Here is a 57,671-nt window from a genome sequence, read left to right as displayed (position 1 = left end):
TTCTCAAATTCCATCTCTCCATCTGTGCCTCAATGTAAATAGTCATTACAATAAATAGCTAGTTACGTGGTGTTAATATTATGCTGTAAAATTAGAAAAACATTCTAAGATATTGTGTCAAAATATGTTAAGTAATTGTTAATTGCCATTATCGCATTTTCCTTTCTTAATGATGCTAAACCTGAAATAACTTGGTAGTTCGCATGAAGCAATTGCAATTCTTTATGCCATATATTCATAAAGTGCTCCCGCAAATGTGGAAAATTCCTTAGAGGATCCTCTTGCCAGGGTAAATCAATGTCCATTAATAAATAAAAATCATATTGGCGCTTTGATAATTCGGACAGTACTTCTTCGGGTGCTTTGCTAAACATATACTCACTCCAGATCTTTACTGTGATAAAAGTGGTATCGCAAATTAAGATTCCGTTGGCTTTAGGGCTTAACTGATTCTCCAGGTCAATCTGTCCTTTAAACATATTTATTTCATCCTGCCAGCTACAAGGTTCTGTGAGCTTACTGCAATATTCACGGGAAAACTCAGGCACCCATACCGTATTGTAATGTAGCGCTAACTCCTCCGAAATGGTTGATTTCCCCGTAGACTCAGGTCCAACAACCGCTATTTTTTTTACTTTCTTGTAGCGTTCCATGTTTTTTTCCAGTCCTTATAACCCATTACTGCTATCCCAAGGAATAGAAGATACAATATTGCCGTAAGAGCTAGTTCTTTATATAAATAGAGGGGCACGTAGATGGCATCTACCAGGATCCACAGCATCCAGTTTTGCAGGATCTTCCTGGTCATCATGATCTGAGCCACAAAACTCATGGCGGTGCATGTACCGTCAATATATGGAACGTCAGATGGGGTAAAATGATCCAGAAAAAGTCCTAGTACAACAGATAGAATAATCACTGCTCCAATTGCTACCAAATAACCTTTTCTATCTAATGTTGCGATGGGTTTATGATGCTCTTCCTTGTTTTTTGTCCAGTAATACCAACCATAGATAGCAGTAGCTAAGAAATAAAGTTGTAAAAAGGCGTCTCCAAAAAGATGGTAATCATAAAAAAGCAAAGCATAGGCGCCTACGCTTATAATGGATATCGGCCAGTTTAAAATATTCTGTTTAGCCGCCAGATACACGCATAAAAAACCGGTTATAGTCCCCAGCCATTCCAATGTCGATGTTTGAAGGAGTTGGTTTAGGAATAATTGTCCAAAAGAAGCTTCGCAGATGATCACCCACAAACTTAATTAAAATTACAGACCTATCTGTTTTAATAGAAGTAGCTTCAACAGTTATCCCTACTTCAACAGTTACCTTCATTGTAAAACTGGCAGTTTTACAATGAAACAGCTTGACTTAATATGGCCTGTTTTTCTTGTTAAAACTCTGTTGTATAGCCCTACAGAAAATGCCTCCTAAAAACTTTTCTAATTATAATTAGCAAAAGTACTAGAATTATGTACCTTTGCATCCCGACAATCAGGTCGGGATTTTCAATTAACAGCATAGGAAATCTCGCTGATTATGAAGTCTTAAAATTTTAATTTTAAACTTTTGACTTTTAACAACCTATGCCAAAAGATTCGTCCATTAAATCAGTCCTGATCATTGGTTCAGGACCCATTATTATCGGTCAGGCTTGCGAATTTGATTACGCCGGCTCGCAGGCTGCTTTATCTCTTAAAGATGAAGGGATAGCAGTATCCATTATTAATTCCAATCCGGCTACCATTATGACAGATAAAGTGATCGCTGATCATGTTTATCTGCTTCCTCTAACGTGCGAAAGCATTGAACAAATCCTTCAGGAACAAAAAATTGATGCTGTGCTGCCTACCATGGGTGGACAAACAGCCTTAAATCTTTGTAAAGAAGCTGAAGAGAGAGGTATCTGGGAAAAGTATCATGTAAGAGTGATTGGAGTAGATGTCGCTGCTATCGAAAAGACTGAAAACCGCGAAGCATTCCGCCAGCTGATGGTAGATATCCATGTGGGTGTTGCCCGATCTAAGATTGCCAATTCCTTCCTCGAAGGAAAAGAAGCAGCTCAGGAAATAGGTTTCCCCCTTGTTATCCGCCCTTCTTATACCCTTGGGGGTACCGGAGGAGGTATAGTCCATAAAAAAGAAGAGTTTGACGCAGCTTTAAGTCGCGGCCTGCAAGCTTCACCTACTCACGAAGTATTGGTAGAGCAGGCGGTACTGGGCTGGAAAGAATTTGAGCTTGAGTTGTTGCGGGACAATAAAGATAACGTGATCATCATCTGCTCGATCGAAAACTTCGATCCGATGGGCGTTCATACTGGTGATTCCATTACGGTGGCTCCAGCAATGACCCTCAGTGACCGTTGTTATCAGGATATGCGTAACCAGGCCATCAAAATGATGCGTGCTATCGGTAACTTTGCCGGAGGCTGTAATGTTCAGTTTTCTGTAAATCCTGCCGACGAATCGATTATTGCCATCGAAATTAACCCGCGTGTATCGCGTTCATCCGCTCTGGCATCAAAAGCAACGGGCTATCCGATAGCCAAAATCGCTGCTAAGCTCGCCATAGGTTATAACCTGGATGAAGTAGAAAATCAAATTACTAAAACCACTTCCGCTTATTTTGAGCCTACGCTCGATTATGTGATCGTGAAAATACCGAGATGGAACTTCGATAAGTTTAAAGGAGCAAACATGGAACTCGGCTTGCAGATGAAATCGGTAGGTGAAGTGATGGCAATTGGCCGTACTTTCATTGAAGCGCTTCAAAAAGCTGCACAGAGCCTTGAAATTGGCCGAGCTGGTATTGGTGCCGATGGGAGACAAACACGTAACCTCGACGAGATCATGTACGGCCTTGAGCATCCCAGCTGGAACAGGTTGTTCCTCATCAAAGATGCCATGAGTTTGGGTGTTCCTTTGGAATCTATCCGCAAGGCTACCCGTATCGATAAATGGTTCCTGATCCAGATTCAGGAATTAGTTAATCTGGAGATTGAAATCAAACGTTATTCACTGAATAATATACCAAAAGACTTTTTCCTTACCTTAAAGCAAAAAGGATATTCTGACATTCAGATCTCCTGGCTTCTTGGTAATGTAACCGAGGATGAGGTATATGACCGCAGAAAGGAACTGGGCATTAATAGGGTCTACAAAATGGTTGACACCTGTGCTGCTGAGTTCCAGGCCAAAACTCCTTATTACTATTCCACTTTCGAAGATGAAAATGAGTCCATTCCATCCGAAAAGAAAAAGATTATTGTATTAGGCTCCGGACCCAACCGTATTGGTCAGGGAATTGAGTTCGACTACTCTTGTGTTCATGGTCTGATAGCAGCTAAAGAAGCCGGTTATGAGTCAATCATGATCAATTGTAATCCCGAAACAGTATCTACCGATTTTAATATGGCTGATAAGCTGTATTTTGAGCCGGTATTCTGGGAGCACGTACGTGAGATCATTGAGCTTGAAAAACCTGAGGGTGTCATTGTTCAGCTAGGTGGTCAAACTGCCCTGAAAATGGCTGAAAAGCTTCATGCGCTAGGTATTAAGATCATCGGTACTTCTTTTGACAGCATGGATATTGCTGAAGACAGAGGTCGCTTCTCTGATTTGCTGAAAGAGCTTGACATCCCTTATCCCAGATATGGTGTGGCAGAAAATGCAGAAGAAGCTATTGAAGTAGCGCATCATGTCGGTTATCCTGTACTGGTTCGCCCGAGTTATGTGTTGGGTGGACAAGGTATGAGCATCGTTATCAATGATGAGGATCTGGAAAAGGCAGTAGTTAAACTATTAGGTGATTTGCCTGGAAACCGTGTATTGATTGATCATTTCCTTGACCGTGCTGAAGAAGCAGAATCTGATTCTATTTGCGATGGTGAGGATGTGCATATCATCGGTTTAATGGAACATATAGAGCCTGCCGGGATTCATTCCGGTGATTCCAATGCCATTCTTCCTCCTTTTAATTTATCTAAACACGTTACTGATTTAATGGAAGAATACACCATTAAACTAGCGAAGGCGATTGAGGTAAGAGGTTTGCTGAATATTCAGTTTGCTATAAAGGAGAATATTGTATATGTAATTGAAGCGAATCCAAGGGCATCCCGTACGGTTCCTTTCATTGCAAAAGCCTACGATGTGCCTTATATCAACATTGCCACAAAGATCATGCTTGGCGCGAATAAGTTGAAAGACTTTAAAATTGAGCGTAAATTGATTGGCTATGCGATTAAGGAACCTGTTTTCTCTTTCGATAAGTTCCCTGAAGTGGAAAAACAACTGGGACCTGAAATGAAGTCTACTGGTGAAGCGATCCGCTTCATTAAAGATCTGAACGATCCTTATTTTGTGAAATTATACAAAGAGAAATCAATGTATTTAAGTAAATAGAAAGTTTTGGACTTTTTCAATATGGAGAGGGTCTAATATTATTTTAAGTTATTGTAAAGCCTGGTCTCGTTTGAGCCAGGTTTTTTTGTTGGGATTTGATTTAATTTACGAGGTCAAGAGTTTTGATTTGACGAAAATGTGGTTTTGGTTTTGCACGGACCCAAAGAGCTTAGAAATACCTTTCTGATTAAGTCAAAAAGGTATGATCTTATATTCTGATTGTTATTAATTGTATAATGAATCTAGGTTGAATCCGTGTTAAGTCCATGTTTTTACGTGAATACATGGACTTAATACGGACTCAACACAGATTCAATTCAGTTTCAATAATAATCTATGTATAAGATGGTATAGTTTCAGCCGGATGCGAACCAACCTTATTGATGCAAAATTACCCTGATTCCTTACAATAAAAAAACAGGCTGTCTCTTTTGAAAGAGGCAACCTGTTTTCTTAAAAATGATCCGTTTTTAAATTTTATATTTTAGTATAAAAGCTTTTTTTACCTGTCTATTACCCAAAAAGCGAAGCAAAAACATCTTCTATTTTAGAGGATGTTTTGATCTCAATGGTGTACCTGGTACGGTCAATGCCTTTTAGATTGTATTTAGAGATGTAAATCTCTTCGAATCCTAGCTTTTGAGCTTCCGCTATGCGATGTTCAATGCGGTTTACAGCTCTTATTTCGCCTGATAATCCTACTTCGGCTGCAAAGCAGATCTTGGATGAAACGGATATATCTTCATGGGAAGATATAATGGCTACTATGATGCCCAGGTCAACAGCAGGGTCTTCGACCCGTAATCCACCGGCAATATTTAAAAACACATCTTTTGCACTTAAGCGGAAACCGCATCGTTTTTCGAGTACAGCCAGCAGCATATTCATTCTTTTGGTATCGAAACCGGTAGCAGAACGTTGGGGGGTGCCATATGCAGAGGCGCTTACGAGTGCTTGTGTTTCGATGAGCATGGGTCTAACGCCCTCTAACATTGCTGAAATGGTGATTCCGGTAAGTTCTTCATCGCGCTGTGAAAGCAAAATTTCAGAGGGGTTAGAGACTTCGCGTAAGCCTACGCCCTGCATTTCATAGATACCTAGCTCTGATGCAGAACCAAAGCGGTTCTTTACTGCCCGGAGGATTCGGTATACATGATGCCGATCGCCTTCAAATTGAAGTACTGTATCAACCATATGTTCCAGAATCTTTGGTCCGGCTATAGATCCGTCTTTTGTTATATGTCCAATCAGGAAAACTGGAGTCGCTGTTTCTTTAGCAAATCGCATCAATTCGGCAGCGCATTCGCGTACCTGAGATACGCTGCCGGGTGTAGAATCGATATGTGCCGAATGCAAGGTCTGGATAGAATCAATGATGATTAAATCGGGTTCAAGAATTTCTATTTGCTTGAATATATTCTGGGTAGAGGTTTCTGTAAGAATAAATACGCCGGTTCCATCTTTGGCAGGCTCTGCTTGAGATAGTCTTTCGGCCCTCATCTTGATCTGCTGTTCACTTTCTTCTCCTGAAACGTAGAGTATCTTTTTCCCTTTTAAATTAAGGGCTAGTTGCAGCATGAGTGTGGATTTCCCAATGCCTGGTTCTCCTCCAATCAGTACTAATGAACCAGGAACAATGCCGCCACCCAATACCCGGTTAAATTCATGGTCAGGTGTCGCTAAACGGCTCTCTTCTGTATAAGCTATTTCGTGTATAGCAGATGGTTTTGCCACTTTGGATGTGCCCCCAGGGCCTTTCCACTCGGGTACAGCACTGCTGGGTTTTTGAATAATTTCTTCTACAAAAGTGTTCCATTGATTGCAGGAAGGGCATTTGCCAAGCCATTTTACTGATTCGTAACCACAGCTTTGACAGAAATATGCTGATTTAATTTTAGCCAATTTTATTTTCTTTGGATTCTGTACGAAAATACAACATGATCAGATAAAAAGATCAATTATTATGATGTGATGGGATAAAGGCGGATGGCAACAAAAAAAAGGTCCCGGCTAAGGGTATGATAACCTGCCTGGACCTTTTTCTACTATTATAACTTAATTTCTTCCTCTTTAGAATTCGTGAAATGGAATTCTGTCAGATAGTAGGAAGGAGAAGATTTAACTGAAATCCACTTCCCGTAAGTAAAGAACCACTTCCACTGACGGGTAATGAATCCTTTTTTGATGTATGCTGCAATGTACGGGTGCACAGAGAGGGATACACTTTTTTCATTCTGCTCATTTAAGATATAGTTCAGATTGTTTTCAATGTCATCCATCAATACAATACTGGCCTTAATCTCTCCGGTACCTCCGCATGCAGGGCATTTCTCGTTCGTTACAATGTTCATCTCCGGACGTACACGTTGTCTGGTTATTTGTACCAGTCCAAACTTACTAGGTGGGAGAATCGTATGTTTTGCACGATCAAGTGCCATTTGCTGCTTCAGGTAATCAAAAAGATCTTTCCTGTTATTTGGCTTGTGCATGTCTATAAAATCGACTACCACAATACCCCCCATATCTCTCAGTCGCAATTGTCGGGCGATCTCTTTGGCAGCTTCCTTATTGACCATGAAAGCATTTTCTTCCTGGTTTTCCGGACTTGCTGTTCTGTTTCCGCTATTGACATCAATGACATGTAATGCTTCTGTATGCTCAACCACAAGGTATGCGCCTCCGGGAAGGTTAACAGTTCGTCCAAAGGTCGATTTGATCTGCTTTTCTACTCCAAAGTGTTCAAAAATGGACTCTTTGTGTTTGTAAAGCTTTACAATTTTCTCCAACTCTGGCGAAATGTCTTTTACATACATGCGGATTTCTTCATAAATAACCGTGTCGTTAACATGGATATTAGTGAAGTCAGCATTTAAAAGATCACGCAGGATAGTGGACGTTCTGCCCATTTCTCCCAGTATTTTCTTTGAAGGCTCTGTAGCTTCCAGCCTTGTATTGATCAGTTCCCAACGGGAGATCAGATCTAACAGGTCTTTTTGCAATTCAGCTACACCTTTTCCTTCGGATACGGTACGTATTATTACCCCAAAGTTCTTAGGTTTTATACTTTCAACAATCTTTTTTAGTCTGGTTCTTTCGGTATTACTTTTTATCTTTTTAGAGATAGAAATGGACTCCGAGAAGGGTACCAGAACTACAAATCTTCCTGCAATAGAAAGATCAGAACTCAAACGTGGGCCTTTAGTTGAAATAGGTTCTTTAGCAATCTGTACGGGCAATAACATATTGCGGTTCAGTACTTCAGAAATTTTACCGGATTTATTGATATCCTCTTCCAGCTTAAAATTATTCAGCAATTTTTCTTTATAACTGCCGTTCTTTACGATCTTCGTCAGCTTTACTAGTGACTGTACCTGAGGCCCCAGGTCAAGATAATGCAAAAAAGCGTCCTTCTCATAACCAACATCAACAAAGGCGGCATTTAGCCCGGGCATGATTTTTTTAACCCTCCCAAGGTAAATGTCTCCTACTGCATAATTGTTGTTAATGTGTTCTGTGTGAAGTTCTACGAGTTGCTTATCTTGCAGTAAAGCTATAGTTACCCCATTAGGGGCCGAATTTATTATTAATTCCTTTACCAAGCTACCTCTTTTAGTGCCGGCTTATTGAGCCGACAATGTATGACACAAGAATTGATTCATAACACAAGAACCTCCATTCGCGTAAGCGTGGAGGTCTTTTGAACTAAATATATTAGTTAGACTACTTTTTCTTGTGTCTGTTCTTTCTTAAACGTTTTTTACGTTTGTGGGTAGCCATTTTATGTCTCTTTCTTTTCTTACCGCTTGGCATAGTTTTTTAGTTTAAAATGTTTTTATTGTTAATTAATTACTTTTTTAAGGTTTGAATACGTTGGTCTATGTACGTGCTGAAACCGGGATCAGCAGCAAGAGTCTTGCTTGTTTCGTAGGCCTGTATGGCTTCCTTTTTTTGTCCCAGGTTTTCATAACATGTGGCCAAATAAAACCAGGCATCGGGAAGTTGTTGTTTTTCCAAAACGTTCTTAAATCGAATGACACCTTTATCGAACTGGCCCGATTTGATCGAGAACAAGCCGAGGTTTAAATTCGCTTTCACGTTTTTAGGATCTTCCTTAACCACTTCCAACAAGAGGGTAATACCTTTCATTGGTTCAGGGGTGCCACTTACATAAGCTACACCTAATCCTGTTTTAGCATCCAAGCTTTTTGGATTTAAATCCAATGCTTTCTGGTAGGAAACAAGTGCTTTAGCAACCAATGCAGGTTGAATTAAGGTATCTTTCGTTGAGCTATAAGCGCTGGAAAATAAATCACCAGTTTTAAGCCATGCGGAAAGCGTGTTTTCCTTTTCAGCAATTTGTTCATTGTAAAAAGCACTCGGAGCGGGTTGATTCACATCATCCCATTTTTGAGCAATTTGTTTAAGAAGGCTAAACCTCTCTGGCTCTCCGGCAGATTTGATGGAGGATTCCAGAGAAGATATCTGATCTGATAAGTTCGCATTTAGTGCTTGCTTAGCCGTTGTTGAAACACTTTCGACACTTACCATTGGAAGTTGAGACGCTTTTTCGGCTGCCTCGCCAGAATGTTGTCCTTCCTCTCCTTTTTTAAGCCCCTTAATGTTTAATGAAAGCAAAAGCCCCATTAATACCACTACTAAACCAATTACAGCTATCTGCTTTCCTTTTATCATTCTTCAGAAATTATGCTTCTGCTGCTGATTTTGCTTCTTCAGCTGCTGCTGCCAATTTGGTTACATTACCGTTTTTTACTTTTTCAACAAATACTTTTGCTGGTTTAAAGCTTGGTACATAATGCTCAGGAATAATGATCGCTGTGTTTTTTGAAATGTTACGTGCTGTCTTTGTTGCTCTCTTTTTCACAACAAAGCTCCCAAAGCCTCTTACATACACATTCTCTCCATTCACCATAGAGTTTTTAATTACTTTAAAAAATGCTTCTACCGCTTCCTGCACGTCTAGCTTTTCGATTCCTGTTTTGGTGGATATCTCTGCGATAATTTCTGCTTTAGTCATATCTTATTATGTTAACTTTTTACGTAAACTCTTAATTGTTTTGGGGTTGCAAAAGTATTAGTTTAATTCGTAATCATAAAATAAAAACAATTATTTTTCTTTTAACTTCTAAAATGTCAGATAGATACCACGAATAAATAGTGTTTTTATTTTGCTTATTTAGGTTAAATAGTCTGTATATCTGTGTTATGTGCACTTTTGAGCACTTTATATTGCTGCAAATGTGATATTTGTATTTTTATTGTTATGTCTTTCAAAATTCTAAATATCTTGCTATTGTCGGTGAGATAATGCAAATTTAGATTGATTGGACGTCAGATTCCTGATGTCTCATTTTAAGTTTGATACTTTTTATCACCTTTGCGTGATGCAATTTATCGATGAAATAATGGGGTGGTATCAGCAGAATAAAAGGGATCTTCCATGGCGAAATACCAGTGATCCTTATGTGATCTGGCTCTCTGAAATCATCCTTCAACAAACGCGTGTAGAGCAGGGCATGCCCTATTTTAATCGCTTTCTGGAGAAATATCCTGCGGTTTCTGACTTTGCTAGTGCTGCAGAAAATGACATTTTGAATCTTTGGCAGGGGTTAGGTTATTATTCCAGAGGAAGAAATATGCATGCCACGGCAAAGTTCGTAATGGAAAACTATCAGGGGATTTTTCCTACCCGGTATGATGATTTGATTCTGCTTAAGGGCATCGGGGAATATACCGCTGCTGCCATATCTTCTTTTTCTGTCAATGAGCCCAGAGCGGTTGTTGATGGTAATGTTTTCAGACTCCTTTCTCGTTATTTTGGCATCAAAGAGGTGATAAACAGTCCCAAGGGCAAGAAAATATTTACCCAACTGGCCAATGAGGTCATGAATAAAGAACAACCTGGGTTAAGTAACCAGGCAATGATGGAATTTGGTTCTCTTGTTTGTAAACCCAAAGCTCCTGATTGTGTAATTTGTCCAGTTAATCAGGATTGTTATGCCTTGAAACAAGGTGAAATTGGAAATCTTCCTGTAAAAAAGAAAGGGGGCATTTCACGCTCCAGGTACTTTAATTATGTGGTTGTTTTGAAGGATAACGCGGTGCTGATGAATAAAAGAGGACCTAAGGATATCTGGGAGAATCTATACGATTTTCCTTTGTTTGAAACGGATACTGCTCTTGATGCTAATGCTGTTTTGGCCTTGCCCGAATTTGTAGAAATCTTTGGTGCAGAGGTCAGGATCGAATCAGTACATCGCTCGGCAAAACATCTCCTGAGCCATCAAACTATATATGCTCAATTTATTGTTATTCAATATTTTAACTTAGCACCAGTACAAAAAGTAAACTGGTCGTATATTCGTTTTGAGGATTTAGAAAAGATAGCTCAGCCAAAAATAATTTTCTCCTTTCTAAGAAACTTAGTACCTTGAATGACTAATAAAAAATTAAATTATGGCAGGAGTAAATAAAGTAATATTGGTTGGACATCTGGGTAAAGACCCTGAAGTCCGGCATTTAGAAAATGGGACAAGTGTGGCTAGTTTTACCTTAGCAACCTCGGAAAATTATACTAGAGATGGTAAGAAAGTAGAACAAACCGAGTGGCATAATATTGTCGTTTGGAGAGGTTTAGCGGATGTAGCTGAAAAATACCTGAAGAAGGGTGAATTGGTTTATGTGGAAGGTAAACTTAGAACCCGCTCTTATGATGATAAGAACGGAGTAAAGCGCTACCAGACAGAAGTTGTAGCGGATAATTTTACTATGCTGGGTAAAAAGAGTCCGGGAGATGAACAATCTCATAGTGAAGAACAGAAAAATACCGCTAATCATCAGGAACCAACAGTAGATTATTCGAATGATCCGGGGGATGATTTGCCCTTCTAAAAGAAGAAAAAAAGGGTAGAAATAAAAGAATCTGCCCTTTTTGTTCAAATACTTGAACCCACATTTCGTTGTTTATTGGCTTGCAGATGAATAAAAACGTAAATGATTAGGTAATACTAAAATTAAAATCAATAATTTTGTATAGTAATTTTAAGTTTTACCATTTAGTAAGTCATATAGAAATGAACAATTCTCTTTTTAACATTACTACGGCATCCCCAGCTTTGATTGGGTATGTTACTGTTGTGATAGGTGAAAAGAATATCAATGCAAAGTTGGTGTTCAGACACCGACGACCCTTTTTGACTAGGGTTTGAAAACTAATATGAATTCCCCCTCTATAGATTCTGCATCCCGCAGAATTCAATTAACAATTTTTCTGAAAAACTAAAGACGTCATAGTCTTCCTCCGTGAAGAGCGGATTTTCATAAAATGAACGAAAAAGATTTCTCTGTAATAGTAGCTTCTGAATTGCATACCAGTTATGCAGAGCAGATATGTGATGAAATGGCAGAATCCGCGAAAGCTCGTGGAACCGGAATAGCACGTAGAAGTCCAGAATACGTGGCCAATAAAATGCGCGAAGGAAAGGCTGTCATCGCAATTCATCAGGATGGTACATGGGCTGGGTTTTGTTATATCGAAACCTGGGGGCATGAAGGATTTGTGGCCAACTCAGGTTTGATTGTCAATCCCCCTTACCGTAAGTGTGGCTTAGCTAAAGCCATAAAGAATAGAATATTTAAACTTTCAAGGGAAAAATACCCTGATTCTAAGATTTTTGGTTTGACTACTGGTCTTGCCGTAATGAAAATTAACTCAGAACTTGGGTATGAACCGGTAACTTATTCCGAACTTACACAAGATGAGAAATTTTGGAGTGGCTGCAAGAGTTGTGTGAATTTTGATATTCTGACCATGAAGGAAAGAAAGAATTGTCTGTGTACAGCAATGCTTTATGATCCTGTGGAAAAAATGAAGGAGCTTGAAGAAAAGCAAAGGTTGCAGGATGAAAAGCTAAGTAAGGTAACCCGAAAGTCGTCGTTATTTGAACGTATAGAAGAAAAACTAAAGGGATCGGCAAAAATGCTGTATACCGCTGTCCTTCATTCTTAACGTATTGGGTGTCATCTGCAGACATCATGATTATATAACTTATTGAAATGAAAAAGAAAGTTGTTTTAGCCTTTAGTGGTGGATTAGATACTTCATACTGTGCTATTTATTTATCCCGCGATCTTGACCTTGAAGTGCATTCGGTAATTGTAAACACCGGAGGTTTTAGCAAGGAAGAACTGGAACTAATTGAAAAAAAGGCGTATGCTCTAGGTGTGACTTCTCATCATGCAGTAGATGCTGTTGAGGGCTATTATAACAGTTCATTGCGCTATTTAATTTATGGTAATGTATTAAAAAACAACACCTATCCACTTTCTGTAAGTGCTGAAAGGGTTACGCAGGCCACTGCTATAGCAAATTATGCAAAGGATATTCATGCAGACTTTGTCGCTCATGGAAGTACAGGTGCCGGTAATGATCAGGTTCGGTTTGATATGATCTTCAATATCCTGATTCCAGGTGTAGGTATTATTACACCAATTCGTGACTTGAAGTTAAGCCGTGATGAGGAAATTGATTATTTGCATCGTCATGGCGTAGAGATCAATGCGGAAAAGGCTAAATATTCAATTAATAAAGGAATTTGGGGAACGTCTGTAGGGGGTAAAGAAACCTTAACATCTAACGGTATGTTGCCCGAAGAAGCATGGCCAACTCAGGTTACAAAAACAGATGCAGAGAATCTGGAACTTGAATTTGCTAAGGGTGAGCTTACGTCTGTTAATGGCGTACATTATGATCATCCGGTGCAGGCCATTCAGGCTTTACAGGTTATTACGGCTCCATTTGGAATAGGCCGTGATATACATGTTGGAGATACAATCATTGGAATTAAAGGACGTGTTGGTTTTGAAGCAGCCGCTCCAATGGTTATTATCAAAGCACACCATGCGCTGGAAAAACATACTTTAACCAAGTGGCAGTTAAGCTGGAAAGATCAGTTGTCTATGTTTTATGGCAACTGGATGCATGAAGGCCAGTTTCATGACCCTGTTATGCGTGATATTGAAGCTTACCTGAGTAACTCACAAAAGACGGTTAACGGAAAAGTGTTTATTCAATTATTTCCCTATCGTTTTGTTGTACTGGGAATTGAATCGGATAATGATTTAATGAGTAGTAAGTTCGGTAGCTATGGTGAAATGAATGAAGGATATACCGGAGATGACGTAAAGGGATTCTCTAAAATATTTGGTAACCAGGTATCGATCTGGCATAAAGTAAACGCCTCCAAATCTTGATTGGCAAGTTTAAGATAGAAGAATGAAGAAAATTAAAGCCGGAATTGTCGGTGGTGCCGGCTATACAGGGGGAGAACTTCTCCGTTTACTGGTCAATCATCCCCAAGTGGAAATCACTTTCGTACATAGCAATAGTAATGCAGGAAACCTTATTTCAGATGTTCATACTGATCTTACAGGCGATACTGACCTGGTGTTTACTCAGACCCTTTCACAGGACATTGATGTTCTTTTTCTGTGTGTTGGTCACGGTGATTCAAGGAAGTTTCTGGAGAGCCATGAGATAGACAATAAGATTCATTTGATTGATTTAAGTCAGGATTTTAGGCTAAGCAACAATACGACTTACAAAGGAAGTGATTTTGTTTACGGACTCCCTGAACTACAACGGGATGCCATAAAAAAGGCGCGGCATATTGCTAATCCGGGATGTTTCGCTACTTGTATTCAGCTGGCTTTGCTGCCTTTAGCTGCTGCAGGTGTTTTAACAGATGAGGTGCATATTTCGGCTACTACAGGGTCTACAGGTGCGGGTCAGAGCTTGAGTCAGACTACCCATTTCAGCTGGAGGAACAATAATTCGTCTGTTTATAAAGCATTCGAACATCAGCATTTGAATGAAATTACTCAATCGCTTCATCAGGCAGGATCATCACTGAACAAAGATCAACTTAACTTTATTCCTTATCGGGGCGATTTTTCAAGAGGAATCATTGCGTCGGTATATACAAAATCCTCTTTAACGCAAGAAGAGGCCGTTACGCTTTATGAGGCGTACTACAAAGAGCATCCCTTTACACACTTGATGAGAAAGAATATTGATTTGAAACAGGTGGTCAATACCAATAAATGTTTTTTATATGTGGAGAAACACGGTGATAAGTTATTGATTGTGAGTATTATTGATAATCTGTTAAAGGGAGCGTCGGGACAGGCAGTTCAAAACATGAATCTTATTTTCGGTCTGGAAGAACAGACCGGATTGAAGTTAAAAGCAACAGCTTTTTAAATATTAGGAGATGAAATTATTTGATGTATATCCATTAAACCCCATTGAAATTGTAAAAGGCAAAGGAAGCCTGGTATGGGACAATAATGGGCAAGAGTATCTTGACCTTTATGGTGGTCATGCGGTTATATCAATTGGCCATACGCATCCGCATTACGTAGAACGACTTACTGATCAGCTGAATAAAATTGGCTTTTATTCTAATTCTATCCGTATCAGAGGACAGGAAGAGTTAGCGGAAAAGCTTGGTCATGTATCAGGAAAAGTTGATTATCAACTTTTTTTATGTAACTCAGGAGCGGAAGCAAATGAAAATGCTTTAAAGCTGGCTTCATTTTATAATGGCAGGAAAAAGGTTATTGTCTTTAAAGGAGCTTTTCATGGGCGGACTTCATTAGCGGTATCGTGTACAGATAATCCGAAGATCATCGCACCGGTGAATGAAACAGATCATGTGGTATTTTTGAAGCATAATGATCTGGAAGCACTGCAGGATGCTTTTAATGCCTATGGAAATGAGATCTGTGCCGTATTGATAGAAGGTATTCAGGGAGTAGGAGGAATTAAACCTGCCAGCACTGAATTCTTGCAATTAATTCGTTCTTTATGCGATGAGTATAATGCGGTGTATATTGCTGATTCCGTACAATGCGGTTATGGCCGGTCAGGTAAATTTTACTCTCATGATTATGCAGAAGTAGATGCGGATGTATATACGATGGCTAAGGGTATGGGAAATGGTTTTCCGGTAGCGGGTATATCTATTGCGCCTAAGTTTAAACCATGGCACGGCATGCTGGGGACTACTTTTGGTGGTAATCATCTGGCCTGTGCTACGGCACTATCTGTTCTTGAAGTTATTGAGCAGGATCATCTCATGGAAAACGCCTCTTCAATAGGGGGGTATCTTACTACTGAGTTAAATAAATTCAAGCAGGTAAGAGAAGTAAGAGGACGGGGTTTAATGATCGGCATCGATCTTCCTGAAGAGCTGTCGCATGTTAAGAAAGATTTACTATTTAAACATCATATTTTTACAGGCGAGGCTAAACCTAATGTAATCCGGTTACTGCCTGCTCTGAATTTGACTAAGGCTCATGCGGATCGTTTCCTTGAAGCATTTGGTCGGATATTAAACGCTTAATTATTTAATTTGCTGAAGGCAATTACTATTTAAAAATGAAATTATTTACTTCCGTTCATGATGTTCCCAATGTAAATGAGCTTGTTGAAGAAGCTCTTTCTTTAAAAACTGACCCTTATGCGCTGCAACATCTTGGAAAGAATAAGACTTTAGGGCTTATCTTTTTAAATCCTAGTCTGCGTACCCGTTTAAGTACTCAAAAAGCGGCTATGAACCTGGGGATGAATGTGATGGTGATGAACATGGATAAGGAAGGCTGGGCATTGGAAACCAGGGACGGGGTAATCATGAATGGTACTACAGTGGAACATATTCGGGAAGCTGCAGCCGTGATTGGTGAGTATTGCGATATCATGGGCCTCCGTTCTTTCCCCAGTTTAAAGGACAGGGAAGCGGATTATAGCGAAGATATCTTCAATAAGTTTATAAAATACAGCAACATTCCTGTAGTAAGTCTGGAAAGTGCTACCCGTCATCCCCTTCAGAGTTTTGCTGACCTGATCACTATTCAGGAATATAAAAAGTCAGTGCGGCCTAAGGTGGTATTATCCTGGGCTCCTCATATTAAACCTTTGCCTCAATCAGTGCCTAATTCGTTTGCCGAATGGATGTGTCGTGCTGAAGCAGAAGGAATGATAGACTTTGTCATTACGCATCCCAAGGGATATGAACTGGCCGAAGAGTTTACTCCCAATACTACAATTGTTTACGATCAGGATGAAGCATTGAAAGATGCAGACTTTATATATGTAAAGAACTGGTCCAGCTACCAGGATTATGGTAAGATCTTACCAGGTGGTGAGGGATGGATGTTAGACCTGGAGCGCCTTAAAATAACCAATCAAGCTAAAGTGATGCATTGTTTGCCGGTAAGAAGAGATTTAGAACTTTCATCAGAAATTCTGGATAGCGCTGAATCTTTGGTGATCAAGGAAGCGGGAAACCGCTTATGGGCAGCACAAACGGTATTAAAGAACCTTCTAACCTCTTTGTAAATCGGCTAATGGATTCAAAAAAAGAATTATCAACCTTATATGTCATAAAGATAGGAGGCAATGTAATTGACAACTCCGAGAACCTGCACAATTTTCTGAAAGACTTCTCTGCTTTAAAGGGGTATAAGATTCTGGTTCATGGTGGAGGGAAAATTGCAACCGACCTTTCGCATAGCATGGGCATTGAGCCTAAACTGGTGGATGGCAGAAGAATAACAGATATTGAGACCCTACGGGTGGTGACGATGGTTTATGCCGGACTGATCAATAAAAACGTAGTTGCACAACTTCAACGCTACGAATGCAACGCAATAGGACTAACAGGAGCGGATGCAAATCTAATTAAAGCAACAAAAAGACCTGTAAAAGATATTGACTATGGTTTTGTAGGCGATTTATCTGATACCTCAGTTGATCAGGAAAAGTTAAGTACCTTACTGCAATCAGGGATTGTCCCTGTCTTTTCTGCCATTACACATGATGGAGAAGGTCAGTTGCTAAATACAAATGCAGATACAATTGCTTCAGCGTTGGCTGTAGCACTTTCCTCTTTATATGATGTGAGTTTGGTTTACTGTTTTGAGAAAAAGGGTGTACTTTTAGATGTAGATGATGATCATTCGGTTTTAAGAGAGGTTAATAGAGCTGAATTCAAAAGACTTAAAGAAGATAATGTCATTGCCGGGGGCATGTTGCCTAAGCTCCATAATGCTTTTCAAGCCATTGAGAACGGGGTGACTGAGGTTTATATCGGAAAATCGGATGAACTTCAACTGCTTGGCAAGGAGTTATTTGGCACAAGGTTATTTGCCTAAATAGCTAAAATAGAGATGAAAAAGAAAAGTTTGATTGCCTTTAAAATAATTAAACAATGAAAATAATTTAGCAGGTAAAACTGCATAGAAAAGCATTAATATTTGTACTACTTAATTAGGTACCAAGCAATTAAAACTGCTCAGAAAGGTATCAAGATTATAAAAAGTAATTCAATGTACTTGATGCTATTTAAACTACTTAGAAAAGCTTCAATATTTGAGCAGCTTTAATGCTTTTCAAGCAATTAAAGCTGCTTAGATAAGAGCCAAGATTAAAAGTATAATTCAAAAAAAACTAAGCAATTAAAACTACTTAGAAAGTACTCGAAATTATAAAAATACGACAGTCTGATGAAAAATATACATGGAAACATTGCGATACTAGGAAGTGGAAATATAGGTCTTTCACTTGCTTATGGCTTAGTGAAAGCAGATTACCAGGATGCAGCATCTATATTATTAACCAGACGGAATGTAACTAACCTCACCGAGCAGGCACAAATGGGTTATCAGGTCTCGGCTAATAATCCTGAGACGGTTCAGAATGCCTCAATCGTGATTCTGGCAGTTCTGCCTCAGCAACTGGATGGCCTATTACATGAAATTCAACCTGTCATTGATGCAAGTAAACACCTTGTAATTTCTGTAATCTCAGGAGTTAGCTGTAAGGATATTAAATCAAAATTAGGTCAGGATGTACAGGTAGTACGGGTTATGCCCAATACAGCCATTTCAATTGGACAATCCATGACTTGTATTGCTTCGGACAATGCTTCAGCAGAGCAGGTTGCATTAGTGCAGAGCATGTTTGAAACGGTTGGTTCTGTAGTCGTTATTAATGAAGAATTGATGACTTCAGCCACTGCATTGTGTGCTTGTGGTATTGCTTTCTTTTTGCGGGCGATAAGGGCAGCATCACAAGGCGGAGTAGAGATTGGGTTTCATGCTGATGTAGCATTGAAGATGGCGGTTCAGACAGCCAAGGGTGCTGCTGATTTGTTATTACAACATCACAGTCATCCTGAACAGGAAATTGATAAGGTAACCTCTCCGAAGGGATGTACCATAGCCGGATTGAATGAAATGGAACACCAGGGATTTAGTTCCTCACTGATCAAGGGAATAAAACTTTCCGCAGTTAAAGCCGGAGAACTATATATTGAAAGTAAGTAAGATGATTGATCAACTTGCGGCTGAAAGTTTAAGCTTACTCCAAGCGCTGATTGCAATCCCCTCTTTAAGCAAAGCGGAAGATGGTACAGCAGCGCTGCTTGAAAGCTTTTTTTCATCGCATGGAATTCCTTTTAAGCGAAAGGTGAACAATATCTGGACCTATAGCCTATACTTCGATCCTTTAAAGCCTACCATACTACTTAATTCACATCATGACACGGTGAAGCCTAATATGGGCTATACCAGGGATCCTTTTTCTCCGGATGTTGAAGATGGGAAATTATATGGATTAGGAAGTAATGATGCCGGAGGGGCATTAGTTTCATTAATCGCCGTATTCAGGCATTTTTATGCGGAGACTGGCTTGCGTTATAACCTTTGTCTGGCTGCAACTGCAGAGGAAGAGATTTCGGGACTTAACGGAATTGAATTGATTATCCCTGATTTAGGTAAGCTTGATTTTGCTCTGGTTGGAGAGCCAACGAAGATGCATCTGGCTATTGCCGAAAAGGGTTTAATGGTGCTGGATTGTACAGCAACTGGTAAAGCAGGACACGCAGCAAGAGAAGAGGGCGATAATGCAATTTATAAGGCGCTTAAAGATATTGAATGGTTTCGAAGCTTTCGCTTCCCTTTAGAGTCGGATGTTTTTGGTCCGGTTAAGATGTCGGTAACAATCATAAATTCAGGTTCTCAGCATAATGTGGTACCTGCAACATGTACCTTTACTGTTGATGTGCGGGTTACAGATGTTTATTCAATGGAAGAGGTACTGGAAATCATCAAATCTCATGTTTCTTGTACAGTCAAACCTCGCTCCCTACGACTTAAACCTTCATCAATCGATAAAAGCCACCCCATTGTACAGGCAGGTATACATCTTGGCAGAGAGACTTACGGGTCCCCTACAACGAGTGATCAGGCATTACTAGGCATTCCATCCCTTAAGATAGGACCGGGTGATTCTGGACGCTCTCACATGGCAGACGAGTATATTTATACCGATGAGATTAATGAAGGGATTTTACTATACATTGCCTTACTAAACAAAATAATACGCTAGATAGGAATTGGTACAATAGGTGATCAAAACAAATAGTATCCAAGAAAGGGAATTTTAAATTTCATTGCCTTACTAAATGAAATACATATAATGGTTTACCTGATCAATACGATACTAAAGGGAGAATAGGGTTACCAAGGATTGGTAATGAGTGATTGGGACGATAGGTAAGAATTGTTAAATTGCGGTATTAAATACAATAATATCCTAAGAAAGAATTTTAATATACATTAAGAACAAAATAATAGACTAGATGAAGCTTTGGCAGAAAGATAAAGAAGTGTCCGGATCGGTAGAAAAGTTTACGGTAGGCAAGGACCGTGAACTGGATCAATTCCTGGCAGAGGCTGATGTGCTGGGTTCACTGGCGCATACCAGAATGCTTGAAAGTATTGGCCTCCTTAACAAAGAAGACCTGGATGCTGTTCAAAAAGGACTTAAAGTGATCTATCAGGATATTCAGGACGGCAATTTTACTATCGAAGAAGGCGTTGAAGATGTGCATTCGCAGGTAGAGTTACAGCTTACTAAACACATTGGTGATGCCGGCAAGAAAATTCATAGCGGACGTTCAAGGAATGACCAGGTGTTAGTGGATCTAAAGCTCTATTTTCGTTCTGAAATTAGAAATATGGTAGAGAATACCACTCTTCTATTCAACCTGCTGATCGAATTAAGCGAAACCCATAAAGAAAAACTCTTACCAGGATATACACACCTTCAAATCGCTATGCCCTCTTCTTTCGGCTTATGGTTTGGTGCCTACGCAGAAAGTCTGGCCGACGATATGGAGCTCATGCTTGCTGCCTGGAAAATCTGCAATAAAAACCCTTTAGGCTCTGCTGCAGGATATGGATCTTCCTTCCCGTTGAACCGTACAATGACAACAGAACTCTTAGGATTTGATTCCATGAACTACAATGTTGTTTATGCGCAGATGGGGAGAGGTAAAACAGAACGGATTCTCGCTCAGGCGATGTCTTCCATTGCTGCCACACTGGCTAAACTGGCCATGGATGTTTGCCTGTTTATCAATCAGAATTTCGGCTTTATTAAATTCCCGGATGAACTGACTACAGGATCGAGCATTATGCCTCATAAAAAAAATCCTGACGTATTTGAACTGATTCGTTCCCGTTGTAATAAGATTCAGGCGATGCCTAACGAAATTGCAATGATGACGACTAACTTGCCTTCAGGTTACCATCGCGACCTTCAGTTGTTGAAGGAAAGCCTTTTCCCTGCTTTCATTTCATTGAATGAATGTCTGGAAATGACCGCTTTCATGTTGAAGCATATCACCATTAAAGCTGATATTCTGGATGACCCAAAATATGCTTACCTTTTCAGCGTTGATGCCGTGAATGAGGAAGTTCTAAATGGATTGCCTTTCCGGGAAGCATATAAAAAAGTGGGTTTAGCAATTGAAAGTGGTAATTTTAAAGCCCCGGCATCCGTTAAACATGTCCACGAGGGAAGCATTGGCAATTTATGTAATCAGGAAATTGCAGATTCCTTTCATGCTATTGTAGCAAATTTTAACTTTACAAAAGTAGAAGCGGCCGTTAAAGCCCTTGTATCTTAACCAAATAGATTATTCATAATGAGTGTATCACGTTTAGCAAAAAAATTAAAAGGCTCAGAAATTATTAAAATTGCCGGAGAGATTAATGAACTTAAAAAGCAAGGGCAAAAGATAGCTAATTTAACTATTGGCGACTTCGACCCTTCTCTGTTCCCTATTCCTGAAGCACTGAAGGATGGGATTAAGAAGTCTTATGATGAGCATAATACAAACTATCCTCCCGCTGATGGAATTTTAGCTTTAAGGGAAAATATCAGCAGTTACCTGAAGGATACGTACGCATTGGATTTTAACACCAATCAAATTTTGGTTTCCTGTGGCTCCCGTCCGCTAATCTATTCAGCCTATATGGCTTTGGTAGATCCGGGTGATAAAGTCATCTATCCGGCTCCATCATGGAACAATGATCATTATAGTTCCCTGGTTGGTGCTGTGCCTATTGCGGTTACTACCAGTCCCGATAATAATTTCATGCCTTCTGCTGCTGATATCCGTCCTCATGTAAAAGGTGCCACATTACTGGCATTATGCTCTCCTTTAAATCCAACTGGAACTATGTTTACTAAAAAGGATCTGGAAGATATTTGTGATCTTGTATTAGAGGAAAATAGTCAGCGTGAGCCAGGTACAAAACCTTTGTATGTCATCTATGACCAAATCTATTCTATGCTGACATTTGGAAAACATGTTCACTACGATCCTGTTTCTTTACGGCCGGCAATGAAAGATTATGTGATCTATGTAGATGGCGCATCTAAATGTTTTGCCTCTACAGGCGTGCGCGTAGGCTGGGGCTTTGGTCCTGCAGAAGTAATTGAAAAGATGAAAATACTCGTGATGCACATGGGAGCATGGGCCCCTAAGCCTGAGCAATTTGCAATGGCAGCATTTCTGCAGAATAAAGAAAAGGTACAGGAATTCTTAGCAACCTTTAAACAAAAGATTCAGAATAGTTTGAATGCGATATATACTGCCTTTAAGCAATTCAAAGCGGATGGGTTGAATGTAGACGTAATTGAACCAATGGGAGCGATATACCTGACTCTTAAAATTGATTATGCTGGCAAGACCACTCCTGATGGGAAAGTGCTTAAAGATAGTGAGGACATCAACTTCTACCTGATTAAAGAAGCGAAAGCCGCTTTCGTTCCCTTCTCAGCCTTTGGTGCCGACAGCTCAGTGAATTGGTTCAGAGCATCTATAGGTGCTTGCTCATTAACTGATATCAATGAAATGCTTCCCCGTGTAAAAGAAGCATTGTTAAAATTAAAATAAATAGTCAAACTCATGTGGGCCTTATGGTTCTCATGAGTTTACTTCCCTTCTAACCTTCCAACAGAAACACGATTAACTCTTTAGGGCCATGTGCTCCTAATACTAATGTTTTTTCAATGTCAGCCGTACGGCTTGGTCCTGTAACTGCCGATATCATGGAAGGAAGATCAGCGTCGTACTTCGTTTTAAGTAGCTTAAATGAATCTTTTAGATCTAACACAAGCTGCGAAGTATATGCCACAACAATATGGCAATGCGGATAAATACTCAACCTTCTTCCTGCTGCATTTCCGTTGGATACAATTACGCTTCCATTTCTTGCAACCAAAGATTCACATAATGTAATCCCTACTTCCGCTTGAGCGATAAAGTCAGTATCCGTACTGTAAAATGGAAATTCAAAGTGTTCAAGTACCTTTTGAAGAGGCGGTTCCCAGCAATATATTTTTCTCCAGCCTTTCTCATCTGCTAGTAAAAGTAAGTTTTCAACAAACTGCAGCTCGTCTTCGCAGAAAATAAACTTTCCTGCTACCAAGCTTAACTGTTCAGCAAATAAGACATCAAGATAATCGGTATAAGGCTCGTATACAGAAGTGTCTTCAAGATTAGGATAAGGATTATCTCGCTTTTCAAGCAAAGCTTTCCGTATTTTCTTAAGCATTTTTTCTTTAGAAGTGGTCTCTTTCATTATGGTACTACGAAGATCAATATAATTTTAATATACGCATATAAATTTTAAATAAATAAGGGTTGCTTCGTATTCGAAACAACCCTTATTTATTTAAATCTCAAAAGAAAGTATAATAACAACCTTCCTATTCTTATTACATGCTAAGATGCTTTATCTGTTTTTAATACAACCGAATCATCTGAATCTTTCTTTTGTAGTGGTTCTGTTGAATCTCCAAATGGTTCAGGATGTAAGTTCTCCGCTACCAAAGTCTGGTTGCCGGTATCATCACCATTCACAAATTCATCATAAGTTGTCCTGCTGCTGAAAGGTCTTTTTCCTAAAATTTCTTCCAAGTCACTTTGGAATAAAATTTCCTTTTCTAGTAATTTACTAGCCAGTTTTTCTAGTCCTTCACGTTTCTCAACAAGCAAGTCTTTCGTTCTGTCGTAAGCTGCTTTAATCAGGAGACGGACTTCAGAGTCGATCAATTCCCCTGTAGTTTCAGAATACGGTTTAATAAACTGCTGGTCCTGATGATTAAAAGAAATGTTACCTACTTTTTCATTCATACCATAAATAGATACCATGCCATAAGCCAGGTTAGTAATCCTTTCAAGGTCATTCTGAGCACCAGTAGAAATTTTATTGAAAACAATATCTTCAGCTACACGACCACCAAGTGTCATACACATGCTGTCAGTTAGTTGCTCTGTAGTATACAGAAACTGTTCTTTAGGCAAATATTGCGCATAGCCCAATGCAGCAACACCACGGGGAACAATAGATACCTTAACCAATGGATCGGCATGCTCAAGGAACCATCCTGCAATAGCATGTCCCGCTTCATGATAGGCAACAATAAGCTTCTCTTCAGGAGAGATGATCTTGTTCTTTTTCTCTAAACCACCAATAACACGGTCAATTGCATCTTGAAAATCATGCATGTCCACCGCTGTTTTATTTCTACGGGCAGCAATTAAGGCAGCCTCATTACAAACATTCGCAATTTCAGCACCCGCAAAACCAGGTGTTTGTGCAGAAAGCTTTTTAGGATCCACTTCTGCGGCTAATTTAAGAGGACCAAGGTGAACTTTAAATATTTGTTCACGACCAACTAAATCGGGCTTATCAATAGATATTTGTCTGTCAAAACGTCCTGGACGTAATAGAGCAGAGTCAAGAACGTCAGGTCTGTTGGTAGCTGCAAGAATAATGATACCCGAATCGGTACCGAAACCATCCATTTCAACCAACAATTGATTTAGTGTATTTTCACGTTCGTCATTACCCCCAACGATGTTGTTTTTTCCTCTTGCACGACCAATGGCATCAATTTCATCAATAAAGATGATACATGGTGCCTTTTCTTTGGCCTGTTTGAACAAATCACGTACTCTGGAAGCACCAACCCCTACAAACATTTCAACGAAATCTGATCCGGATAGAGAAAAGAAAGGAACCTGTGCTTCTCCTGCTACAGCCTTAGCTAGTAATGTTTTACCAGTTCCTGGTGAACCTACTAAAAGCGCTCCCTTAGGTATTTTACCCCCAAGGTTGGTGTATTTCTGAGGATTCTTTAAGAAATCCACAATTTCCATTACTTCGAGTTTCGCTTCTTCAAGTCCTGCAACATCATTAAAGGTTACAGATACCTGCGCTTCTTTATCAAACAGAGTCGCTTTTGATTTTCCAATATTGAAAATCTGACCACCAGCACCACCACCGGCACCACCGCCCATACGACGCATGATAAAGATCCAGAACCCAATTAATAATAGAACTGGAAGAATGATGGACATAAACCAACTGGCCCAGAAATTTTCGCGTGTGCTAAATTTCAAAGGAGTACGCTGATCTGCAGGTAAATCTTTTTGCGCATCTTTTAATTTTGCTTGAAGCCCGTCAAATGAACCGTCAGTAAATTTAAACTGAGGCGTTGCAGCGTTACTGTTCATACTAAGATTTTCCTTAGGTAGGACATCCTTATACTTAGCCTCTTTTAATCTGTCTTTTTTTATAAAAACCTCGGCAACAACAAAGTCATTGCTCTTATATGCTTCAATTCTTTCTACATCCCCAGGTTTTAAGTATTCTGTTTCGAACTGCTGGTAACTGATTTCCTTGATAGTTTGGCTATTAAAGAACCATTGTACAACAAAAAGCAATAGAATAATCCCTGCATATACCCACATGATATTAAACCGTGGGGGTTTAGGCACTAATTTTTTTCCTGTCTTTTTGATAAACCCTTTTTTATTATCGGTATTTACGTCTTTCATTTTTGAATATTATTTAAACAAATTTTAGGCACTCTGATAGTGCATAGTCTCAGCATCTCCCCACAACTCTTCTATACCGTAATATTCGCGTTTATCAGTTTTAAAAACATGTATAACTACGTCCACATAGTCCAAGAGGATCCATTCGCCATGTTGAAGGCCTTCAACTCTAAGGGGCCATTCACCGGTGACTTTGTAGACCTCCTCTTCAATGCTTTTTGTGATTGCTTTAACCTGGGTGGTTGATTCCGCATGACAGACTACAAAATAATCTGCAACAGAACTATTAATATTTCTTAAATCCAATCTTACTATTTGATTTCCTTTTTTTTCCTGAATTCCAAATATGGCCAGTTCTGAAATGTAAGTAGATTCGTTAACTCCTTTGTTTTTTATCATTAAAAAAAATTAAGTTTGGCAATATTAGTCTTTAAACACTTTGCAAAATAACACAATTTCAGGATTATTTATAGGTCAAAATCTGATCTCTTTAAAGAGTGTCGATTCTAGCAACAATTATTTAAAGAATCAATTGGCAAAATCTAAGCCATTGCCTGAAGGTACTGTTATATTGGCAGAAGACCAATTTGCAGGCAGAGGCCAATTTGAAAACCAATGGCTGAGCCAGCCAGGCAAAAATTTAACGTTTAGCATTCTGTTATTTCCAGTTTTTTTAGCGCCTCTTAAACAATTTTTGTTAAATATAGCTGTAAGTCTAGCTATTAACGATATAATAACCTCTTTTATTGGATGTGATTGTAAGATTAAATGGCCAAATGATATTTACTTTAAAGATAAAAAAATTGGTGGAGTTTTAATTGAGAATATTTTACAAGGATCGAAGTGGAAATACGCCATTGTAGGGATCGGAATTAATGTAAATCAGCTCCAATTCGATGATCATATCAAAAATATTACTTCGCTGTCTGCTATTTTAGGTAAAGAAATTCCACTTGATACACTTTTGTCTGCTTTGCTGGTCTCTATAAACAACCGATACAATCAATTAAAGGGTAATGATTTTGACAATCACATCCAAGAGTATAAAAAAAATCTATACAGATATGAAAGTTTACATTCCTATGAATCAAATGGTCTTCCTTTCGAAGGACGGATTACCAACATTAAGCCGGAAGGGCAGATAGAAATAACTGTTGGAGATGAAGTGAAAACATTTTCACTCAAAGAAGTTAAATATTTATAAGCAAGTCCAATGTGGCTTTACTGAAGATCCCCAGCCATTGTCTGATTATAGAATAACGCGCAAATTATACCCACCTTCTCCGCACCTTCTCCGCACCTTGTCCGCACGGAATGCGAAATAACTGCGGGCTAGGTCCCTTAAAGATCTAGAAATAGTAATAAGAAATGTGGTTTAAAACTTGAGTGAGGATATTGAAAATGGAATAGGTTTAGTGCTTTTATAATAGATTTAGTATAAAGGTTATTACAAAAAACATTCTGATGTATAATAAGGGTTAAGTACTTGGCTGATTTAGTACTTTTAGCAACAGAAATTACTGTTGTCTATTTATTTTTTTTAAATTATCTAATAAATGAGTTATATCAGATAATTATATGCAAATATTATTATAAAGGTTAAAACATAAAAGCGAAATTAGCGGCTGAATAAATCAATCATGGATAAGATTAAAAATATAGGGGTGTTTACCTCAGGAGGTGATGCACCGGGTATGAATGCTGCTATTCGTTCCGTTGTCAGAACAGCATTACATTACGATATACAGGTTACCGGTATAATGAAAGGCTTTGAAGGCCTTATCACGAGTGATTTTATGCCCATGAACAGTAAATCTGTTGCTAATATCATTCAAAGGGGCGGTACTATTTTAAAGACGGGCAAAAGTGACGCATTTTTAACAAAGGAAGGTCGGCAAATTGCCTACGATAACCTTGTTCGGAATAATATAGATGCACTGGTAGCTATTGGAGGAGAAGGAACGTTTAAAGGGGCAAATATTTTTTCAAAAGAGTTCAATGTTCCAATCATAGGAATGCCTGGTACGATCGATAACGACCTTATTGGAACAGATTTTACAATCGGTTATGACACGGCAACGAATACCGTTATTAATGCTGTTGATAAAATCAGGGATACTGCCGAATCGCACGACCGTTTATTCATTGTAGAAGTAATGGGCCGCGATTCAGGCTTAATCGCATTAAGAAGTGGTATCGGTGTAGGAGCTGAAGCGATTCTGATTCCAGAATCAAAGACTGATATTGACGTATTATTCAACACACTTTCCAGTGGAAGAAAAGATAAAGCTTCTAAAATAATTATTGTTGCTGAAGGGGAAGAGATTGGAGGTTTTGAAATTGCGGAACTGATAAAAGAAAAGTTCCCCAATTATGACACCAGATTGTCTATTCTTGGGCATATACAACGTGGAGGCCGTCCGAGTTGCATGGACAGGGTTCTTGCAAGCAGATTAGGTGTTGCCGCAGTTGAAGCTCTTTTGAATGGCAAAAAATGTATGATGGTTGGATTAATGAATCAGAATGTGGTTTACACGCCATTTGATAATGCGATTAAACATTTGGCTGAAGCTGATCCTAATTTACTTAAAATAGTAAGAATACTTTCTTAACTATTTCTGCTGCCGTTTTGTAAAATCGATATCATGGGTTCAGTAAAACAACATTTTATAGAAGCACAGTCTGTATTAATAGATTTTTTGGCTGATGATTCGAATTTTCAGAAGATTGAAGATGCTGGAAAAATATTATCTGATGCGCTTGCATCAGGTAATAAAATAATTTCATGCGGTAACGGAGGCTCTATGTGCGATGCGATGCATTTTGCCGAAGAGCTTTCGGGTCGTTACCGGAATGATCGTAAAGCTCTGGCTGCCTTATCTATATCTGATCCTTCGCACCTCTCCTGTGTGGCCAATGATTATGGGTACGATTTCGTCTTTTCAAGAATGGTGGAAGCTATTGGGCAACGAGGTGACGTGTTATTTGCAATTAGTACGAGTGGAAATTCGGAGAATGTGCTCCAGGCAATTCTTGCTGCGAAAGAAAAAGGATTGAAGGTAATTGGATTGACGGGAAAAGATGGAGGGAAAATGGCTTCAATGTGTGATGTTGAAGTTAGAGCACCGATATCAAACTTTGCAGACAGGGCCCAGGAGATTCATATTAAAGTGATTCATTCGTTGATAGACTATGTCGAACGTCATTTGTAAAGACTATATTTAGTGTAGTTTCTTCTTTGTGCTTAAAAAACAGCGTAATAAGCTTTTTTATATTATCATAATTGCTATCTTTGCATCCCCGCAGAAGGACACTCCGGGAACTATGTTGAATACATAAAACAAAACAAAACAATGGCAACTAAAATCAGACTGCAGAGACACGGTAAAAAAGGAAAACCTTTTTACTATGTAATCGTAGCAGACTCACGCGCACCAAGAGATGGCCGCTTTATCGAACGTTTAGGTTCTTATAACCCAAACACTAATCCAGCAACTATCGATTTAAACTTCGAAAGATCACTGGAATGGATCAATAAAGGAGCGCAACCTACAGATACTGTCCGTACACTTCTTTCAGACAAGGGAGTCCTTTTCATGAAACACCTAGAAGGTGGTATCGCGAAAGGTGCACTTACTGCTGAACAAGCCCAATCAAAGTTTAACGAATGGGTACAAAGTAAACAAGAGAAGGTATTAGGTAAAAAAGAAGATTTCAACACAAATAAAGATGCTGTTAGAAAAGCGACTTTATTAGCTGAAGCTAAAAAGAAGGAAGATAGAGCTGCTGCAATAGCAATCAAGAATACTCCTCCAGCACCAGAAGTAACAGAAGAACCTGTTGCAGAAGATGCGGCTACTGAAGAAACTTCAGAAAATCCTGAATAATTTTTCAAAAAAACACTAAATGTCATTTTGGCAGATTCGAATCATTTGATATCAGATGATTCGAATCTGTTAAAATGACATTTTTATTTAAAGAAATGACGATCGAAGAAAGCTTTTACATCGGATATATTACCAAGACCAAAGGGCTGAAAGGCGAAGTCCAGGTTTATTTTGAATGTGATGATTATGAAGAGCTGGAGTTTGAATCTGTATTTATAGAAATAAATAAGAAGTTAATTCCCTATTTCATATCATCTTATAAAATCCATCCGAACTCTACCGGGTATTTTTACTTTGAAGATATTGATATAATTGAGAAAGCGGCAAAACTTCTTAAGAAAAAGCTTTATTTGCCTCTTTCAAAAAAACCGGAGCGAACAAACGATGAGTTTTATTACACCGATCTGAAAGGTTTTATCGCTTACGACGAAAAGCTGGGAGAGTTGGGCGAAATTCTTGATGTTCATGAATACCCGCAGCAGTTTATAGCGGTGGTTGCTTATCAATCAAATGAAATTATGTTTCCGTTGAATGATGATCTGATCATATCGATTGATGAAGAAGCAAAAACGTTGCATGTTGACCTTCCGGATGGATTAACCGATATTTACTTAAGCTAAAACATCATGAGATTTGATATCATATCTGTTCTTCCGGGCCTTTTAGAAAGTCCTTTTGCTCATTCTATCCTTCAGCGTGCCCAAACAAAAGGGTTAGTTGAGATTGTTGTGCATAATCTTAGGGATTACTCAACCAATAAGCACAGGAATGTAGATGATTATCCTTACGGAGGTGGAAGTGGAATGGTGATGTCTATTCAACCCTTTGCCGCCTGCATTGAAAGTCTGCAAGCTGATCGGAAGTACGATGAGGTGATCTTCATGACTCCTGATGGCGTGACGCTTAATCAATCAACTGCAAATGAGCTTTCTCTGGGTGAAAATATACTGATCCTTTGCGGTCATTATAAAGGCATTGATCAGCGGATACGTGATCTTTATGTTACCCGCGAAATATCGATTGGTGATTATGTGGTATCAGGAGGAGAACTCCCTGCTGCCATACTGGTAGATTCTATTGTGCGCTTAATTCCAGGCGTTTTATCGGATGAAACATCCGCGTTGTCTGATTCCTTCCAGGACGATCTGCTTGATGCTCCTGTGTATACCAGGCCTGCCGATTGGAATGGATTAAAGGTTCCTGAGATCTTATTAAGCGGTGATGAGGCTAAGATCCATAACTGGCTGCATGAAAAAGCTTTAGAGCGAACTATAGAACGCCGTCCCGATCTGTTAAAGTAGTCCGGGGAAATTTGCATGACTGGAAGTATCTTATGCTTAGTATCATGCTATTTTTTCTAATAACCCCAACCTTTTAACTTCTTAATTAGTTAATCTCATACTCAGCATGATTCTATTCTCTCTGATATAGTTTTAAAGAAATGTTTATTTGCAATTATTCTTTCTTTTGTAAAAAATTATACCTAACATTGCACTCCGAAAAACAGGAGCGGATATTAAGGTATAATGCCGTTTAATAAATAATAAGCATGGATTTAGTAAAATTTGTTGAAGAGCAGGCTGTAGCCAGGAAAGAAGTGCCTGCATTCAAATCTGGCGATACAGTAAGTGTGCACTATAAAATCCGCGAAGGAAACAAAGAGCGTATCCAGATTTATCAAGGAGTTGTTCTTCAACGCAATAGTGTTGGAAACAATGAAACATTTACTGTAAGAAAAGTATCTAACGGTATTGGTGTTGAGCGTATTTTTCCAATCAACTCACCAAATATTGCTAAAATAGAAGTACATAGTATTGGTAAAGTTCGCAGAGCTAAATTGTTCTACCTACGTGCCTTAACTGGTAAAGCTGCCAGAATTAAGACTAAGAGAACCAGATAAGTTCTTTTATAAGAAAGACATTCTAGTCCTGTTCGTGATGATTCGCGAACAGGATTTTTAGTTTATAGCAAGTTCTGCTGCTATTTAGAATTCTATCCTCTTAGTATTGAAACTGGCCTAAATCAGATGCCATTGCCAATGTAGCCGACTCTTTCATTGCATTCCCTAAATTATCAGTCATTTAAAACGTTCCTTTACCCTTTTTGCTTATAATTTATCGTAGCAGGCAAAATATAATTTAAGGAAGTCAAGGGGCATTACGAAACTTAATTATCAGATGGGCTATCCTCACGAAAAAGGAAATCTTATTATAATATACGAATACGGGTGAATTGGTAATGTATTTACCTGTGTCGAAAAGACTTGAATCCTTCTTTTAACTCTTCAATAGAAGCATAGAGGCTGCAAATAAGCTTTAAAAACAGAGGGAAGCAGCAAGAATCCAAAAGAAGGAAGATAAGAGCTCAGTAAGCCCTGCAATCTATCTGCAGTGTGATTTCAGTAAAGGCTATTATATGGGAAGTAATTTATGAAGGATTAGATATGTATGCAAGTACAGTAACTCCGCCCTTTACCACATCACCTAAGTTAACTTTTACTTCGGTTCCGATAGGTAAATATACGTCCACTCTGGAGCCAAACTTAATAAATCCAAATTGCTCTCCTTGCTCCACATGATCACCTTCTTTTACATAACAAACAATCCTTCTTGCTAAAGCCCCTGCAATCTGCCTGAATAGTATTTCTATACCATTGCTATCCTCAACTACCACTGTGGTACGTTCGTTATCTGTGGACGACTTAGGATCCCAAGCAACCAGATATTTACCGGAATGGTATTTGAAGTATTTAACAATTCCCGAAATAGGGTTCCGGTTCACATGTACATTGATAGGCGACATAAACACAGAGATCTGCAGGCGTCTCCCTTTAAAATATTCAGTTTCTTCAGTTTCTTCAATAACGACCACTTTACCATCAGCCGGACAAATAACATGCTCTACATTAAGCGTTGTTTGGCGGGTAGGATGTCTGAAAAACTGAAGTACTGTGATAAAAATAGCAAAGGAGAGGCAATAAATGATCCACTTAATTACAGTTTGGTCAGGCAAATAGTAATGAGCTAACGCATTCATAATAAATATCAGTAGAACGGTAAGCGCTATTGAAGTATAACCTTCTTTGTGGATCGTCATTTATAATTAATATTTTACGCAAATATGCTAAAAATGTCTTTAAGTTTCCGAAGGAAGACTAATTGCCCGGTAAATATCCTTTAAGTTTCTTCCTAAGCCTTTGTAATCAAGCCCATAGCCAACTACAAATTCATCCGGTATTTCAAATCCCACATAAGCAATCTCATCCACTTCTACCTGAAGCGCATCGGGTTTAAGCAGGAGGGTACATACTACTACAGAGGCAGGGTTATGTTCTTTTATTTGCTTTAAGACATGCGTGATCGTATTGCCGGTATCTACTATATCTTCTACAATAATGACATCCCGGTTCTGTAAGTCAATGTCCAACCCAATTATTTCCTTAATTATGCCGCTGCTGGATTCACCTCCAAGGTAGGACGATAGTTTTACAAAAGAGACTTCGATAGGTACAGTGAGCTCTTTTACCAGATCTGCCATGAAGAGGAAACTTCCGTTGAGCACTGCAATGACAACAGGAAGCTTGTCCTCATAGTCAACATTCATTTGAATTCCAAGCAATCTTGTTCTCTTTTTTATCTGCTCATACTCCAGGAAACAGCTAAACTCTTTATCCTCAATTTGGATTTTCATATTAAATGGTGTTAATTTCAGGCAATGTGGAAAGCAGTTGCTCTTCCTATGCCTGGACATATTGATTTTAATTGTCGCTTTCCTTCTCCTTACGTTTCATGTCACGCTTAAGTTTTCTTTTTTCAGACCGTGTTAAAGTAGTATCAGCCAATATCGCCTTCTTTATCTCCTCTTCCTGACGAACGGTATCTTTCTGAGGAATTTTGAAAATATCTCTTAATAACCCTCCTTCCTCCATGTCCTCGAATTCAAACAAAGAATCAACTTGCATAGAGTCGACAGGTGCTTCCGGGCGCAGGCTTTCGCGTAACCTGACGTTGTAAAAGCCGTATGCACTGGAATCGCGCATAGTATAACCCCGTTCTGCCATCAAATTACCTATTAACCTGAAATAACCTCTTAAACTAGTACGCAGGCTGCCATCATACAGAAAGTAGTACAGCGATGATTTCGGTCGGGGAACGATACTCGCTAAAAAGATACTTTCGCCTATACTTAATTCAGAGGGTTTTTTGCTGAAGTAATAACGAGCGGCCTCTCCAATGCCATACACATTCCTGCCCCATTCAATGATGTTCAGGTACACTTCATACATGCGTTGCTTGGTAGATACATGGTTATTTTCAATCAGCCACACAATCAGAATTTCTTCAATTTTGCGAGCCAGTGTTTTTTGCCTGATCAGAAATACGTTCTTCACTAATTGCATGGATATCGTACTTCCGCCTCTTTTAAAAGCCTTTTCTTTGAAATTGGTGGCAATAGAACGGCGGATTGACCGCTCTACAAATCCCCGATGTGAGTAAAAAGAGGGATCTTCAGAGGTCAGCAGGGCATTACGAAGATCAGGTGAGATCTCGTTGATAGGGGTATAATCCGGATTTTTAGGCCCGACAGTAATATCGCGCATTGGCTTTCCGAACTCATAAGGGGTATACACAAAAGGGCTATTAATTTTCGCAAGATTAGTTTTGCCCCACTGCAAGATCCGGAAACCTGAAGGATATAGTGATGAACTAAACCGGACACTATCCGGATTTCTAGCATCAAGCGAAAAGTCAAGATCATAGCGTAGTTTTCCAGCCACTTTTATTCCTTCCAGCGACTCAAAGAGACCCGTAGGGAATGAATTAAATAACTCTTGAGCGTCAAGATCGTCCGTTTTAAGCTTTAATTCGTACTTTTTAAATGTTCCTAAGGTGTATTTAATGAAAGGCCTCGCTTCGATATTTTTTAAGTGGATTACAGATGAACTGTCAATTGCCAGGAAATTCCTGCCAATCAGGATATCCGCATCTATTGATCCGCTTGGAATGATAATGTCATTTGCAGCAATCTTCGGATGATTGATCAATAAATTTCTGATAGCCCATGAACCATATATATGAAACTCATCACCATCTTTTTTGGTGTTCTTTAACTGCGTATAGACGGTATCAAAGTTGATCTTGACACCAAACTTTTTTTCAAGTAAAGGAAGTTCTACCTTTTTGTTCTCTGCATACAGTTTAATATCTAGTTTTTGGTCAGATGCCTCGACCAATCCATCCAGATGCCATATCGATTCATTGCCATTGATGAGGATCCGAGACTTTAACTGGCCGTCCTTAATGATCGCCGATGTCGTATTAAAGTTGAACTGCTCATCATCCCTGATAATGGTTAATTTGAAATTCCGTACATCCATTTCATCCGGAATCTTATAAAGAAGCTGATTTAATAGATTGTTAGCCAGTTCCGCATAATCCGCTTTTCCCCGCTCAGTCGAATCTGTTTTCTTCTTTTTAAATAAAAAGTCATAGTTGCGCAGCGAATCACGCTTTACTAAATTTACCCTGGCCTCACTTACCCTTAGTCCTAATAATTTAATATTACCAAATAAAAGGGGCATCAGTTTTACGCCAATGTGCAGATCGCGAATCAAAACCAAACTGTCTCTATTCTCGGGTACAATAGCAACATCGGAGAAAGCAATGGTTCGTAATCCCTCAAAATGAGGGTTATTGATCGTTAAATTTAAGTTATAATCACGTTTAGCCTTTAGTTTTGCTTTTTGGATCAGCTCCTTTAAGATAGCTTCTCTTTTAGAATAAGCTATGGCACCTGCAATTACAGAGAGGATTAGTAATACCCCTAGTACAATGCCTGCAATTTTGAAGTATTTTTTGTACTGGAGAGGAATACGCATGTATTCGGACATATTTATGTTTTTGAGCCTTTTATGAAAACGTCAAATCAAACGATTAGTTTCCACAGTGTAAATATCTGCAAAAACATAACGTAAACAAGGACTTTAGCGTGTAGGTTTCATATTTTTGTCTTTTTAATACACAACAGATGATTACAAAGGAACAAGTACTACATGCTTTAAGCCATGTAGAGGAGCCAGATCTTAAAAAGGACCTCGTTACTCTAAACATGATTGAGGATATATTAATTGAGGGGAATCACCTGACATTCACTGTAATTCTAACGACTCCGGCATGTCCTTTAAAAGGGTTTATAGAAAACGCCTGCCGGAATGCAATATCCCATTTCATCAGTCCTGATGTTGCAGTTGAAGTTAAGATGACGTCACGTGTTACTACACAAAAAAATCAGCCATTAAAAAATATCGGTAATATAGTAGTGGTAGCTTCAGGTAAAGGAGGGGTAGGCAAGTCTACTGTTGCTTCTAATATTGCTTTAGGCTTAGCTCGCAAAGGAGCAAGAGTAGGACTGATAGATGCAGATATTTATGGACCATCAATCCCCATTATGTTTGGCGTAGAAGATGCTAAGCCCGAGGCTAAAGCAGGCCCGGAGGGTAAAACGCGGATTCAGCCAATTGAAAAATACGGAATAAAGCTTCTTTCTATCGGTTTTTTTACCGATCCTGAACAACCGATACCGTGGAGAGGTCCAATGGCTTCTAACGCAGTAAAACAACTGTTCAATGATGCCGATTGGGGTGAACTGGATTATCTTATTGTCGATCTTCCTCCAGGTACAGGTGATATTCACATCACGCTTACTCAAAACTATCCGGTGGCAGGTGCAGTAATCGTTACTACCCCACAAAAAGTGGCGCTATCTGACACAAAAAAGGGGATTGGTATGTTTATGATGAATGCAATCAATGTGCCTATTTTAGGTATTGTCGAAAACATGTCTTACTTTAGTCCTGCTGAGCTTCCTGACAACAAATACTATATATTTGGTAAAGGTGGCGGTAAGTCTCTTGCAGAGAAGTTTGATGTTCCTTTTCTAGGCGAAATACCCCTAGTCCAATCAATCAGCGAAGCGGGAGACGGAGGAGAACCAATTATATTGCAAACCGATCATCCAATAGCTCAAGCTTTCCTTCAAGTGGCAGAAAGGGTAGCGCAACAGGTTGCGATACAAAACGCCCGGCCTGCTTCGGTTTAATGGAAGATTTTTTTTAATTTTATAAAAATATCATTATGGATTTATTGCAAAGAGTAGAGAACGCGTTAGATAGCATCCGGCCATATCTGGAAGCAGATGGGGGCAATGTATCAGTTGAAGAAATTACTCCGGACAATATTGTTAGACTTAGGTTACTCGGATCATGTGGTTCATGTCCGATGAGTCTGATGACTTTAAAGGCTGGAATAGAACAAGCAATATTAAGATCCGTACCTGAAATTGTAGGTATAGAAGCTACAAATTTGACAGATGTGGATGATCCGAATGCGGTAATGCCCAATTAACACAATTTACGTTAGGGTCAAAAAGCGAATCATGTAACATGTTTCGCTTTTTTGGTTTTTAACAGTATTTAACGAAAAAATAGCACAATTATTGATACGTTTACATCAATGAAAATTATATTCACGGCAGTAATCATATTATTCATAACAGGATACACAAAAGCACAGGAGAAACCTCTGGTGCAGTTTTCTGGTATAATCTATAATATAGATTCTAATGTAGTGGTTCCTTATGTCACCGTTACCAATAGATCAAAACAAAACAAAACGGTGTCTGCTAATTTTCAGGGATATTTTTCATTTGTTGCAAATGAGGGTGATACCATTGTTTTCAGCTCAGTAGGTTATCGTCGCGAAGCACTTGTTATCCCCCCGGATAGGGAAGATAAAAGTTATACCGTGATCGTAAAAATGAAACCTGAAGTCGTCAATCTTCCAATGGTAACCGTACTTCCCTGGGCAAGTGTGGATGAATTCACCAAAGAATTCATGTCGCTGAAGTTCGCAGATGACGATCTTGAAATAGCAAAGAAAAATGTTACCCGCTCTTCCCTGTTAGCCATGGCAAAGAACTTACCACGTGATGGACAGGAAATGCGTGGAGTGAATTTTCAGAATAATCATATTGCTTTGACCAATAAAGCAATGAATATGCGGATGGCTAATCCGCTTCTTAATCCTTTTGCCTGGGGTTCTTTTATCCAGCAAATTATCAACGGAGACAAGGGTAAGGGAAATAATTAATTAACGCCTTTTAGAAGCCATAGGAAACTTCATTTTATAATCCACGTCAATAGCTCCTTTTTTAATTGCATCAAATCTGCTTTTAAGCATTGCTCTTCTAAGTGGACTCAGTTTGTCGATAAAAAGCTTACCCTCAATATGGTCAAATTCATGCTGTATTGCCCTGGCACCCAGTCCGTCATAGGTTTCATTACGTAACTGCCAGTTCTCATCGTAATAAGATATAGTAACGGTATCCAGTCTTTTAATATCTTCCCTGATATCAGGAATACTTAAACAACCTTCATTAAATTCCCAAATCTCACCCTTTTCTTCTAAGATCTTCGCATTTATAAAAACCTTCTTAAAGTCTTCATAACCAGGATCATCTTTATCCGATAAATCAATCACAAACAGGCGGATAGAAAGGCCTACCTGTGGAGCAGCTAATCCAACCCCACTGGCATTATACATGGTCTCGAACATATTTGAAATAAGCTCCCCCAGATTAGGATAATCTGCTGAAATTTCTACTGCCTTCTTTCGCAGAACAGGGTCGCCATATGCTACTATAGGTATTTTCATGATGTAAAATTACTAAATTATTCAGCCTCATCGGGCACAAAAGTGAGTGTGCTCATTGTTGCCGGGTTAAAAATTTCGTTTGCAATTTCAAGAAGTTCATTGGATGTAATGGCGTTGATCTTCGCAAAGACCTCCTCAATTGACTCAGCCCTGCCATGATCAATCAGGCTTTTACACATTCCGATGATCAAGCCCATTCGGTTGTCCTCCCCAAGGGCAATCTGCCCGTTTATTTTTTTCTTCGCACGGCTCAGATTCAGATCAGTCATTTTGCTGTCTCTTAGCAACGCAAGTTGCTTATATACAAGCTTAAGAGCCTTATCCGATTTCTCAGCATCAGTACCGAAGTAGATTGAAAATATTCCACTATCACACATCGGTGTATAATTTGATTCAATGGTATAGGCTATGCCATACTTTTCTCTGATAATCAGATTCAGTATAGAGCTCATTCCATTGCCTCCTAGAATATTATTCAGTACAAGCAAACCTGTTTTCTTAGAATCATGGATCGAATAAGCCTGATTGCCCAGAACGCAATGCGTTTGAGCAATAGATTTTTCAACCGTTTTAATCACCGGAGTATAGTTTGGCGCCAATCTGCAAGGTTTATTGCGGTTGGCCGGAATGTTCTCAAAAAGAGAAGTAAATAATTTATTGACCTCTTTGGACGTATAATTCCCATTTACACCAATTACAATTTCTTCCGTATTGTAGTTAGCCGTTAAAAATGAAAATATATCCTGCTGTTGAAAAGCTGTAACCGAATCGGCAGAACCCAGGATATTTCTCCCTAAAGAATGGCCTGAAAATAACAGATCTTCAAAGTCATCCTGTATAGCTTCCTCGGGTTGATCTTGATACGAGGCAATTTCATCCATAATCACTCCTTTTTCCTTTTCCATTTCCTTTACAGGGAAGAGCGAATGAAATACCAGATCTTCAAAAAGATCAAGTGCTTTTCTTAAATACGGAATAAGAAATGAAGCATGAATACAGGTATATTCTTTAGTGGTATAGGCATTTAGGTCGCCACCAACCGCTTCCAGATAATTTAAGATCTGATTGGTACTTCTTTTTTCTGTTTTTTTAAACAGAAGATGCTCGATAAAATGTGCCAGACCATCTTTCTCTTCCGGCTCATCTCTTGAGCCGGTATTGATAATAATACAGGCATGCGATACAGAAGAAACAGTTGGTTTAAATAGTAACCTGATGCCGTTAGGCAGTGTAAAAACCTCGTAGTCCATTAAAAGGCAAATGTAAGAAAATAAAATGCCTAGTTCTTCATTTTCAGCTTACAGGCGCGCTGAAACTTGTCAAACCTAGGTAAGGAAACAGCCCTCACGTATGAATTATACGGGTTTTCGGAAGTATAGTTCTGATGATACTCCTCTGCCCTGTAAAAAGTAGTCAGTGGTGCCACCTCTGTTACTATGGTCTTCTCGAACTTAGGAGTCCATTTTTTAATGGCTTCAGTAGCCTGCATTTCCTGTTCCTTATCGGTATAAAATATGGCTGAACGATAAGAAGGACCTACATCAGGACCTTGTTGATTTAAAGTAGTCGGGTCATGCGACTGAAAAAAGGCATCCAATAGTTGCGTATATGAAATGACTTTAGGATTAAAATACACCAGAACGGTTTCCGCATGTCCAGTTTTTTCTGTGCAAACTTCTTCATATGTTGGGTTCTTGGTGTGTCCCCCTGCATATCCCGAAACCGCAGAATCCACACCTGCCAGTTCTTCAAAAATATGCTCAGAGCACCAGAAGCATCCTTCTGCAAATGCGGCAACTGATTTCGCTTTTCCATCCTTCACCTTGATCTCTGTTGTACCCTTTTGCTGGCCGGATGAATTACATGCCAGCAGAGAACTAAATGCCAGGGTTGCGATTGCTAATTTAATGACGTTCATGATGGTATAAACGTGGAAAAAAACAAAACATTGTAGAGCCAGATCCAAGAAAAATTATCACTTTACCCTGCCCAACCCTGTCGGTCCAAACTCCTGTAATGAATCGCTTCGGCCAGATGTTCAATCCGAATCTCTTCCGAGTTAGCCAAATCCGCAATAGTCCTCGAAACCTTTAAAATTCTATCATACGCTCTAGCCGACAAGCCCAATTTCTCCATCGCCTTTTTAAGTAAAAGTTGTCCCGCCTCAGTTATCTTACAAAGCTCCCGAACCGTTTTTGATCCCATCTGCGCATTGCAATACACCTCAGCTATGTCCTTAAACCGAATCTCCTGAATCTCACGGGCTTTAATCACCCGTTCCCTGATCTCCGCACTGCTTTCCGATTTACTTTCCGATGCCAGTTCCGTAAAATTAACGGGAGTAACCTCTACATGCAGATCAATGCGGTCCAGCAATGGTCCCGATACCTTACTTAAATATTTTTGAACAGCACCCGGGGGACAAGTACATTCCTTTTCAGGATGATTATAGAACCCACATGGACAAGGGTTCATCGAAGCGATCAGCATAAAACTCGCCGGATATTCCACCGAAAGCTTCGAACGGGAAATCGTTACCTTACGTTCCTCCAACGGCTGCCGCATCACTTCCAGTACCGAGCGCTTAAATTCAGGTAGCTCATCCAAAAAAAGCACGCCATTGTGGGATAAAGAAATCTCTCCCGGTTGCGGATAAGCGCCTCCGCCAACCAATGCTACATCACTAATCGTATGATGGGGCGACCGAAAAGGTCTTACCGTAATCAAGGAATCAGCGGCAGCAAGCTTACCTGCCACAGAATGAATTTTTGTAGTTTCCAATGCCTCCTGCAGATTCAAGGGAGGCAATATACTGGGTAACCGTTTAGCCAGCATGGTTTTCCCTGATCCTGGTGGACCAATCAAAATCGCATTATGGCCACCAGCAGCAGCAATCTCCAAGGCCCTTTTTATGTTTTCCTGTCCTTTTACATCCGAAAAGTCAGATTCATAATTGCAAATGTTATTATAAAACTCTTCCCTCGTATCCACTAGAGTAGGCTTCAACAAAAGTGAGCCTTTCAAAAAGTCAAGCACCTCAGTCAGGGTACTTACACCTAGAACTTCTATATTATTCACAATAGCCGCTTCCCTTGCATTTAGCTTAGGAAGAATCAAACCCTTAAATCCCTCCTGTCGTGCTTGAATAGAAACAGGCAGAGCACCTCTGATCGGTTGAATAGCACCATCCAGCGAAAGTTCACCTAATATCATGTACTGATCAAGCAAACTGGCATCAATTTGTTCAGAAGCACATAGAATGGCTACAGCAATGGCCAGATCATAAGAAGAACCCTCTTTGCGAATATCAGCAGGCGCCATATTAACCAGGATCTTTTGTCTCGGCATGCGGTATCCACTGGTAACAATAGCACTTTCTATGCGAAGCAGACTTTCCCGCACTGCCGTATCAGGGAGCCCCACGATATAATAACGGGTTCCACTGGTAATGTTGACCTCAATAGTTATAGTTGTAGCCTCTATTCCAAAGACAGCACTTGAAAAGGTTTTTATCGGCATGGTTAATACTAGGTTTTAGGTTGAGTGGGATGTTAGAATCCTACTCTTTGCTTAAGGGCTTGTTGCTTCGTAAAGGTATTCTTTATTCGTAATGAATACTACTTTTTTCATAATGATTAATATATTTGCCGGACTAGGCCTTATTAAACCATGAATCAAAAGTTCGAACATTTCTTTAATAGCGTATACACGCTATTTCAAATTTACCTTTTCCAATTAGTCTTATTTACCGCCTTCAGAATTACTTTTATTATCAGATTGATTAAGTCCGATGACTTTTTTAATGTGCCCACAGAAACTTTTAATGCTATTATCAGAGGATCTCAGTTTGATACCATGATTATCAGTTATGGTCTAATTATACCATTTTCAGTCTGCTTGTTAAAACTAATCACATCATCAAACAAAGTAAAAAACATCTCTAGCATTTTTGTTTCCTGGTACTGTGGTATATCATTAGCTTTCTTTCTGCTTGTTCTCTTTATAGACCAATATTATTATGATTATTTTCAATCGCATATCAATGTTTTAATCTTCGGACTGATTGATGACGATACCAAAGCTGTAATGACATCAGTCTGGTCAGACTATCCTATCATTAAAATCCTATCCGCTTGGTTTGCTCTTTTAGCGATTTACGTTTTATATATCAAACGGCTGAATAAAAAGAAACCCTTTACTGTAAATATTCCAATTTGGCAAAGTACTGCATGTTGCTTTGCCATACTGCTTGTGTTTGTTCTGGGTATCAGAGAATCAGTTGGAACCTTTCCTTTACAAAGTCACGATAACTTAATCTGTAAAAACAGGGCAATAAATTTTCTAACCATAAATGGAGTATATGCATTAAAAACGTCTTTCACCGAAAGAAAAAAAGGGGATAATCTGCCATCTTCCATATTAAGCAACATACATAGTTTAGGCTATGATCGTCCCGCTCAAGCCGCCCGCGACTACTTTACAGAAAAAGATCTACCCAATATCCTATCTGATTCGGCCGCTTTAAAAATGCTTTTTCAAGTGACTCCAAAAAACAAGTTTCTCGAAGAGAATAAACCGAATGTAGTTTTCATCTTCATGGAAAGCATGAGTAATTACAACATGAATTTCGATTCCAAACAAATGAATCTCTTAGGTAAACTACGAAAACATTTTGCCTCCGATCTCTTATTCAGGAATTTTGTATCCAGTGGAAATACGACCATCCAAAGTCTGGAATATTTATTAATCAATACCCCTGTTAGTCTTACACAATCTAAATATCGATTCTCAATATTTCAATCCGCTGTTGCCTTACCATTTAAAAGAGCAGGATTCGAAAACACTTTTATAACTGGAGGAGAAAGCTCCTGGCGCAACCTAAATGAGTTTGTTCCCCATCAAGGGTTTCAGTTTATGGCTGGGAAACAAGAGATCCTAAGTACAATTAAAAATTCGGAAGCAAACCATTGGGGTGCCTATGATGAGTATTTATTCGATTATGCCTATCAAACACTGGCAGCAAAGCGTACGAAACCAAAATTCCTTTTTATACAAACCACCTCTAATCATACCCCCTTCGAATTGCCGGATACGTACAAGCCTGATCAGATTACACTCACTAAAAATGTTAAGGAGAACCTACAAGTAACCGAAGATCTGGCTATTAAAAATTTGAATTGCTATCAATATTCCAATAATTGCCTGGGAACCTTTCTCGACAAAATAAAACACTCAACTCTTGCTAAAAATACGATCGTCGTTATGACTGGAGATCATAATAACTTAATGCTTTTTGGTTTTGACGAAGCGCATCAACTACAGCAAAGGGGAGTCCCTTTGTATATGTACATCCCGAAGAAATATAAGCCTGTTCATACTATTGATACGAGTGTATTTGGTTCACACAAAGATATTTTTCCTACCATAATTAATCTCGCATTATCAAATAGCAAGTATTATAGTATTGGCGCGAATCTATTTGATAGTAGCAAAGCAAACAGCAGTAACTTTTATGGATTAAACATTGGCTCATCTACGGCTTTCAATAAGAAAGCCAGCGCTAACTATCTTAATGCTGGTGCTTTATATAAAATGAATGATAAGCAGGAGCTCAGTTTAGATGATAGCAATCTATTTGCGAAAACGTTGCTCAAGCAATCACGTGCTAATTACGCATTGTCTATGTATTACATTTTGAACGAAATGAAACAGATCTCCTCGAATAAAAGCGAAATTAAACCTGCTCTTTTTGTACAATAAAAAACTTTGCACTAATATTAATTTGCACTTACCGGTTCTACCCGCAGCCCCACATCGATAACTTCTTTGAGCGGATTGTCGCGCATATTCTGCTCAATTTCAAAGGTATAGGTTCCCGCAGAAGGGAACTTATAATCCTTTCTGAAAAGGAGCTGATACGAGTAAAAATTGCCTGTACCACTTCCCAGCCATTCCCCGTCCGGGTAAGCCAGTTTAAACTCCCTACGCTCTGTAATCGTCTTTACTCCCTTTGCTTTTTGATGAATGAGCACAAAAATATTGGAATACTGATACTGACTGGTATGCCTTAAATTAAAATAAAGGTTATACAATTTAGAAGCATCAGTAATTTGTACCGGCACATTTATCTTTTTATCATAACCCCAAGATCCATTTTCAATACTCGTATTGACATCCACCACCGCATTTTCTTCACAACCCTGCAATCCCGATAAGATTAAAACAATCAGGACTGCATAAAGGCGCCATCCTTTATTCTGCATTAGGCCTGGGCTTGTTATTGTTGTTTTTATTTCTTCGGAAATGACGGTTTGCATTTGCTTTCTTTGCCTCCGCAGTCTTTTCAACAGGCTCTCCAGTCGGTTGCTCCTTCTTTAAAACCACTATAGGTTTGTTCGTTTGAGCCGCTTGAGTGCCGGCCGGTTGCGTATTGCCTTGTTGTATAGCCGGTTTAGATCCTTGTTGGTTGCCCTGTTTCGCAGGTTGTCTGGGGTTGTTCTGTACCGCCCGCTGCAAACTAGGTGCAGGAGTACCCTCAGCGGTTACGCCTGTATCACCCTCAGTCTTAGGTTTACTTTTATTCGTCCGCTTTTTCTTCTTTTTAGCCTGTCGCTCATCCAAACGGGTAATGCTATCCTGCCCTACCACATTTTCATAATCGAGTACCTTAGCTACAGGAGTCGTTTCCAGTTCTGCCGCTTCGTCTTTTAAATCATCAGGTTTAACGCCTTCTTTATTTAATTTCTGAATCTCTTTAACCCTTGAAATTTCAATTGGAATCCAGCTTTCCTGATTCGGATAGCTGAACCACATCAGCTTTTTAAAGATGTCCGTTTTTTGCAAACGAGCCACTCCTACCAATGTTTCCAGGCGTTCTACGTCTTCAGGAATATCCTTCAACGCATCCATATAGGTATCCAGCTCGTAGTTCAGGCAACATTTAAGTTTACCACACTGACCAGCCAGTTTTAATGTATTTAATGATAAATTTTGATAACGGGCAGCCGATGTAGAAACCGTTTTGAAGTCCGTAAGCCAGGTACTGCAGCATAATTCGCGTCCGCATGAACCCAATCCACCAAGCCTGCTGGCTTCCTGACGCATCCCGATCTGTCGCATTTCAATACGAATCCGGAAGCTTTCCGCCATCTTTTTAATCAGTTCCCTGAAGTCAACGCGCCCTTCAGCTGTATAATAAAAAGTAGCTTTCGTTTTATCCCCCTGGTAGTCCACATCACTGATCTTCATGGAAAGACCCAGAGTTAATGCCAGCGTACGTGCCCTATGCATCGTTTCCCACTCCATATCCTTGGCCGCTTTCCATTTATCCACATCAGCCGGAGTAGCCCTTCGGATCACCTTACGGGTAATTTCCTCCATCTTCATATGCTTCTTTTTGATCTGCATACGGACTAATTCTCCCGTTAAAGAAACGTGGCCGATATCGTATCCCCCAGTAGTCGTTTCGACAACAACAAGGTCACCCATCTCCAGATAAGCGTTATCCTGGTTGATATAAAAGTCTTTCCTTGAGCCCTTAAACTTGATCTCAAGTATATTGAATGGTTTATAGTTAGTTGGCAAATCCATATGGGAAAGCCAATCGTATACGTCTAATTTACTGCATCCACCTGTAAGGCAAGAGCCGTTACTTTTGCAACCACCTGGCGTGCAGCCGCCACCCGTTGAACATGATCCACATCCCATTTATTGATATATATAGTGAGTCCCCTTAGGGAGCGTTTTAAACTTGAGAATTCTAGTAAACTGCAAAGATACATCTAAAAATAAAATTTTAGCGTTTGCATTACGTTCAATATGATAATGAGCCTTTTCGACCTCATTAATTAAAGCTTCAGTTTGAGCCAGAGTAGCAATTCTGCTAAACTTATCCACAAACTCTTTTTCATTAGGCGGCAAATGAATCAGGTTATCGGCTCCGGACAATTCCATCATCACCTCCCTTAATAACTTGGTACCATAGCGTAAAAAGTTCTTTTGATTTTCTCTTCCCCATTTAGATGCTGCATCCGAAAAATCAATCAGCGCAATCATGTTATTTGCAAAGCTGTTTCTTAGCCAAGCCGTAAAGTCGCCAAAAGCATTGCCATTATCCTCTTTGCTTAACTGGAGAGCCATCTGTAAATTGCCTTCACTTAAATAAGCGATCCGCGACGCCTGCAATTCAGGAACCTGCATCCGATCAATCAGATGGTGTTTTACTTCTTCATCGCTCAGGCGGTTAATCTTCATCAACTGAGTACGCGAAAGAATGGTATTCAGAATCTGATCCTGGTTTTGCGCTACCAGCAGGAAAAGTGTCTTTTGTGGCGGCTCCTCGATTACCTTCAGTAGCGTATTTCCCTCCTTGTCCAGATATTCAGGAAGCCACATAATCAGCACCTTGTATTCCGATTCAAAGGGTTTTAAACTCAGCTTTCGGATAATCTGATGGCATTCTGCAATGTTGATATTAGCCTGTTTATTTTCGGCATCAAGCTGATGGCGCCACTCATCCAGATTTAGATAAGGGTTTTTGAGAAAAGCTTCGCGCCATTCCTGAATATAGTTAAGAGATGTCTCGTCTTTATTCTTGGCGAAGAAGGGATACGAAAAGTGAAGATCCGGATGGATGAGACGACTGTACTTCCGACAGGAAGCGCAAACCCCACAACTATCTTCCGGACTGCTGTTCTCACAGGAAATATATTGCGCATAAGCAAGCGCAAGCGCCAAACTTCCAGATCCTTCCGGACCCAGAAACAACCTGGCATGGCTCACCCTCTGCTCCACAACAGTCTGTATTAACTGTTGCTTAATTTCCTTCTGTCCTACAATTTCACTAAACAGCATCGTGCAAATTAAGAAATAGAACTGATATTTTAGCATATCAGCCATGCCTTATATGTGATAACAAGGGTTATCTGTGCATTATGACTAAAAGCGTATTAAAATCAATCGTTTTGCATCATGGCCCGAATATTCTAAATAATCTTAATCAGACTATTCTTGTATTAAAATCAATAGTTTTGCATCATGTCCCGAATACTAGCTTTCGATTATGGAACCAGACGGATTGGCATCGCCGTTACCGATCCACTGCAAATTATAGCAACCGGTTTAACCACCATACATCCTAAAGATATTGTTGATTTTCTGAAAAAATACCTGGAGACCGAACAAGTAGAGCTTTTCGTAGTCGGCGAACCCAAACAAATGGATGGCACAGCTTCGCAGTCTATGCCCCATGTGAAGGGATTTATGACGATCTTAAAAAAAGCATTCCCTGGTATCCCCATTGAAAAAATGGATGAACGGTTTACCTCTAAAATGGCATCAGCTACGATCGCGCAAAGCGGACTGAAAAAAGCAGATAGGCAAAGTAAGGAGTTGATCGATACCATATCGGCTACTATTATCCTGCAATCCTGGATGGAGAAAAGAAGTTACGGGGCTTTGTAAATCAGCATACTTTACCCTTTTAGAAAATTGAAAAACCAATTTTTCTAGTTTGCTCAACCAAACCCTCTCAACTTTTTTTAAACGAAACTCGCTTTCCTGGCAAAACCTCCGGAATCATCTGCTTTGATTTTACTGTTTTAGAGTTCAACATAGCCTGTTTCCCAAACCGGGAATCCAATCCCATCATAAGGAGATTCCCTTTGTAGAACATGAGCTTGATCTTCTCTTCCTTACCCGGATAATCGGATAGTTGTGTATCAACCTCTTTTTTAGGATAATCAGAGGGTTGTTCAGATTGAAATGTTCCGATAATCGCACAAGGACTGAACTCTTTGCTGTTCATTAAGATACTTTCATTGGTTTGGCTGATTTTTGAGTACAACATCAGCGACATGCTCACCATTGCCAGGCAATCTTTTGGCACTGCTTCTGTAAAGGTGATTACTTGTCCATCAATGGTTTGATACCCTTCAAGGTCGAGATCTTTTACGCCCAGGTTTTCGTAATACTCCTCCCTGAAGTTAAATGCAACCAACATAAGCCTAATGCGGTGTTTAATATAAGCTCCGCTTGCGTTTTTGGGCCTTTTGATCCCAGTTTGAGTATTCAAGGGACCAAGGGTAACACTTACTTTCCCGTTTGCATTTTTACTCACATCATGGCTTATTTGAAGTACTTCATGCAGTTTACTAGTCGTATTAAAGTCCATTTCGTTCATTAAAGAAAGGTCTCCATCATGCAGATCTCGTTTCCCTTTCTCTCCGCTTACATTATTAAGTATCGACCGATACGCCAGTTGAGTGCTTCTGTAAGCTGCTGTTCCATCCTTAAAGAAATAAGCCGGTTCAAATGCATTCCGGATTACTGCCGCTGCTGAACTCGATAGTCCAAACTCAGTAGCACTCCTAATCGTTTTTTCGGTTTGCTTAAATTTCTTTGCTTTCCCCTGGATGATGTTCTTTCCACGGTACTCACGGTAGATTACTGATCCTGCGGTTCCATGTACCATTCCTTTTTTGTCTATTGTAGCCATATCGTTTACATTTATTTCGATAAAGGAAGGATTTAGGAATTTTAAAAATGAAAGAAAGGCAAAATCTTCCTAAATCTTCTCTCATACAGCAGAATCTTCCTCAATACGCTATGATTGTAATTTACAGCAAAAACAAAGGAATAAGAATCACGTGTAAGTCCAACTTGAGCTATTCACTACTGGACTCATTTTGGTTCCTTATTGCAGTTTTATCAGATTGTTTACAATCAGGTTTACAGTAATAGTTTGTTTTAGGTATTGCGTGATTAAGAAAAGGAAGAAAATGGGTAAAAAGTTGCTTATGATATCTAACGGTTAAAACGAATCCATGAGAAATCTATTTCTTACATCGTCTAAGAAAATTACCCTTTTTTGATAATAATAGAGTCGTCTTAAAGACAACCATTTTTCCTTGGATGATAAAGTTAGAAATGTTGCCTGTGAACTGCATTGATAAATTGCATACTTTCTTTAACGCTATTTTGCCGTTAGATTCTGCCAGACCTTTCCATACTTAATCTTGTTAAATTATAATAATAGGTTAGCATCTGTTAAAGATTCTTTCCTGATCTCTAAAGCTCTATGAGAATAGATTAAAAGGAAGTATAATGAGCTTCACAACCCGCCGTTCATATACTTAATGTTAACCAATGACTAAAATCGCTGATATTATCAAACAACATATCCGGATATAATTCTTTCAACTTTTTAGGCTCTGCTGTTTCTGCCCAGGCTGCTGCCACTACCGGGATCCCGACTTTCCTACTTGCTATGATATCACTTGGAGCGTCACCAACGTATATGATTTCTTCCTTCCGTATATCTTCAAAAAGGTCTAAGATGTTTTGTATGCCCTCCGCTTTCCGTGGTCCTGTCGATATCCCAGTTTCGATGGCTTCGAAATATTTACCAATGCCAAATTGTTCTAAAGAGATATCGGTACTGTGCCTGCCCTTACCAGTTACCATGGCAATCTTTACTGATTTATCTTTTAAAGTAATTAATAGATCTTCAATGCCCTCAAAGGGGGCGGGACACATTGCATGGAGCTCTTTGTAAAATTTTAAATAACTAGAAACGCCTTTTTCGTAGTGTTCTGGTGCCAATGCCATAATAGTTCCTTCTTCCGATGGACCAAACGTCGCAATGATCTCTTCATCTGACAAGGAGCGATTTATAAGTGGTTCGATGGATTTTCTGAATCCGGAGATGCATAATGGTAATGTATTGGCTAATGTACCATCAAGATCAAATATTACTGCTTTAATTTTCGTCATTTAAATATAGATGTATAGCTAAACGGTTGGATTGTTCTCTCTGATAACTTTGCATGGATTGCCGAAAGCCACAGAGTTCCCGGGTATTGAACGGGTGACAACGCTTCCGGCGCCTATAACAGAGTTGGGGTAAATTAAAGAAAAGTACAAAAAGCGCCACGACTTCGCTGTAGGATTTTTCCTTGACATTTCCCTTGAATATTAAATTCTATTGCTTTAGGATCGGCTTCATCAGGGCGTTCAAATCAAATGTTTTATAGTCTTTACCTTCTGAAAAATCATATTCGCCTACCAAATTGATATGTGCCCAGCTTTGAGTAGACGTACGGACGATTTTCTTTAACAAGATTTGCTTTTCTTCTTCAGAATTGGTCAGGGATAACTTCTCCGACAACAGCAATAGATTATAGGTGTTAACCGCATTGGCGATCAGCCTTTTACAGCCCTCCGCAATTAGCTGTTCCCTGCGGGTAGCCCATATCAGTTCCTGATTATTGCCAATTGTGATCGCCTTTGAAAAGTTATTGCTGCTTTCAATTTTGGAAAGCGAACCGGATACGGTTTTACGGACCAGTTCGTCGTCCATATATTGATAGACATAGGCCGTTTTATATAACCTTCCCAAATCTTTTAGTGCCTTATATAAAGGATGCTGTTTAGAATAGGAGTTTAGCCGTCTAAATAACGTGGATGCTTTTGAGTACCCCAGCTTGATAGTACATCCCAGCCTTAATATATCCTCCCAATTATTTTCCAAATGTTCCAGGTTGATCTTAAGGTCGGGAACGATTTTAAGCCCCTGTTCCTTGTAAGTGCGGACTTCATTAATGGAGTATAACTGTTGGTGATGGAAACGGGCAAACCTAGGCCGGAATTCGATGCCCAAAAGACCTGTTACGGCGAAGACAGGTTCACTATAACCGTGGGTGTCCGTTGAGTGCGCATTAGGCACGACGACTTCATTGTGTGTCAATCCGTCGAGCACATAATGCGATTCGGGTTCTGCGGCACTGAACACCGTGGAATAAAAGAGCTGGCCGGATTCATCCAGAAAAGAATATAGGGTGACGCCCCTGCCGTTTCCGAAATACTTAAAAGAAGGTGAAGCAACCAAAGAAGCCACTGATACATCGAATTTTTGCCCATCGCTGGAAGTATGGACAAAATCTTCTTCCTTCCGGAAATGCGAAGTAAGAGGCAAAGAATTACTAAAAGAAAGCAGTTTATCATTCGCCTCGATCAGTGTTTCCGGCGTAAAGTAATGAAGTGCGGTAGTCTCCAGTGAACTCGTCCGGATACCTTTTGACATAAACGAAAATTTACGTATACCAATATTGCACCCAAAACCGAGTATAGCTGCAAAGAACAGTTTTTGTTCGGGGCGCTTAGGCACATAATCAATTCCGTGATGGTTAAAAACAGAAGTGAAGCCGCAAATATTTCCTACGGTGGTAAGCACTCCTAATACCGGGATGATATACTCTTGAGGATAAAGCGATTCAGCGTCCGGTTCCTCTTCGGAGCGTTTATCTTTCATCAGGTGCCAGTCACCTGCAGCATCAAAATATACCTGTTTGTTTTCGCTAAGCTGATTATTCGTTTTTTTGATCTGTGCATTTAATCTTTCATTGAGTTTTAGCAGCGTTGCCCTTGGATGGGCATGGGCTGTTATACCGGCCTGTTTGATCAAGAATTCTTTTTCTTTTTGCCACAAACCAGCCGGAATGATATACTCTTCGAATGAACGGTAGTCGTAAGAAGATTCTACCGCCAGTGCACCTGATTTAATGGCATCCCGTATTTCCTTAAAAAGGAATACTTTGTACAGGCCTGTACGGAGGTTGCCTTCTGGTGAGAGCACACGCTGCTGTTCTTCCATTCTGAGAAAACTTGTCGGTACGGCTCCGCTTGAGGTAATTGAGCCATTTTTATCCTGATAGTAAAAAAAAGCAGAAAGGATATCCTTTCCGGAAGAGGAAGTTCCTGCAACCAATACTTTTAAAATGTCTGCCACCTTACCAGTAAGCTTTGAAGAGTTCTTTTCTAAAATTAGGTAGTAATTTTCTCGGTCGTGTACTTTTTGGTTGACTTCCTTCAATGATTTAAGTCGCTGTTCATCTTCTTGAAACAATCTTTGAGACAAGCGTTTCTTTTTTAATAACTGGTCAATGGCGTCTATCTTTTCAGCTGGCCCTATTGCTATATCTGCTATAATCTTTTCAATAGTTGTCAATACATCAATATGTGTTACGCTCCGTTGGGCGACACTGCTTACCAGTTGGGCTGTTTGCATCCGGTTTTGATACAGTTCCTGCTTGACGAGGTTTTCGCAACCGTTGATATAATTGGTAACGGCACTGTTCAATGTTAAAATAAGAGCATCACCGAGCAGATAGTATTGGTGGATGATAAAAGAAGATTAGGAGCAGGTACCTGATGGTGCTCCGGGTAGCAACCTGTGGAATCTGGTTATTGATCACGTATTCTGCGTAATACTGGATAGCAGCATCCGAAAGTTTTAAGCGTTTGGCCACCCGAACCAACTGCAGATACATTCTTTTCAGGTGCTGAAAATTTTTCACCCGTTCTCGGATGTGTTTAACTTCCATGGACTGGGAAATCTTTTTATAAAGAGTAATTTGATACCGCTTGATTTTCAAATGGGCTTTGGAATCTTCCTGATATGAAGAGTGCTCCTGTAAGAGCTGATCCAATAAAAGAATATCTTCTTGCGTCAAATTCCGGGAAAGTATAGATTCGAGATCCCGCTCAAAGTTGTCGAGGGCTTTTTCAAGAATGGTGCGTATGGCCTGGTAAGTAGGTATCTCTATACGATGCTCTTGAAGGAAACTGACCATCCCGCCAAATATCAAGTGCGGCCTGGTCTGTACATGTGCCAACCGTTCGGCTTCCTGCAATAAGGCTTCACTTGAAGATTTGCTAAAAGGTGCAAACCCAAAGAAGCCAAGGATATCTTCCTGATGCCGCCTAAAAGTATTGCCCTGGTAATCGGCCATATTTACTCCATTTGCATCTACCGAAATCTTATCTGCTATAAAATCAACATCTGCCTGATGAAAACGACTCGAAACGAAGAAGCGACTGACTATCCTAAAATAACCAACCTGCAAAATAAAACCGACTTTATTCGAAGGGGTCAGCAAACCTTTGACATATTCCGTTGCCCAGGTAGGTGCCTGCAAAAATATCTGGCGTTGTTCCCCTGAAAGAACTGGAGGGTTATCAAACCGGTGCCTTGCTTCAGCAGATAGGTAATCTTTTCTTGGCATAGGTAGAGTTTATTGAAAGTAACAAAGATCGTATGAATTACTTTTGTTTCTGATTTTGCTGTACAAACAAACGGTGCTCAACTTGTACAAGTCGCAAGAGTAGAGAAGGACTATTGTGAAATCTCAAAATGAGTCTATGTATATGAAATTAGTAAATAAAACTTGTATAGCAATCAAAGTATATTAATTTTGATTGCATCAACGGATAAAAGTATACAGAATTGAAAATAGGATATGCCAGGGTTTCTACCCAGGATCAAAATTTAGAAATGCAGCTGGACGCTTTGAACAAAGAGGGTTGCGAACAAATATTCCAGGAAAAGGCGTCGGGTGCTAAATCAGAACGGCATGAACTTTCTGCGATGCAACAAATCTTGCGGAAGGGGGATGTGATTTACATCTACAAACTTGATCGCTTAGGCAGATCGTTGAAACACTTATTAGAGCTGGCCTCGGATTTTGAAAAGAAGGGAGTTGGCCTGGTATCTTTAAATGACCATATTGATACCACTACCGCTCAGGGTAGATTGATCTTTAACATCTTCGCCTCCCTTTCTGAATTTGAAAGGGACTTGATCAGGGAAAGAACAAAGTCCGGTCTGGAAGCAGCCAGGGCTCGTGGAAGAAAAGGTGGCAGAAGCAAGGGCTTGTCTAAAGAGGCCGAACGGACAGCCATGCTTGCTCAAACGCTGTATAATGAGCGGAAACTAGGAGTAAACGCTATTGCTGAGGAACTTTTGATTTCTAAAATGACGTTATATAAATATCTTAGGCACCGAGGGGTTAAAATTCATGGAAGAGAGTAAACAAGTGTAAGGTGTTAATTCGTACTGAAATAAAAAAGGGAAGTGACGGATTTTGTTCTTTCTTTTAATTTACCCAAGACTGTTATTCTTTTTAATCTCCAAATAATGCGTCCTTTCTGAATAATTGTAATTTTAAATATTCCTCTAATTTAATGGAACTCCTTATCACACCTAAATCTAATAATTCATTAGTTTCTCCAATTCTTTTGGAAACTTTAAGAAAAAAATTCAGAATTATTAACAATTAATTTGTGCTAAAAGAAGTATCCTATTGTATAATGGATAGTATTATTAACAGGGTTTAATTTCTGGAAAGATACTAGATAAGAAATGTCTATTTTATATTTGGAAACAGAAACGCCCATCCCTGCGGTCAGGTAATCTCCAACAGTTGGGTGGTTATCTGATTTGAAAAAACCCGTTCTTAATGAAATTGTCTTTGCAAGCAGAGCTTCAATTCCTGCCGAATAATTAATCTTATCGCTTATCCCATCGGCAAAAAGTTTGTTTATATCAAAGCATACTATTAGTTCTGTAGAATTATCAATGTATGCGGTGTAAGCACTCCCAATGCGCAGATTCATTGGAAGAGGGCGACTATATAAGTTGTATTTGATTGCAGGGCCAATGTTAGAAAAATTTATTCCTAATCCTAGTAGCCCCTCATTATGAAATAGTCGTACAGGTTGCTGGTGTAAAAAACCTATGTCAGCAGCGATTGAGCTGATCGATCCTGTTCCTCCCTGGACATATTCATAGGCGGTATACATGGAACGGATGTATTTAAAGGTTGTCGATATTGATATAACCTCAGACAACTTTTTAATATAAGCAAAATCAATAGAAAGATCATAAGGCTTATATGAAGATGTCTTATTTCCTTGTAGATCAGAAAAATCAAATTGACCTGAATTAAAATATTTTATACTACCAGCAATTACCTGCATGTGGGCAAGCTTTTTAAAACCGGAGACATAAACAAAACTCATATCTTCAGCCAAATCCCTATTCCAGGGTGTAATGGAGAGGCTCACCCCAGACGGCTCAACACTAAAGGCATACTTTGCAGCGTTCCAATGGATAGAGTTAATGTCTGAAGATGAGCCTACTCCTGTTTCACCCATACCGGCTGACCTTGCATCCGGAGCAATTAGCAAAAATGGTAAAATGTTCTGAGTATTTCCTTGCTTAGATTCCTGTGCCTTTATAGTAAAATTAATTCCAAGAATAGAAGTAAGTGTCAATATAGCTCTACAATATCCAAGTACCTTCATGTTAGCTGCTGATGTTGACATTTTTAACATTTACCTTCGTCCGATCCGACTTTACTCGTCGGATTTGTTTTTTTGCAGGGAAAAAGGAAGACTAGTACGAAAATTAAGGGTGCAATGCATTTCATGTATTTTAGTTAGGATCTGTTCTTCAATTAATGTTTAATGATAATTTGACGAATCATCTTCTCCTTATCTATAATTACATGTAAAAAATAATTGTCATCTGGGATATTCCCGACATTTACTTTTACATCTTTTCCATCACGAGATTTCCCTTGTTTTACTATAACCCCGGTTTTATTATAGATTTTATATTCAAATGGTTTATCATTTTTTACAGCATCTTGATCTACGACCGTCTGCGTATCATCTTTCAAAGAAATTGTAATCTCGTTACTTGATGGATTAGGAAAGACTTTGAAGCTGCTTTGGGTCTTTGCCATTGTTGATGATCCTCCAGTAAAAATTAAAATAGATTCATAACTGCTACCGCATGCTGGGTTTGTTACGGTCAAACCCAAAACAATTTGAGGATTATATCCAGACAAATAAAATCCAGCATTAGCTCCGTTAAAATTAACAGAACTATACCCAGATCCGCCTAGGATAGACCAGGCATAAGTGTAACCATTTCCTTGTGTAAAAACGCTTAAATAATAATTGCTATTTGTTGGACCTCTCGTTACACTAGGAGAAGACCCTGGTGTTATAGTACCATACACTCCTCCAGGCGATGCTGAATAGTTCACAGAATACACTATACCTACATTAATGTTTTTTGTTGCTGAGCTCTGACCACATGCAGAGGTCATTGTCGCAAGCAAGGTTCCTGCTCCTCCGCTGACAGAGTTCACTGAAACTGAGGATGAAGTTGAATTACCAGGTATACTTATGCTCCCTGTTGCTGACCATTTAACGGTCATCCCTGATTGAATATTAACTTGATAGGTTGCAGACCCGCAAAAGGTTGAGGGGCCAGAAACTGTATAGGCTCCATCTGGTTGCGCAATACGTTGAAGTTTTGGGCCAAGGTTTGGGTCTCCAAATTTTATTTCACTTTCAAACCAAGTTATATTCTCAGCAGTAACTTTAACGTGAGGTTGGTTTTCATTTGGGGCATATACCCGATCAAAAGGGGTTTTTTTATTGCATACTATATTTTCATTGCTAAAATCATATGCCAAAGTAAAGTTGGGTACTTGTAAATCAATTGCGCTTGTCGTGGGCATAAACGTTGCATTGATATTATGCCTGAATTTGGATTTGTTCCCAGCGAAAAGATAAAGTAATTTTTGTGTAATATCGATCCATCCTTCGGTCTTATCATCTACCGGGTCAGTAAAACGACTACCAATAGCAGTATCGTAACTAAAATTATTTACGGCAGGCTGTCCATAATTAATTACACGAGGTGGTTGCCATAGCGCTATATTTATTAATGGCTTAAATAACCAGATATCCGAAGTGGCACTTCTGCCTGATGAAGGAGATGCCGTTATATTAATATTCAATCTATCACCTAACCTCCCGTTAATTAAACCTAGTAAGCCCGACCGCTTAACCTGCATAAAAAGAATTTCACCGTTTGGTTGCAGTAGAGTGTTTGGTGTAAGGTTTTTACTTCCATTTACTATAGCAATTTTTCGTATTTTGTTTGTGTCGTTGGTAGCGTTTGGATAAGTGCCAACACTAGCTAAATTTGATAAAAAAATATTCCTGTAGTTATCAGGGGTTGGCGATTCTCCAGATACTCCAGCATTTGCCACTAACATCTGTCTTGCGGCTGATCCTCTATGTGCACCATTCTTAAGACTTTTAAATACAACGCTGCCTAAGCCTTTTGATGATATATACTGAAGTAATTGTTGTAGGCCAATGGCACCGTTAGCTCCCTGGTGAGGCCCATCAAAGGAAATATATAGTCTGGTGTTAACATTTTTATTGGTTTTTTCTGCATAGGCGAGGGCATATTGAGCTACCAGTGCTCCCATACTTGGTCCAATTACAACAAATTTCTTTTGCAGCGTCGAGCTGTAAGTGGTATTAAGTGTTTCCAGTAGTTTAACAACCGCTAATGCATTTTTTTCAATAAGATCGGATCCATCTTTATAATCGTAAACGATAATGTCATAGCCATCTCTTCTAAGTCTATCGCCTAATTTAACATCCACCCCATCAACAGTAATTTCCTTATTGATATTTTCGTTATATATCCTTGCGACTGTTCTTGACTTGTCATTATCGTATC

General features: G+C 39.3%; 51 protein-coding genes. 26 read left to right on the top strand and 25 right to left on the bottom strand.

All coding sequences use genetic code 11. The annotated features are described in order from the left end of the window. Positions 1–104: 104 nt before the first annotated feature. Together BFL47_RS14725 and pnuC are read right to left on the bottom strand one after the other, a co-directional pair. Positions 105–653 carry an AAA family ATPase gene (locus tag BFL47_RS14725; RefSeq protein ID WP_069660560.1) on the bottom strand — a complete coding sequence of 183 codons (549 nt, stop codon included), beginning with the start codon at positions 651–653 and terminating at the stop codon, positions 105–107. Further along, positions 632–1,249, bottom strand: coding sequence for a nicotinamide riboside transporter PnuC (gene pnuC, locus BFL47_RS14720; RefSeq protein WP_245681381.1), 618 nt, complete (start codon positions 1,247–1,249; stop codon positions 632–634). The genes BFL47_RS14725 and pnuC overlap by 22 nt, the downstream gene beginning before the upstream one ends. 336 nt (positions 1,250–1,585) lie before the next feature. Between pnuC and carB the strand changes: the two genes are divergently transcribed. Then, positions 1,586–4,402 carry a carbamoyl-phosphate synthase large subunit gene (gene carB / locus BFL47_RS14715; RefSeq protein WP_069660559.1) on the top strand — a complete coding sequence of 939 codons (2,817 nt, stop codon included), beginning with the start codon at positions 1,586–1,588 and terminating at the stop codon, positions 4,400–4,402. Positions 4,403–4,915: 513 nt separating this feature from the next. Here carB and radA read toward each other — a convergent pair. The 4 genes from radA to BFL47_RS14695 all read right to left on the bottom strand — a co-directional run bounded on the left by radA (position 4,916) and on the right by BFL47_RS14695 (position 9,437). Further along, entirely contained in the window at positions 4,916–6,304 is a 1,389-nt protein-coding gene (gene radA / locus BFL47_RS14710; protein WP_069660558.1) for a DNA repair protein RadA, read from the bottom strand. 146 nt (positions 6,305–6,450) lie between these two features. After that, positions 6,451–8,001, bottom strand: a complete 1,551-nt coding sequence (locus BFL47_RS14705; protein ID WP_069660557.1) for an Rne/Rng family ribonuclease — start codon at positions 7,999–8,001, stop codon at positions 6,451–6,453. Positions 8,002–8,248: 247 nt separating this feature from the next. After that, positions 8,249–9,094, bottom strand: a complete 846-nt coding sequence (locus tag BFL47_RS14700) for a tetratricopeptide repeat protein (protein WP_069660556.1) — start codon at positions 9,092–9,094, stop codon at positions 8,249–8,251. A gap of 10 nt (positions 9,095–9,104) precedes the next feature. Next, the gene (locus BFL47_RS14695; RefSeq protein ID WP_016195328.1) at positions 9,105–9,437 is read right to left on the bottom strand and encodes an HU family DNA-binding protein; all 333 of its coding nucleotides are present in this window, start codon (positions 9,435–9,437) and stop codon (positions 9,105–9,107) included. A gap of 367 nt (positions 9,438–9,804) precedes the next feature. Here BFL47_RS14695 and mutY point away from each other — a divergent pair, with 367 nt between their 5' ends. The 12 genes from mutY (at position 9,805) to BFL47_RS14635 (ending at position 22,731) form a co-directional block, all read left to right on the top strand. Then, positions 9,805–10,854: an A/G-specific adenine glycosylase gene (mutY, locus tag BFL47_RS14690; protein ID WP_069660555.1), complete on the top strand. Its 1,050-nt coding sequence runs from the start codon at positions 9,805–9,807 to the stop codon at positions 10,852–10,854. Positions 10,855–10,876: 22 nt separating this feature from the next. After that, entirely contained in the window at positions 10,877–11,311 is a 435-nt protein-coding gene (locus BFL47_RS14685) for a single-stranded DNA-binding protein (protein WP_069660554.1), read from the top strand. Between the two features lie 433 nt (positions 11,312–11,744). Continuing rightward, on the top strand, positions 11,745–12,428 hold the full coding sequence (locus tag BFL47_RS14680; RefSeq protein WP_069660553.1) for a GNAT family N-acetyltransferase: 684 nt from the start codon (positions 11,745–11,747) through the stop codon (positions 12,426–12,428). A 47-nt stretch (positions 12,429–12,475) separates the two neighbouring features. Further along, complete coding sequence (locus BFL47_RS14675; protein ID WP_069660552.1) at positions 12,476–13,672, top strand: argininosuccinate synthase; 1,197 nt, start codon at positions 12,476–12,478, stop codon at positions 13,670–13,672. 22 nt (positions 13,673–13,694) lie between these two features. Next, a complete protein-coding gene (gene argC / locus BFL47_RS14670) occupies positions 13,695–14,681 on the top strand; it encodes an N-acetyl-gamma-glutamyl-phosphate reductase (RefSeq protein WP_069660551.1) in 987 nt (328 codons plus the stop codon). Positions 14,682–14,691: 10 nt separating this feature from the next. Continuing rightward, positions 14,692–15,825 carry an aspartate aminotransferase family protein gene (locus BFL47_RS14665; protein ID WP_069660550.1) on the top strand — a complete coding sequence of 378 codons (1,134 nt, stop codon included), beginning with the start codon at positions 14,692–14,694 and terminating at the stop codon, positions 15,823–15,825. 35 nt (positions 15,826–15,860) lie between these two features. Next, the gene (locus tag BFL47_RS14660) at positions 15,861–16,820 is read left to right on the top strand and encodes a Rossmann-fold NAD(P)-binding domain-containing protein (RefSeq protein ID WP_069660549.1); all 960 of its coding nucleotides are present in this window, start codon (positions 15,861–15,863) and stop codon (positions 16,818–16,820) included. Positions 16,821–16,828: 8 nt separating this feature from the next. Next, positions 16,829–17,635, top strand: coding sequence for an acetylglutamate kinase (gene argB / locus BFL47_RS14655; protein ID WP_069660548.1), 807 nt, complete (start codon positions 16,829–16,831; stop codon positions 17,633–17,635). Between the two features lie 351 nt (positions 17,636–17,986). Continuing rightward, a complete protein-coding gene (proC, locus tag BFL47_RS14650; protein ID WP_069660547.1) occupies positions 17,987–18,808 on the top strand; it encodes a pyrroline-5-carboxylate reductase in 822 nt (273 codons plus the stop codon). Between the two features lies 1 nt (position 18,809). After that, positions 18,810–19,871, top strand: coding sequence for a M20 family metallo-hydrolase (locus BFL47_RS14645; protein WP_069660546.1), 1,062 nt, complete (start codon positions 18,810–18,812; stop codon positions 19,869–19,871). A gap of 253 nt (positions 19,872–20,124) precedes the next feature. Beyond that, positions 20,125–21,456 (top strand): argininosuccinate lyase, encoded by a 1,332-nt coding sequence (gene argH / locus BFL47_RS14640; protein ID WP_069660545.1) that lies wholly within the window; start codon positions 20,125–20,127, stop codon positions 21,454–21,456. Positions 21,457–21,474: 18 nt separating this feature from the next. Next, the gene (locus tag BFL47_RS14635) at positions 21,475–22,731 is read left to right on the top strand and encodes a pyridoxal phosphate-dependent aminotransferase (RefSeq protein ID WP_069660544.1); all 1,257 of its coding nucleotides are present in this window, start codon (positions 21,475–21,477) and stop codon (positions 22,729–22,731) included. 49 nt (positions 22,732–22,780) lie between these two features. Here BFL47_RS14635 and BFL47_RS14630 read toward each other — a convergent pair whose 3' ends face one another. The 3 genes from BFL47_RS14630 to rsfS all read right to left on the bottom strand — a co-directional run bounded on the left by BFL47_RS14630 (position 22,781) and on the right by rsfS (position 26,082). After that, entirely contained in the window at positions 22,781–23,419 is a 639-nt protein-coding gene (locus BFL47_RS14630) for a LutC/YkgG family protein (RefSeq protein WP_069660543.1), read from the bottom strand. A 143-nt stretch (positions 23,420–23,562) separates the two neighbouring features. Then, on the bottom strand, positions 23,563–25,683 hold the full coding sequence (ftsH, locus tag BFL47_RS14625; RefSeq protein ID WP_069660542.1) for an ATP-dependent zinc metalloprotease FtsH: 2,121 nt from the start codon (positions 25,681–25,683) through the stop codon (positions 23,563–23,565). A 24-nt stretch (positions 25,684–25,707) separates the two neighbouring features. Further along, positions 25,708–26,082, bottom strand: coding sequence for a ribosome silencing factor (gene rsfS, locus BFL47_RS14620; RefSeq protein ID WP_069660541.1), 375 nt, complete (start codon positions 26,080–26,082; stop codon positions 25,708–25,710). 40 nt (positions 26,083–26,122) lie between these two features. Between rsfS and BFL47_RS14615 the strand changes: the two genes are divergently transcribed. The 7 genes from BFL47_RS14615 (at position 26,123) to rplS (ending at position 31,470) form a co-directional block, all read left to right on the top strand. After that, positions 26,123–26,887: a biotin--[acetyl-CoA-carboxylase] ligase gene (locus tag BFL47_RS14615; protein WP_069660540.1), complete on the top strand. Its 765-nt coding sequence runs from the start codon at positions 26,123–26,125 to the stop codon at positions 26,885–26,887. 436 nt (positions 26,888–27,323) lie between these two features. Continuing rightward, complete coding sequence (gene pfkA, locus BFL47_RS14610) at positions 27,324–28,295, top strand: 6-phosphofructokinase (RefSeq protein ID WP_069660539.1); 972 nt, start codon at positions 27,324–27,326, stop codon at positions 28,293–28,295. A 33-nt stretch (positions 28,296–28,328) separates the two neighbouring features. Further along, positions 28,329–28,895, top strand: coding sequence for a D-sedoheptulose 7-phosphate isomerase (lpcA, locus tag BFL47_RS14605; RefSeq protein WP_069660538.1), 567 nt, complete (start codon positions 28,329–28,331; stop codon positions 28,893–28,895). 141 nt (positions 28,896–29,036) lie between these two features. Then, positions 29,037–29,570 carry a 30S ribosomal protein S16 gene (locus tag BFL47_RS14600; protein WP_069660537.1) on the top strand — a complete coding sequence of 178 codons (534 nt, stop codon included), beginning with the start codon at positions 29,037–29,039 and terminating at the stop codon, positions 29,568–29,570. A gap of 95 nt (positions 29,571–29,665) precedes the next feature. Continuing rightward, positions 29,666–30,190, top strand: coding sequence for a ribosome maturation factor RimM (rimM, locus tag BFL47_RS14595; protein WP_069660574.1), 525 nt, complete (start codon positions 29,666–29,668; stop codon positions 30,188–30,190). Between the two features lie 6 nt (positions 30,191–30,196). Further along, entirely contained in the window at positions 30,197–30,871 is a 675-nt protein-coding gene (trmD, locus tag BFL47_RS14590) for a tRNA (guanosine(37)-N1)-methyltransferase TrmD (protein ID WP_069660536.1), read from the top strand. A 248-nt stretch (positions 30,872–31,119) separates the two neighbouring features. Beyond that, positions 31,120–31,470 (top strand): 50S ribosomal protein L19, encoded by a 351-nt coding sequence (gene rplS / locus BFL47_RS14585; RefSeq protein WP_016195306.1) that lies wholly within the window; start codon positions 31,120–31,122, stop codon positions 31,468–31,470. Positions 31,471–31,997: 527 nt separating this feature from the next. Here the strand turns inward: rplS and BFL47_RS14580 are convergent. From BFL47_RS14580 to BFL47_RS14570, 3 genes are all read right to left on the bottom strand, one after another. Then, on the bottom strand, positions 31,998–32,666 hold the full coding sequence (locus BFL47_RS14580) for a phosphatidylserine decarboxylase family protein (RefSeq protein WP_069660535.1): 669 nt from the start codon (positions 32,664–32,666) through the stop codon (positions 31,998–32,000). A gap of 39 nt (positions 32,667–32,705) precedes the next feature. Then, complete coding sequence (gene hpt, locus BFL47_RS14575) at positions 32,706–33,260, bottom strand: hypoxanthine phosphoribosyltransferase (protein ID WP_069660534.1); 555 nt, start codon at positions 33,258–33,260, stop codon at positions 32,706–32,708. Positions 33,261–33,327: 67 nt separating this feature from the next. Further along, on the bottom strand, positions 33,328–35,460 hold the full coding sequence (locus BFL47_RS14570; RefSeq protein ID WP_083257201.1) for a transglycosylase domain-containing protein: 2,133 nt from the start codon (positions 35,458–35,460) through the stop codon (positions 33,328–33,330). 137 nt (positions 35,461–35,597) lie between these two features. On the opposite strand from BFL47_RS14570, the gene BFL47_RS14565 reads away from it, so the two are divergent. The 3 genes from BFL47_RS14565 to BFL47_RS14555 all read left to right on the top strand — a co-directional run bounded on the left by BFL47_RS14565 (position 35,598) and on the right by BFL47_RS14555 (position 37,717). After that, entirely contained in the window at positions 35,598–36,668 is a 1,071-nt protein-coding gene (locus tag BFL47_RS14565) for an Mrp/NBP35 family ATP-binding protein (RefSeq protein ID WP_069660533.1), read from the top strand. A 35-nt stretch (positions 36,669–36,703) separates the two neighbouring features. Further along, positions 36,704–36,973 carry a NifU family protein gene (locus BFL47_RS14560; RefSeq protein WP_069660532.1) on the top strand — a complete coding sequence of 90 codons (270 nt, stop codon included), beginning with the start codon at positions 36,704–36,706 and terminating at the stop codon, positions 36,971–36,973. Between the two features lie 108 nt (positions 36,974–37,081). Next, entirely contained in the window at positions 37,082–37,717 is a 636-nt protein-coding gene (locus tag BFL47_RS14555) for a peptidase associated/transthyretin-like domain-containing protein (protein ID WP_069660531.1), read from the top strand. Here the strand turns inward: BFL47_RS14555 and def are convergent, their stop codons facing one another. The 4 genes from def to BFL47_RS14535 form a co-directional block, all read right to left on the bottom strand. Continuing rightward, positions 37,718–38,281 carry a peptide deformylase gene (def, locus tag BFL47_RS14550; RefSeq protein WP_069660530.1) on the bottom strand — a complete coding sequence of 188 codons (564 nt, stop codon included), beginning with the start codon at positions 38,279–38,281 and terminating at the stop codon, positions 37,718–37,720. Between the two features lie 17 nt (positions 38,282–38,298). Beyond that, entirely contained in the window at positions 38,299–39,531 is a 1,233-nt protein-coding gene (locus tag BFL47_RS14545) for a M16 family metallopeptidase (protein WP_069660529.1), read from the bottom strand. Between the two features lie 29 nt (positions 39,532–39,560). After that, positions 39,561–40,199 (bottom strand): peptide-methionine (S)-S-oxide reductase MsrA, encoded by a 639-nt coding sequence (msrA, locus tag BFL47_RS14540; RefSeq protein WP_069660528.1) that lies wholly within the window; start codon positions 40,197–40,199, stop codon positions 39,561–39,563. Positions 40,200–40,261: 62 nt separating this feature from the next. Next, positions 40,262–41,800, bottom strand: a complete 1,539-nt coding sequence (locus BFL47_RS14535) for a YifB family Mg chelatase-like AAA ATPase (protein ID WP_069660527.1) — start codon at positions 41,798–41,800, stop codon at positions 40,262–40,264. A 150-nt stretch (positions 41,801–41,950) separates the two neighbouring features. Here BFL47_RS14535 and BFL47_RS14530 point away from each other — a divergent pair, with 150 nt between their 5' ends. After that, entirely contained in the window at positions 41,951–44,041 is a 2,091-nt protein-coding gene (locus tag BFL47_RS14530; protein WP_069660526.1) for an LTA synthase family protein, read from the top strand. Between the two features lie 17 nt (positions 44,042–44,058). Here the strand turns inward: BFL47_RS14530 and BFL47_RS14525 are convergent, their stop codons facing one another. From BFL47_RS14525 to BFL47_RS14515, 3 genes are read right to left on the bottom strand one after another with little or no spacing between them, the layout of a single operon-like run. Then, a complete protein-coding gene (locus BFL47_RS14525) occupies positions 44,059–44,544 on the bottom strand; it encodes a gliding motility lipoprotein GldH (RefSeq protein WP_069660525.1) in 486 nt (161 codons plus the stop codon). After that, entirely contained in the window at positions 44,534–45,988 is a 1,455-nt protein-coding gene (locus BFL47_RS14520; RefSeq protein WP_170827329.1) for a PSP1 domain-containing protein, read from the bottom strand. Before BFL47_RS14520 ends, BFL47_RS14525 begins: the two co-directional genes overlap by 11 nt. Continuing rightward, entirely contained in the window at positions 45,989–47,134 is a 1,146-nt protein-coding gene (locus BFL47_RS14515; RefSeq protein WP_069660523.1) for a DNA polymerase III subunit, read from the bottom strand. It lies immediately after the preceding gene. Between the two features lie 183 nt (positions 47,135–47,317). Here BFL47_RS14515 and ruvX point away from each other — a divergent pair, with 183 nt between their 5' ends. Continuing rightward, positions 47,318–47,743: a Holliday junction resolvase RuvX gene (gene ruvX / locus BFL47_RS14510; RefSeq protein ID WP_069660522.1), complete on the top strand. Its 426-nt coding sequence runs from the start codon at positions 47,318–47,320 to the stop codon at positions 47,741–47,743. Positions 47,744–47,810: 67 nt separating this feature from the next. Here ruvX and BFL47_RS14505 read toward each other — a convergent pair whose 3' ends face one another. The 4 genes from BFL47_RS14505 to BFL47_RS14490 all read right to left on the bottom strand — a co-directional run bounded on the left by BFL47_RS14505 (position 47,811) and on the right by BFL47_RS14490 (position 53,343). Beyond that, positions 47,811–48,776, bottom strand: coding sequence for a hypothetical protein (locus BFL47_RS14505; RefSeq protein ID WP_069660521.1), 966 nt, complete (start codon positions 48,774–48,776; stop codon positions 47,811–47,813). 629 nt (positions 48,777–49,405) lie between these two features. Then, positions 49,406–50,053, bottom strand: coding sequence for an HAD family hydrolase (locus BFL47_RS14500; protein WP_069660520.1), 648 nt, complete (start codon positions 50,051–50,053; stop codon positions 49,406–49,408). Positions 50,054–50,261: 208 nt separating this feature from the next. Continuing rightward, entirely contained in the window at positions 50,262–52,418 is a 2,157-nt protein-coding gene (locus tag BFL47_RS14495) for a Tn3 family transposase (RefSeq protein WP_069660519.1), read from the bottom strand. A 16-nt stretch (positions 52,419–52,434) separates the two neighbouring features. After that, positions 52,435–53,343 (bottom strand): DUF4158 domain-containing protein, encoded by a 909-nt coding sequence (locus BFL47_RS14490; protein WP_069660518.1) that lies wholly within the window; start codon positions 53,341–53,343, stop codon positions 52,435–52,437. A 221-nt stretch (positions 53,344–53,564) separates the two neighbouring features. Here BFL47_RS14490 and BFL47_RS14485 point away from each other — a divergent pair, with 221 nt between their 5' ends. Beyond that, positions 53,565–54,149: a recombinase family protein gene (locus BFL47_RS14485; protein ID WP_069660517.1), complete on the top strand. Its 585-nt coding sequence runs from the start codon at positions 53,565–53,567 to the stop codon at positions 54,147–54,149. 254 nt (positions 54,150–54,403) lie between these two features. On the opposite strand, the gene BFL47_RS14480 is transcribed toward BFL47_RS14485, so the two are convergent. Both BFL47_RS14480 and BFL47_RS14475 read right to left on the bottom strand, forming a co-directional pair. Further along, on the bottom strand, positions 54,404–55,444 hold the full coding sequence (locus BFL47_RS14480) for a PorV/PorQ family protein (RefSeq protein ID WP_069660516.1): 1,041 nt from the start codon (positions 55,442–55,444) through the stop codon (positions 54,404–54,406). A 131-nt stretch (positions 55,445–55,575) separates the two neighbouring features. Next, on the bottom strand, positions 55,576–57,671 hold a 2,096-nt coding region (locus BFL47_RS14475; protein WP_139125831.1), incomplete at its 5' end, for a T9SS type A sorting domain-containing protein.

Source organism: Arcticibacter eurypsychrophilus, assembly GCF_001730525.1.
Lineage (GTDB): Bacteria > Bacteroidota > Bacteroidia > Sphingobacteriales > Sphingobacteriaceae > Arcticibacter > Arcticibacter eurypsychrophilus.
This window is presented reverse-complemented; position numbering and strand designations above follow the sequence as displayed.

Coding starts and splice junctions, on each gene's coding strand:
- proC (WP_069660547.1), top strand. CDS start 17,987: ATGAAAAATATACATGGAAACATTGCGATACTAGGAAGTGGAAATATA.
- pfkA (WP_069660539.1), top strand. CDS start 27,324: ATGGATAAGATTAAAAATATAGGGGTGTTTACCTCAGGAGGTGATGCA.
- rimM (WP_069660574.1), top strand. CDS start 29,666: ATGACGATCGAAGAAAGCTTTTACATCGGATATATTACCAAGACCAAA.
- BFL47_RS14505 (WP_069660521.1), bottom strand. CDS start 48,776: ATGGCTACAATAGACAAAAAAGGAATGGTACATGGAACCGCAGGATCA.
- trmD (WP_069660536.1), top strand. CDS start 30,197: ATGAGATTTGATATCATATCTGTTCTTCCGGGCCTTTTAGAAAGTCCT.
- hpt (WP_069660534.1), bottom strand. CDS start 33,260: ATGAAAATCCAAATTGAGGATAAAGAGTTTAGCTGTTTCCTGGAGTAT.
- BFL47_RS14515 (WP_069660523.1), bottom strand. CDS start 47,134: ATGCTGTTTAGTGAAATTGTAGGACAGAAGGAAATTAAGCAACAGTTA.
- carB (WP_069660559.1), top strand. CDS start 1,586: ATGCCAAAAGATTCGTCCATTAAATCAGTCCTGATCATTGGTTCAGGA.
- BFL47_RS14530 (WP_069660526.1), top strand. CDS start 41,951: ATGAATCAAAAGTTCGAACATTTCTTTAATAGCGTATACACGCTATTT.
- BFL47_RS14685 (WP_069660554.1), top strand. CDS start 10,877: ATGGCAGGAGTAAATAAAGTAATATTGGTTGGACATCTGGGTAAAGAC.
- BFL47_RS14570 (WP_083257201.1), bottom strand. CDS start 35,460: ATGTCCGAATACATGCGTATTCCTCTCCAGTACAAAAAATACTTCAAA.
- BFL47_RS14480 (WP_069660516.1), bottom strand. CDS start 55,444: ATGTCAACATCAGCAGCTAACATGAAGGTACTTGGATATTGTAGAGCT.
- BFL47_RS14565 (WP_069660533.1), top strand. CDS start 35,598: ATGATTACAAAGGAACAAGTACTACATGCTTTAAGCCATGTAGAGGAG.
- BFL47_RS14635 (WP_069660544.1), top strand. CDS start 21,475: ATGAGTGTATCACGTTTAGCAAAAAAATTAAAAGGCTCAGAAATTATT.
- def (WP_069660530.1), bottom strand. CDS start 38,281: ATGAAAATACCTATAGTAGCATATGGCGACCCTGTTCTGCGAAAGAAG.
- BFL47_RS14545 (WP_069660529.1), bottom strand. CDS start 39,531: ATGGACTACGAGGTTTTTACACTGCCTAACGGCATCAGGTTACTATTT.
- BFL47_RS14695 (WP_016195328.1), bottom strand. CDS start 9,437: ATGACTAAAGCAGAAATTATCGCAGAGATATCCACCAAAACAGGAATC.
- ftsH (WP_069660542.1), bottom strand. CDS start 25,683: ATGAAAGACGTAAATACCGATAATAAAAAAGGGTTTATCAAAAAGACA.
- rsfS (WP_069660541.1), bottom strand. CDS start 26,082: ATGATAAAAAACAAAGGAGTTAACGAATCTACTTACATTTCAGAACTG.
- lpcA (WP_069660538.1), top strand. CDS start 28,329: ATGGGTTCAGTAAAACAACATTTTATAGAAGCACAGTCTGTATTAATA.
- BFL47_RS14580 (WP_069660535.1), bottom strand. CDS start 32,666: ATGACGATCCACAAAGAAGGTTATACTTCAATAGCGCTTACCGTTCTA.
- rplS (WP_016195306.1), top strand. CDS start 31,120: ATGGATTTAGTAAAATTTGTTGAAGAGCAGGCTGTAGCCAGGAAAGAA.
- mutY (WP_069660555.1), top strand. CDS start 9,805: ATGCAATTTATCGATGAAATAATGGGGTGGTATCAGCAGAATAAAAGG.
- msrA (WP_069660528.1), bottom strand. CDS start 40,199: ATGAACGTCATTAAATTAGCAATCGCAACCCTGGCATTTAGTTCTCTG.
- BFL47_RS14535 (WP_069660527.1), bottom strand. CDS start 41,800: ATGCCGATAAAAACCTTTTCAAGTGCTGTCTTTGGAATAGAGGCTACA.
- argB (WP_069660548.1), top strand. CDS start 16,829: ATGGATTCAAAAAAAGAATTATCAACCTTATATGTCATAAAGATAGGA.
- BFL47_RS14490 (WP_069660518.1), bottom strand. CDS start 53,343: ATGCCAAGAAAAGATTACCTATCTGCTGAAGCAAGGCACCGGTTTGAT.
- argH (WP_069660545.1), top strand. CDS start 20,125: ATGAAGCTTTGGCAGAAAGATAAAGAAGTGTCCGGATCGGTAGAAAAG.
- BFL47_RS14700 (WP_069660556.1), bottom strand. CDS start 9,094: ATGATAAAAGGAAAGCAGATAGCTGTAATTGGTTTAGTAGTGGTATTA.
- ruvX (WP_069660522.1), top strand. CDS start 47,318: ATGTCCCGAATACTAGCTTTCGATTATGGAACCAGACGGATTGGCATC.
- argC (WP_069660551.1), top strand. CDS start 13,695: ATGAAGAAAATTAAAGCCGGAATTGTCGGTGGTGCCGGCTATACAGGG.
- BFL47_RS14660 (WP_069660549.1), top strand. CDS start 15,861: ATGAAATTATTTACTTCCGTTCATGATGTTCCCAATGTAAATGAGCTT.
- BFL47_RS14560 (WP_069660532.1), top strand. CDS start 36,704: ATGGATTTATTGCAAAGAGTAGAGAACGCGTTAGATAGCATCCGGCCA.
- BFL47_RS14675 (WP_069660552.1), top strand. CDS start 12,476: ATGAAAAAGAAAGTTGTTTTAGCCTTTAGTGGTGGATTAGATACTTCA.
- BFL47_RS14680 (WP_069660553.1), top strand. CDS start 11,745: ATGAACGAAAAAGATTTCTCTGTAATAGTAGCTTCTGAATTGCATACC.
- BFL47_RS14665 (WP_069660550.1), top strand. CDS start 14,692: ATGAAATTATTTGATGTATATCCATTAAACCCCATTGAAATTGTAAAA.
- BFL47_RS14520 (WP_170827329.1), bottom strand. CDS start 45,988: ATGGGATGTGGATCATGTTCAACGGGTGGCGGCTGCACGCCAGGTGGT.
- BFL47_RS14725 (WP_069660560.1), bottom strand. CDS start 653: ATGGAACGCTACAAGAAAGTAAAAAAAATAGCGGTTGTTGGACCTGAG.
- BFL47_RS14645 (WP_069660546.1), top strand. CDS start 18,810: ATGATTGATCAACTTGCGGCTGAAAGTTTAAGCTTACTCCAAGCGCTG.
- BFL47_RS14630 (WP_069660543.1), bottom strand. CDS start 23,419: ATGAAAGAGACCACTTCTAAAGAAAAAATGCTTAAGAAAATACGGAAA.
- BFL47_RS14555 (WP_069660531.1), top strand. CDS start 37,082: ATGAAAATTATATTCACGGCAGTAATCATATTATTCATAACAGGATAC.
- BFL47_RS14500 (WP_069660520.1), bottom strand. CDS start 50,053: ATGACGAAAATTAAAGCAGTAATATTTGATCTTGATGGTACATTAGCC.
- BFL47_RS14600 (WP_069660537.1), top strand. CDS start 29,037: ATGGCAACTAAAATCAGACTGCAGAGACACGGTAAAAAAGGAAAACCT.
- BFL47_RS14525 (WP_069660525.1), bottom strand. CDS start 44,544: ATGCAGAATAAAGGATGGCGCCTTTATGCAGTCCTGATTGTTTTAATC.